At 58.5% G+C, this 42,393-nt stretch carries 33 protein-coding genes and 6 tRNA genes; 18 read left to right on the top strand and 21 right to left on the bottom strand.

Annotation, left to right across the window (positions count from 1 at the left end):
• Positions 1-200: 200 nt before the first annotated feature.
• From B3R00_RS16030 to uvrC, 9 genes are all read right to left on the bottom strand, one after another.
• Positions 201-276: transfer RNA gene (locus B3R00_RS16030), tRNA-His, on the bottom strand.
• Positions 277-315: 39 nt separating this feature from the next.
• A tRNA-His gene (locus B3R00_RS16025) sits at positions 316-391 on the bottom strand.
• A gap of 65 nt (positions 392-456) precedes the next feature.
• Entirely contained in the window at positions 457-2,358 is a 1,902-nt protein-coding gene (locus B3R00_RS16020; protein ID WP_286999838.1) for a SurA N-terminal domain-containing protein, read from the bottom strand.
• A gap of 244 nt (positions 2,359-2,602) precedes the next feature.
• Positions 2,603-2,678, bottom strand: a tRNA-Val gene (locus B3R00_RS16015).
• Positions 2,679-2,727: 49 nt separating this feature from the next.
• A tRNA-Val gene (locus B3R00_RS16010) sits at positions 2,728-2,803 on the bottom strand.
• A 55-nt stretch (positions 2,804-2,858) separates the two neighbouring features.
• Positions 2,859-2,934 (bottom strand) — tRNA-Val (locus B3R00_RS16005).
• A gap of 17 nt (positions 2,935-2,951) precedes the next feature.
• Positions 2,952-3,224 (bottom strand): HU family DNA-binding protein, encoded by a 273-nt coding sequence (locus tag B3R00_RS16000; RefSeq protein WP_043387285.1) that lies wholly within the window; start codon positions 3,222-3,224, stop codon positions 2,952-2,954.
• Between the two features lie 299 nt (positions 3,225-3,523).
• The gene (gene pgsA / locus B3R00_RS15995) at positions 3,524-4,093 is read right to left on the bottom strand and encodes a CDP-diacylglycerol--glycerol-3-phosphate 3-phosphatidyltransferase (RefSeq protein ID WP_219162222.1); all 570 of its coding nucleotides are present in this window, start codon (positions 4,091-4,093) and stop codon (positions 3,524-3,526) included.
• A gap of 98 nt (positions 4,094-4,191) precedes the next feature.
• On the bottom strand, positions 4,192-6,141 hold the full coding sequence (uvrC, locus tag B3R00_RS15990) for an excinuclease ABC subunit UvrC (RefSeq protein ID WP_286999836.1): 1,950 nt from the start codon (positions 6,139-6,141) through the stop codon (positions 4,192-4,194).
• Positions 6,142-6,344: 203 nt separating this feature from the next.
• Between uvrC and earP the strand changes: the two genes are divergently transcribed.
• The 8 genes from earP to B3R00_RS15950 all read left to right on the top strand — a co-directional run bounded on the left by earP (position 6,345) and on the right by B3R00_RS15950 (position 17,310).
• The gene (earP, locus tag B3R00_RS15985) at positions 6,345-7,442 is read left to right on the top strand and encodes an elongation factor P maturation arginine rhamnosyltransferase EarP (protein ID WP_286999834.1); all 1,098 of its coding nucleotides are present in this window, start codon (positions 6,345-6,347) and stop codon (positions 7,440-7,442) included.
• A 154-nt stretch (positions 7,443-7,596) separates the two neighbouring features.
• The gene (gene efp, locus B3R00_RS15980) at positions 7,597-8,151 is read left to right on the top strand and encodes an elongation factor P (protein WP_174862654.1); all 555 of its coding nucleotides are present in this window, start codon (positions 7,597-7,599) and stop codon (positions 8,149-8,151) included.
• A 361-nt stretch (positions 8,152-8,512) separates the two neighbouring features.
• Entirely contained in the window at positions 8,513-12,349 is a 3,837-nt protein-coding gene (gene putA, locus B3R00_RS15975) for a trifunctional transcriptional regulator/proline dehydrogenase/L-glutamate gamma-semialdehyde dehydrogenase (protein ID WP_286999833.1), read from the top strand.
• Between the two features lie 138 nt (positions 12,350-12,487).
• Complete coding sequence (locus B3R00_RS15970) at positions 12,488-13,579, top strand: branched-chain amino acid ABC transporter substrate-binding protein (RefSeq protein ID WP_286999886.1); 1,092 nt, start codon at positions 12,488-12,490, stop codon at positions 13,577-13,579.
• 132 nt (positions 13,580-13,711) lie between these two features.
• Positions 13,712-14,641: a branched-chain amino acid ABC transporter permease gene (locus tag B3R00_RS15965; RefSeq protein WP_286999832.1), complete on the top strand. Its 930-nt coding sequence runs from the start codon at positions 13,712-13,714 to the stop codon at positions 14,639-14,641.
• Positions 14,638-15,732 (top strand): ABC transporter permease subunit, encoded by a 1,095-nt coding sequence (locus B3R00_RS15960; RefSeq protein WP_286999831.1) that lies wholly within the window; start codon positions 14,638-14,640, stop codon positions 15,730-15,732. Before B3R00_RS15965 ends, B3R00_RS15960 begins: the two co-directional genes overlap by 4 nt.
• Positions 15,729-16,586, top strand: coding sequence for an ABC transporter ATP-binding protein (locus B3R00_RS15955; RefSeq protein WP_286999830.1), 858 nt, complete (start codon positions 15,729-15,731; stop codon positions 16,584-16,586). The genes B3R00_RS15960 and B3R00_RS15955 overlap by 4 nt, the downstream gene beginning before the upstream one ends.
• Positions 16,579-17,310: an ABC transporter ATP-binding protein gene (locus B3R00_RS15950; protein ID WP_286999829.1), complete on the top strand. Its 732-nt coding sequence runs from the start codon at positions 16,579-16,581 to the stop codon at positions 17,308-17,310. Before B3R00_RS15955 ends, B3R00_RS15950 begins: the two co-directional genes overlap by 8 nt.
• A gap of 363 nt (positions 17,311-17,673) precedes the next feature.
• Here the strand turns inward: B3R00_RS15950 and B3R00_RS15945 are convergent, their stop codons facing one another.
• From B3R00_RS15945 to B3R00_RS15925, 5 genes are all read right to left on the bottom strand, one after another.
• Positions 17,674-18,237, bottom strand: coding sequence for an HdeD family acid-resistance protein (locus B3R00_RS15945; protein ID WP_286999828.1), 564 nt, complete (start codon positions 18,235-18,237; stop codon positions 17,674-17,676).
• 278 nt (positions 18,238-18,515) lie between these two features.
• A complete protein-coding gene (gene rimO / locus B3R00_RS15940) occupies positions 18,516-19,901 on the bottom strand; it encodes a 30S ribosomal protein S12 methylthiotransferase RimO (RefSeq protein WP_286999827.1) in 1,386 nt (461 codons plus the stop codon).
• A gap of 186 nt (positions 19,902-20,087) precedes the next feature.
• Entirely contained in the window at positions 20,088-20,597 is a 510-nt protein-coding gene (gene phaR / locus B3R00_RS15935; protein ID WP_286999826.1) for a polyhydroxyalkanoate synthesis repressor PhaR, read from the bottom strand.
• Positions 20,598-21,215: 618 nt separating this feature from the next.
• The gene (locus tag B3R00_RS15930; RefSeq protein WP_286999825.1) at positions 21,216-22,679 is read right to left on the bottom strand and encodes a sensor histidine kinase; all 1,464 of its coding nucleotides are present in this window, start codon (positions 22,677-22,679) and stop codon (positions 21,216-21,218) included.
• Positions 22,676-23,347, bottom strand: coding sequence for a response regulator (locus B3R00_RS15925; protein WP_286999824.1), 672 nt, complete (start codon positions 23,345-23,347; stop codon positions 22,676-22,678). Before B3R00_RS15925 ends, B3R00_RS15930 begins: the two co-directional genes overlap by 4 nt.
• Positions 23,348-23,476: 129 nt before the next feature.
• Between B3R00_RS15925 and B3R00_RS15920 the strand changes: the two genes are divergently transcribed.
• The gene (locus B3R00_RS15920; RefSeq protein ID WP_286999823.1) at positions 23,477-25,279 is read left to right on the top strand and encodes a phosphoethanolamine transferase; all 1,803 of its coding nucleotides are present in this window, start codon (positions 23,477-23,479) and stop codon (positions 25,277-25,279) included.
• A gap of 293 nt (positions 25,280-25,572) precedes the next feature.
• On the opposite strand, the gene B3R00_RS15915 is transcribed toward B3R00_RS15920, so the two are convergent.
• From B3R00_RS15915 to B3R00_RS15905, 3 genes are all read right to left on the bottom strand, one after another.
• Positions 25,573-25,649: transfer RNA gene (locus tag B3R00_RS15915), tRNA-Val, on the bottom strand.
• A gap of 61 nt (positions 25,650-25,710) precedes the next feature.
• Complete coding sequence (locus tag B3R00_RS15910; RefSeq protein ID WP_286999822.1) at positions 25,711-27,885, bottom strand: RelA/SpoT family protein; 2,175 nt, start codon at positions 27,883-27,885, stop codon at positions 25,711-25,713.
• A 157-nt stretch (positions 27,886-28,042) separates the two neighbouring features.
• Positions 28,043-28,960, bottom strand: a complete 918-nt coding sequence (locus B3R00_RS15905; protein WP_286999821.1) for an alpha/beta fold hydrolase — start codon at positions 28,958-28,960, stop codon at positions 28,043-28,045.
• Between the two features lie 75 nt (positions 28,961-29,035).
• Between B3R00_RS15905 and B3R00_RS15900 the strand changes: the two genes are divergently transcribed.
• The gene (locus B3R00_RS15900) at positions 29,036-29,818 is read left to right on the top strand and encodes a 3-hydroxybutyrate dehydrogenase (protein ID WP_286999820.1); all 783 of its coding nucleotides are present in this window, start codon (positions 29,036-29,038) and stop codon (positions 29,816-29,818) included.
• Positions 29,819-29,907: 89 nt separating this feature from the next.
• Here B3R00_RS15900 and B3R00_RS15895 read toward each other — a convergent pair whose 3' ends face one another.
• The gene (locus B3R00_RS15895; protein WP_286999819.1) at positions 29,908-30,627 is read right to left on the bottom strand and encodes an SIMPL domain-containing protein; all 720 of its coding nucleotides are present in this window, start codon (positions 30,625-30,627) and stop codon (positions 29,908-29,910) included.
• Between the two features lie 236 nt (positions 30,628-30,863).
• Between B3R00_RS15895 and ompR the strand changes: the two genes are divergently transcribed.
• Both ompR and B3R00_RS15885 read left to right on the top strand, forming a co-directional pair.
• On the top strand, positions 30,864-31,598 hold the full coding sequence (gene ompR / locus B3R00_RS15890; RefSeq protein WP_284213839.1) for a two-component system response regulator OmpR: 735 nt from the start codon (positions 30,864-30,866) through the stop codon (positions 31,596-31,598).
• Positions 31,599-31,654: 56 nt separating this feature from the next.
• Positions 31,655-33,127, top strand: coding sequence for a sensor histidine kinase (locus tag B3R00_RS15885; protein WP_286999818.1), 1,473 nt, complete (start codon positions 31,655-31,657; stop codon positions 33,125-33,127).
• A gap of 143 nt (positions 33,128-33,270) precedes the next feature.
• Here B3R00_RS15885 and ispF read toward each other — a convergent pair whose 3' ends face one another.
• Both ispF and ispD read right to left on the bottom strand, forming a co-directional pair.
• Positions 33,271-33,756 (bottom strand): 2-C-methyl-D-erythritol 2,4-cyclodiphosphate synthase, encoded by a 486-nt coding sequence (gene ispF / locus B3R00_RS15880; RefSeq protein ID WP_286999817.1) that lies wholly within the window; start codon positions 33,754-33,756, stop codon positions 33,271-33,273.
• 61 nt (positions 33,757-33,817) lie between these two features.
• Positions 33,818-34,636, bottom strand: a complete 819-nt coding sequence (ispD, locus tag B3R00_RS15875; RefSeq protein WP_286999816.1) for a 2-C-methyl-D-erythritol 4-phosphate cytidylyltransferase — start codon at positions 34,634-34,636, stop codon at positions 33,818-33,820.
• Positions 34,637-34,835: 199 nt separating this feature from the next.
• Between ispD and mfd the strand changes: the two genes are divergently transcribed.
• The 5 genes from mfd to B3R00_RS15850 all read left to right on the top strand — a co-directional run bounded on the left by mfd (position 34,836) and on the right by B3R00_RS15850 (position 41,048).
• On the top strand, positions 34,836-38,309 hold the full coding sequence (mfd, locus tag B3R00_RS15870; protein WP_286999815.1) for a transcription-repair coupling factor: 3,474 nt from the start codon (positions 34,836-34,838) through the stop codon (positions 38,307-38,309).
• Between the two features lie 144 nt (positions 38,310-38,453).
• Complete coding sequence (locus B3R00_RS15865) at positions 38,454-39,119, top strand: hypothetical protein (protein ID WP_286999814.1); 666 nt, start codon at positions 38,454-38,456, stop codon at positions 39,117-39,119.
• 99 nt (positions 39,120-39,218) lie between these two features.
• Positions 39,219-39,374: a hypothetical protein gene (locus B3R00_RS15860; protein WP_286999813.1), complete on the top strand. Its 156-nt coding sequence runs from the start codon at positions 39,219-39,221 to the stop codon at positions 39,372-39,374.
• A gap of 111 nt (positions 39,375-39,485) precedes the next feature.
• Positions 39,486-40,196 (top strand): phosphoserine phosphatase SerB, encoded by a 711-nt coding sequence (serB, locus tag B3R00_RS15855; RefSeq protein ID WP_286999812.1) that lies wholly within the window; start codon positions 39,486-39,488, stop codon positions 40,194-40,196.
• A gap of 366 nt (positions 40,197-40,562) precedes the next feature.
• A complete protein-coding gene (locus B3R00_RS15850; RefSeq protein WP_284213847.1) occupies positions 40,563-41,048 on the top strand; it encodes an ABC transporter substrate-binding protein in 486 nt (161 codons plus the stop codon).
• Between the two features lie 100 nt (positions 41,049-41,148).
• Here the strand turns inward: B3R00_RS15850 and B3R00_RS15845 are convergent, their stop codons facing one another.
• Positions 41,149-41,364, bottom strand: a complete 216-nt coding sequence (locus tag B3R00_RS15845) for a DUF3820 family protein (RefSeq protein WP_286999885.1) — start codon at positions 41,362-41,364, stop codon at positions 41,149-41,151.
• A 177-nt stretch (positions 41,365-41,541) separates the two neighbouring features.
• Here B3R00_RS15845 and B3R00_RS15840 point away from each other — a divergent pair, with 177 nt between their 5' ends.
• Positions 41,542-42,327: a MetQ/NlpA family ABC transporter substrate-binding protein gene (locus tag B3R00_RS15840; protein WP_286999811.1), complete on the top strand. Its 786-nt coding sequence runs from the start codon at positions 41,542-41,544 to the stop codon at positions 42,325-42,327.
• Positions 42,328-42,393 lie beyond the last annotated feature (66 nt).

Below are 42,393 nucleotides of genomic sequence, written 5' to 3'. Positions count from 1 at the left end.
TGGTGGGTTGGTGGGTTGGTGTAGTTCGCGTGCCTCATGCCAACCTATAAAACGCCCACTAGCTAAGTATGCTGGTCGGCCAAAGCACTAGAGCAAACTGCCAACACCTGCCCTTAATAACTTACACCAGCGTGCACGGCAGCGCATTCGGCAATGCACAAAACAAAAAGCCCATCTTGTTACCAAGATGGGCTTTTATATGGGGCGATCAATGGGGCTCGAACCCACGACAACCGGAATCACAATCCGGGGCTCTACCAACTGAGCTATGACCGCCATAAAGGGGTGTTTTAAGTAACACTTAAAACTAAATTTTGGGGTGGCTGATGGGGCTCGAACCCACGACAACCGGAATCACAATCCGGGACTCTACCAACTGAGCTACAGCCACCAGCAGAGATTTGAATTATAGCTGATTTCTTAAGTACTCAAGGAAACCAGCTATGAATTTCTTACTTAGGGTCGAGCCACTTTGAACTGCACATCGAATTTCTTCTTAAGCAATTCATAGTACGCAGCGCCTTCCGCAGTACTCATCAATTGTACATACTGCAGCGATGCTTGGCGTGCAAAGTCCTCACTTCTTGTGCCCTGGGGAACAATTTTGTTCACCTTCACAATCGCATAACCTGCGTCACCCATGCTGACACCTTCCCATGCAGGCAAAGCATCGGTTTTCGCCTGGAGTGCCGCATTCAGTAGTTGGCTAGGCATGCCCACAGGGTTATCCCGTGCAACCACTACGGCAGGCAATAAACCTTGCGCCTTAGATGCATCCGCCTTCCACTCTGCCAACTTAGCCTCTCCTGCCTCACGTGCGAGTACTGCAGCTTGCTGCTCCACATACAAAGTTTTCACGCGATCTGCAACTTCTTCAAATGCCAGCTGCTTGGCAGGCTGGTAGCTCACAACACGACCAGAAACCATTTGGTTCGAGCCGATGTCGATAGCATCTGTATTGCGCTTGTTATCAATGCTATCAGCGGCAAACAAAGCCTCTAGGAACGCCTCACTCGCCAACACACCTTCAGCACCTGCCTTGGGCTCTCGCGTGACGCCGTCTACCGTCTGCAACTTCAACCCCAACTTCTCAACTGCGGGCTGCAAGCTCTCCGCTTGCTCATATACCGTATTCGCAAAAACTTCTGCCACCTCAGCAAACTTGCGCTGCGCTTGCTGATCCTTGAGATCATCCACAATTTTTTCACGCACCGAAGCAAAGCTGGGAAGCTCAGGCTGCTTCACATCCGTTAACTGGATGATGTGAAACCCAAACTCAGATTCGACGACGCCACTGATCTCGCCTTTTTGCATTCCAAATGCCGCTTGCTCGAACTCAGGCACCATGGCACCGCGTGCGAAGTACCCCAAGTCACCACCCGATGCAGCAGAGCCTGTGTCTTGAGATTCAGCCTTGGCCACCTCTGCAAAACTTGCGGGATTGGCCTTGACCTTCTCATCAATCGCTTGAGCCTTCGCCTTGGCAGCTTCTCGCTCCTGCGCAGGCATGCTCTTGGGTGCATTCACCAAAATATGGCTGGCACGACGCTCTTCTTGACTACTCGCTAGACGAGAGGCATTTTCTTTGTAGTAAGTCTGCAGATCCGATTCATTCAATTCAATGCCATCACGCACCGTCTTGAGATCAAGCACCACGTACTCGACCTTGGCCTGTTCAGACTGCTGGAATTTCGCAATATTCGCTTGATAAAACGCTTTCAGATCCTCGTCTTTGACCTGTACCTGAGAGACAAAGTCCTTGGCTAGGAATTGAGCCACTTGGATTTCACGACGCTGCAAAAACGCATCCATCGCCGCATTCGCAACCGCAGGTGTTGCCAACGCGGTATTCATGACATTACCCAGCACCTGCCCCAAAGACATATCACGACGCAAAGCAGCCTCATAGCCTTCCGGCGTCATGCCTTGCGCAGCCAACAGCGCCCGGTAACCTTCTGCATCCAGGCTGCCATCAGGCTTGCGCAAACTGGCAATCGCGGGAATTTTCTGCAGCGTACTTGCCAGTGCAGCATCACTGGTCACCAAGTGCATTTTTTGTGTTGCAACCTGCAATACACGATCACGCACCATGCGCTCTAAAGTGGCGTAACGTGCTTGCGGCGAGTCCAGCAACTTAGAGTCGATACCAGGATTTTCTGCACGCAAACGATCACTCTCATAGCGGTGCGCGTTATCCCAATCATTTTGGGTAATGTCTTGCCCGTCAACCCGTGCGACCATCGGGCTAGAGCCCGAAAAATAGCTCTGGTCGATACCGACAAAAATGAACGAGGGAATGATCAGCAAGAACAACAAGATCATGACGAACTTGGAATGCTTGCGGATTGATTCGAGCATAGTCAATCTTTCTGAGGATGCATAAAAAAAGCGAACCCTCGCTCGCCTTTTCAATGGAATTGCGTAGCCACTACAAGTGACCGACGAACCGAATAAGGAAACCTACAGATTCTACCTGCTCAACCCCTTTACACATCTGCAGATGTTCTAGGGACTGCGCAAGCAACATCACGAGTTACCCAAAAACCTTTGGCAACAAAAAAGCACCTTGCTTTTCAGCAAGGTGCTTTTTGTGTGATCGAAGTGGTGGGTGCTAACGGGGTCGAACCGCTGACCTACGCCTTGTAAGGGCGCCGCTCTACCAACTGAGCTAAGCACCCACTGCAATCCTCTAAACCTGCATCTAATGCAAAGATGCCTCACAGCGAATGGTGGGTGCTAACGGGGTCGAACCGCTGACCTACGCCTTGTAAGGGCGCCGCTCTACCAACTGAGCTAAGCACCCGCTGTGGAATAAAAAAAGCATCTAGATCACTCTATATGCTTTTTACAGTGGGAAGTGGTGGGTGCTAACGGGGTCGAACCGCTGACCTACGCCTTGTAAGGGCGCCGCTCTACCAACTGAGCTAAGCACCCCACTGTTAAAACTTTGATTAGTTCAAAGCGTCCTTCAGGGCCTTGCCTGGACGGAACTTCGGCACTTTGGCCGCTTTGATCTTGATGGTGTCGCCAGTGCGGGGGTTGCGACCTGTACGGGCAGCGCGCTTGCCAACTGCAAAAGTACCAAAACCTACCAAGGAAACTGTACCGCCCTTTTTCAGGGTTTTCTTCACTGCGTCGATCGTCGATTCCAGTGCGCGAGCTGCTGCAGCCTTGGAAATGTCGGCGTTGTTAGCAATGTGCTCAATCAGTTCAGTCTTATTCACAAGATGCCTCTCGAGAAATGGTTGTTGGAGCGCCTTTGTGACAGATGCCTCTACAGAGGCATCCACACCAAATGGTGCTTGTCAGCGTTAGGCGAGATTCTAGACAGGTTTCTCAGGCGTTTTGGCGAAAGCTACGATTTTTTTCATGCTTACGCACGAAGCGATTCAGGGCCTCATCCCCTAAACGCTAACGCCATGCCTGAGCGAACAGCCACTTTTGTACACGGCTACGCACGTTCAGGCAATAAAAAAAGCGCTGAGGGTGTTCCCGCAGCGCTTTTATTGGAGACCGTACAACGTTAGTGCTTGACGCGGCTTCTGATCTCTGGGATTGCTTTTTGCAAGTAGTACACCATGGACCACACCGTCAGCACCGCAGCCGCCCAAATCAGAATTTGGCCCCACAAACGGGTATCAATAACGCCAAAGAGCACACCATCAAACAACAAGAAGGGAATGGCCACCATCTGCACCGTCGTTTTGACCTTGCCAATCATGTGCACTGCCACACTCTTGCTGGCGCCGATTTGTGCCATCCACTCGCGCAGCGCCGAAATAGCAATTTCCCGGCCAATGATGATCAGCGCCACAAATACGTCTGCGCGCTGCAAATGCACCAGCACCAGCAAGGAAGCGCACACCAAAAACTTGTCTGCCACGGGATCCAAGAACGCGCCAAACGAGGAAGTCTGATTCAAGCGCCGTGCCAAAAATCCATCCAGCCAATCCGTGGCTGCAAAAACAATAAACATCAACGCCGCAATCAGATTGCGAGACTCTGGCGCAAAGGGCGCATAGAACACTCCAACGATCAGCGGGATCGCGAGAATCCGCGTCCAAGTCATCAGAGTGGGAATGGTGAAGAACATGGCGACGATTGTGTCACGGCTGAAGCACTTTGGATGCAAGCCACTGCGCGATTCCTGTAAACACTTCCAAGACAACAGCCATGAAGTCAGCCCCCCCTTCAATGCAAAGCGCGATAGATATCGTCCGCCAAACTGGCTGAGATGCCTTCAACCGTCATCAAATCTTCCACACTCGCGTTGGCTACGCCGCGCACACCGCCAAAGCGCTGCAGCAAACGCGCACGGCGCTTGGGCCCCACCCCCGGAATATCTTCCAAACTACTTTGCCCTGTCCGCACTTTGGCACGCTGGGCACGCATGCCGGTGATGGCAAAACGGTGCGCTTCGTCGCGGATTTGCGCCACCAGCATCAGGGCCGCAGAGTCATGCCCCAGATACACCTTGGGACGGCCATCTGCAAACACCAGCTCTTCCAGCCCGACCTTGCGGCCCTCACCCTTTTCCACGCCCACAATGCGCGAGACATCCAGCCCCAGCGCTGCAAACACTTCGCGTGCCATGCTGACTTGGCCTTTTCCGCCATCCACCAACACCAGGTCGGGCAAGCGCGGTGCACCGGGTTCTGGATCGGCCCCGCCAGCTGTCTGAATGGCATCTGCCACGGGTTTGTAGCGGCGCGTTAACACCTGCCGCATGGCGGCGTAGTCATCGCCCGGGGTGATGCCAGTGATGTTGAAGCGCCGGTACTCGCTGTTTTGCATTTTGTGGTGGTAAAACACCACACAAGACGCCTGCGTACTCTCTCCAGCCGTGTGCGAAATATCAAAGCATTCAATGCTCAGTTCATCCAGCCGCTCTTGGGGCAAATCCAAAGCCTCCGCCAGCGCACGGGTACGGGCCTGCTGTGACCCCTCTTCTGCCAACAAGCGCGCCAATTGGATGGCCGCGTTTTGCTGCGCCATCTCCAGCCAGATGCGGCGCTGCTCTCGCGGCTGCTGCACCGCCACCACTTTGTAGCCTGCCTGGGCAGACAAGGCTTGCATCAGCTGCACATCCACAGCTTCGCTCACCAGCAAAATGGGCGGTATGGGCACATCAATATAGTGCTGCGCCAAAAAGGCTTCGAGCACACGCTCTTCCACCGACTGCGGTGTTTGCACAGCCTCATCTTCCGACTGGTAAACACCCATCGCGTCATCAAGCTGTGAGGGGAAATAAGCCCTGTCGCCCAAATGCCGCCCGCCCCGCACCATGGCCAAGTTCACACACGCCCGCCCACCCTGCACTTTGACCGCCAAGATGTCCACATCCTTGTCCTCTGTGGTTTCAATGGCTTGCTGGTGCAGCACCGTGCTGAGCGCACTCATCTGGTTGCGAATTTCGGCTGCTTTTTCGTACTCCAGCTGCTCGGCGTGCGCCATCATGCGCCGCTCCATGTCTTGCAGCAGCACTTGCGTTTCACCACGCAGCATGGCTTCCGCGTTGCGCACATCGGCGGCATAGGCCTCTGGGCTGATATGGCCCACACAGGGGCCTGAACAGCGCTTGATTTGATAGAGCAAACACGGGCGCGAGCGGTTGGCAAACACCGTGTCTTCGCAGGTGCGCAGCCTGAATACTTTTTGCAGCAGCTGAATGCTTTCTTTCACTGCCCATGCGCTGGGATATGGGCCAAAGTAGCGGTGCTTTTTGTCGGTGCTGCCACGGTAGTAAGCAATACGCGGAAAGCATTGGTTGGCCGGACTGCGCACATCGCCATCGTGGGCGGAGGTGCCTGTCAGCTTTAGGTACGGGTAGCTTTTGTCATCCCTAAACAGAATGTTGTACTTGGGGTGCTGCGTTTTGATGAGATTGTTTTCCAACAGCAGCGCCTCGGCTTCGGAGCGCACCACCGTGGTCTCCAGCTTGGCGATTTTGCTGACCATGTGACCAATGCGTGTGCCACCGTGGTCTTTCTGGAAATAGCTGCTCACGCGGCGCTTGAGGTTGCGCGCTTTGCCCACATACAGCAGTTGATCGGCAGCATCAAAGTAGCGGTACACACCGGGCAACGACGGCAGCGCCGCTACTTGGTTCAAAATTTCAGGAGAGTGCTCAGCAATCGACATGCCCGCATTGTGGCGGTTTGCACATACCCCGCCTAGCGCGGCCCGGGATCTTTTCAAAATAAATAGCTGCCAGCGCTTTCCAGATATGCCTTAGCAGCCAATTTCGATCGAAACAAGCCAATCACACACTACGCTGCACGGCGCCGCTGCAGCGCTACCATCACCGCCTCACTGCTTGCGCCCTCGCGCACTGAATCACCACCATGACTGACTGCCTCGCCGCCCCCCAGCACCGCCCCCAATGGGATATTTTTTGCCAAGTGATCGACAACTTTGGCGATATTGGTGTGTGCTGGCGGCTGGCAGCAGAACTGGGCGCTCGGGGTGTGCAAGTCACGCTGCGGATTGACGATGCATCGGCTTTGGCATGGATGGCGCCGCAAGGCGCACCCAACGTCCGCGTCTGCAGTTATGACGCGGTTTACGCCGCGCACCCCGATGTGGTCATTGAAGCATTTGGCTGCGAGGCCCCGGCGCCTTATTTGCACACCCTGGCGCAGCGCCATGTGCAATGCCAGCAAGCCCAGCAGCCACTGCCCGTGCTGATCAATCTGGAATACCTGTCGGCCGAAGATTATGTGGAGCGCTGCCACCGCCTGCCTTCGCGCATCATGGCGGGCCCGGCGGCGGGCATGACACGCTGGTTCTTCTACCCCGGTTTTACCGAGCGCACGGGCGGCTTGCTGCGCGAGCACGCATTGGCACAGCGCCAGGCGCAGTTTGACCGCACCGCATGGCGCGCAGCGCACGGCATTCAGGCGCAGGACTGCGCCATCTCGCTGTTTTGCTATGAACCCACCGCGCTGCCGCAGTTGCTGCAGCAAATCAGCGCGCCAGCGCCAGACTGGCACCCCGCGCTGATCGTGACGCCTGGCCGTGCCACAGCGGCGGTGCAATCCACGGCCTGGGCCGCACCATTAACGCCTATTTACTTACCCACCCGCAGCCAGCCCGAGTTTGACGAAATGCTCTGGGCCTGTGATCTCAACTTGGTGCGCGGTGAAGACTCCTTGGTGCGCGCCTTGTGGGCCGGTCAGCCTTTTGTGTGGCACATCTACCCCCAGCACGACAACGCCCACCACGCCAAGCTCGATGCTTTCTTGGATTGGATGCACGCGCCCGCCAGCTTGCGCGTCTTTCACCATGCGTGGAATGGCATGGCAGATGCAGCCACCCTCCCGGCCATCACCCCTGCGTTGTTGCAGGAATGGCGCGACTGCACCCTGCAAGCGCGCGCTAATTTGCTGGTGCAAAGCGACCTCATTGCTCAACTGCAACCGTTTGCGGCGGAAAAAAGCTAAAATCTCCCCTTTTGCCGCTTTGAAGGCTCTGCGCGCAGCGCGTAGACCCGACCTCTGAGCGGCTCCCGCCGCGGAACATGCGGCAGGCCCTACGCTTTTAGCGCCATGCTTGCCTGCCGTGTTGAGCGGCTTTACCCAACCAGCTAAGCAAGCTATGAAAATCGCTCAAGAAATCCGCGCAGGCAATGTGATCATGTTCGGCAAGGACCCCATGATTGTCCTGAAGACCGAATACGCCCGTGGCGGCCGTGGCGCTGCCACTGTGCGCATGAAGCTGAAGTCCCTGATCGGTAACTTCGGCACAGAAAACGTGTTCAAGGCCGACGACAAGATCGACAACGTGATCTTGGACAAGAAGGAATGCACCTACTCCTACTTTGCTGACCCCATGTACGTGTGGATGGACGAAGAGTTCAACCAGTACGAAGTGGAAGCCACCAACATGGGTGACACCATCAACTACCTGGAAGACGGCATGGTGGCTGAAGTGGTGTTCTACGACGGCAAGGCCATCTCCTGCGAGCTGCCCACCACCATCGTGCGCGAAATCACTTGGACAGAACCCGCCGTCAAGGGCGACACATCGGGCAAGGTGCTCAAGCCTGCCAAGATTGCTACAGGTTTCGAAGTGGCTGTGCCTTTGTTCGTGGACCAAGGCGACAAGATCGAAATCGACACCCGTACCGGCGAATACCGCAAGCGCGTGTAATGCAGCGGCAGCGCAAGCGCTGCTGCCATGCGATTGCATCGTACACACAAAAAAGGCTTCCTTCGGGAAGCCTTTTTTGTTGCCCAACACCATGAAAACCATAGCTACTGGCGCTTATTAAATAAGCACTTCAGAGCATAAAAACCTTGAAAGCACCGCACAACCAGCGCCAAGCGCTCTATTTTTTATATTTCAGCCGCCCACCTGATTGGCACACTTTCTGCAATCCAACCGTCATCGCGACACAGGTTGCACCAAATAGGCAACAGGTAAACCCCAATATCTGATTGGGTTGCACCTTTCTAGAATCGCGCCACTTTTCTCAATGTGCACAGGTTCTTCTTCAGGGAGTTCGGCGGTTATGGCGACAACAACCATAGGCATCAAGGTGGATGAGTTGATGCGTGACAGACTCAAAGCTGCAGCACAGCAATTGGGCTGCACTCCCCACTGGCTGCACAAACAAGCCCTGCACAGCTACCTGGAAGCCATTGAGCAAGGCAAGCCCCTGCCCGAGTTGCAGTACCTGGGTACAACCGCCATGGGTGACACGGTAGAACCCGAGGCATTGGCCGACCAGCCTCTGCCTTACGCACCGTTTTACGCACTGGCGCAAGACGTACAACCCCAAAGCGTGCTGCGCGCCGCCATCACCGCCGCTTACCGCCGCCCCGAAACCGAATGCCTGCCGCTGCTCATCGCGCCGGCCACCAGCACCCACCCCAAAGGCGTACAAACCTTGGCCACGCGCTTGGTACAAGCCCTGCGCGACAAACGCCACAAAAAAACTTCCGGGGTTGAGGCGCTGGTGCAGGAGTATTCGCTGTCCAGCCAGGAAGGCGTGGCGCTGATGTGCCTGGCCGAGGCCCTGCTGCGCATTCCCGACCGTGCCACGCGCGATGCTTTGATCCGCGACAAAGTCAGCAAAGGCGACTGGAAGTCGCACACCGACTCGCCCTCCCTGTTCGTCAACGCTGCCACCTGGGGCTTGATGATTACCGGCAAGCTGGTCAGCGTGCACAGCGAGCAAAAGCTGAGCAGCGCCCTCACCCGCATCATTGCCAAAGGGGGCGAGCCGCTGATCCGGCAAGGCGTCAACACCGCCATGCGCATGATGGGCGAGCAGTTCGTCACCGGCCAGACCATCGCCGCCGCGCTGGCCAACAGCCGCAAGCTGGAGGAAAAAGGTTTCCGCTACTCCTACGACATGCTGGGCGAAGCAGCCACCACCGAGGAAGATGCGCTGCGCTACCTGCAGTCGTACGAGCAGGCCATCCACGCCATCGGCCAGGCCTCGCAGGGGCGCGGCATCTACGAAGGCCCGGGCATTTCCATCAAGCTGTCGGCCCTGCACCCGCGCTACAGCCGGGCCCAGCGCGAACGCGTGATGGGTGAGCTGTACCCGCGCCTGCTCAAGCTGGCCGAGTTGGCCCGCCAGTACGACATTGGCCTGAACATTGACGCCGAAGAGGCCGACCGCCTTGAAATTTCGCTGGATTTGCTGGAGCAACTGTGTTTTGCCCCTTCGCTGGCCGGCTGGAACGGCATTGGCTTTGTGGTGCAGGCCTACCAGCGCCGCGCCTTCTTTGTGCTGGACTGGATCATTGATCTGGCCCGCCGCAGCAAGCACCGCCTGATGGTGCGCCTGGTCAAAGGCGCCTACTGGGACAGCGAAATCAAGCGCGCGCAAGTCGATGGGCTGGAAGATTTTCCGGTCTTCACCCGCAAGGTGCATACCGATGTGTCCTACCTCGCCTGCGCCCGCAAACTGCTGGGCGCGCCCGAAGCCATCTTTCCGCAATTTGCCACCCACAACGCGCAGACGCTGGCCAGCATCTACCACATGGCGGGCAACAACTACTACCGCGGCCAGTACGAGTTTCAATGCCTGCACGGCATGGGCGAAGGCCTGTACGAAGAAGTGGTGGGCGATACGGCCGCTGGCAAGCTGGCGCGGCCCTGCCGCATTTATGCCCCCGTCGGCACGCACGAAACTTTGCTGGCCTATCTGGTGCGCCGCCTGCTGGAAAACGGCGCCAACAGTTCGTTTGTGCACCAGATTGGCGACGAGAGCGTAGACATTGCACAACTGGTGACCGACCCGGTCACTGCAGCCCAGGCGCTGGAGCAACTGGGGCGCCCCCATGAGCGCATTCCACAGCCCGCCCACCTGTATGCCGCGCAAGCGCGCCGCAACTCCGCCGGTCTGGATTTGAGCAATGAGCACCGCCTGGCCTCGCTGTCAGCGGCATTGCTCAGCAGCGTGACGTCGCTGACCGCACAAGCGGCCAACAGCGAGGCGTGCAGCGTCCACCGCGTCCTCAACCCTGCGCACACCCAAGACGTGCTGGGCGAAGTGCACATGGCTGGCCCTGCAGAAGTTGCACGCGCACTGCAGCAGGCCCAGCATGCCGCCCCCATTTGGCAAGCCACCCCAGTGAATGCGCGTGCGCAGGCTTTGCTGCAGGCGGCAGACATCTTGCAAGCCCATCTCCAGCCCCTGATGGGACTGCTGTGCCGGGAGGCAGGAAAAACCTTGCCCAATGCCATCGCGGAAGTGCGCGAAGCCATCGACTTTCTGCGCTACTACGCCCAGCAGGCCGAGCAGTATTTGAGCAATGACAGCCACCGCCCTTTGGGCGTGGTGGTGTGCATCAGCCCGTGGAATTTTCCATTGGCCATTTTCTGCGGCCAGATTGCTGCGGCACTGGCGGCAGGCAATGTGGTGATTGCCAAACCCGCAGAGCAAACCAATTTGATAGCTGCACAGGCAGTCTCCATGCTGCACCAAGCCGGAATTCCCATACATGCGCTGCAACTGCTGCCCGGCGATGGTGAAACCGTGGGCGATGCACTGGTCAGCCACCCAGCCACCGATGCGGTCGTATTTACCGGCTCTCACCCTGTCGCGCAACACATTCACCGTCGCCTGTCCCAGCGTTTGGGCAGCCACGGCAAACCGGTGCCGCTGATTGCCGAGACCGGCGGTATCAACGCCATGGTGGTGGACTCCTCTGCGCTGTCTGAACAGGTGGTGGGCGATGTGCTGATGTCGGCTTACGACTCAGCAGGCCAGCGCTGCTCGGCACTGCGGCTGCTGTGCCTGCAAGAAGACAGTGCCGACCACGTGCTGCACATGCTGCGCGGTGCCATGCAAGAGCTGCGTGTGGGCAACCCCGACCAGCTGGCTACCGATGTGGGCCCGGTGATTGATGCGAAAGCCAAAGCCGATATTGATAACTATATCGACAGCATGCGCCGCCAGGGCCACAAAGTTACCCAACTGGAGCTGCCTGCCGAATGCCGCCACGGCCACTTCGTGCCCCCTACGCTCATCGAAGTGGACAGCGTGCAGGATCTGAGCCGCGAGGTGTTTGGCCCCGTGCTGCACGTGCTGCGCTACGCCCGCAAAGATATGGATGCACTGCTGCAAGCCATCAACCACCTGGGCTTTGGTTTGACCTTTGGCGTTCATACCCGCCTGGATGAAACCGTGGCCCATGTCTCACAGCGTATTCACGCGGGCAATATTTATGTCAACCGCAACGTGGTGGGCGCCGTGGTGGGCGTGCAGCCTTTTGGTGGCGAAGGGTTGTCAGGCACTGGCCCCAAAGCGGGTGGGCCGCTGTATTTATTCCGCCTGCTATCCCAAGCACCAGCTTTGAAGCAGTTGTCTATCCCCAGCGCACGCGGCACCCAGGCTTTGCCCGTGACCGCTGGCCAGCAAGTGCTGCTCGATGGCCCCACCGGCGAAACCAACCAATACGGCTTGCAGCCACGGGGCTTGATCTGGGGCATTCCCAGCACGCCAGAAGGCCTGCAAGCCCAGTGGCAAGCGTGCCAAGCCACAGGCAATACCTTGCTGCTGCAAGACAGCCCCGCCTTGCGAGCGCTGGTTGCCCAGTGGCAGCAGCAAGTGCCTGCCGCCCAGAGCGCTGCCTTGCAATGGGCCACCGAGATGGAGCTGGCACAACTGCCCCTGCAAGCTGCCTTGGCAGAAAGCGATACCGATGCGCTCTTGCATTTACAGCAGCAACTCAGCACCCGATCTGGCCCTCTGCTGCTGGTGCAGGGTTTGACCACCGAAGAAATTCGCCACGGTGAGCGTTACCGACAGGAACGTTTATTGCGAGAGATCAGCATCAGCACCAACACCACAGCAGCTGGCGGCAACGCCAGCTTGATGATGGTGGGTTAGTCCCATTCCCTTCAGCCCTAGGCCTTTTTACAGTCCTGTTTTTCTCTGACCACTAAGGAGCAACGTCGCATGAAAAAATCTCCATCCTTCAAGACCGTGACCAGCACTTTGGCACTCGCTTGCGCCTTTGGCGGCCTGATGAGTGCAGCCCACGCAGAAACCACAGTGCGCCTGGGCTTTGCCGCCCCGCTGACAGGCCCTCAGGCCCACTACGGTGAAGACATGCGCAATGGTTTGACGCTGGCACTGGAAGAAGCCAACGCCAAGGGCATCAAACTGGATGGAGACAAAGCCAAGTTTGTCCTGGTATCCAAGGACGACCAGGCCGACCCACGCACCGCGGTGCAAGTGGCGCAGCAAATTGCAGACGCCAAGGTCAATGGCATGCTGGGGCACTTCAACTCTGGCACCACCATTCCCGCCTCACGCGTGTACAACGATGCAGGCATTCCACAGATCGCCATGGCCACCTCGCCGGAATACACCCTGCAAGGCTATGACACCACGTTTCGCATGATGACCAGCGACACCCAGCAAGGTGCTGCTGTGGGCGTCTTCATGGTCAAAGACCTGAACGCGAAAAAAGTGGCCGTGATTGACGACCGCACCGCCTACGGCCAAGGCTTGGCAGACCAAGTGATTGCCGCCGTCAAACGCGCGGGGGGCACCGTGGTAGCACGCGAATACACCACCGACAAGGCCAGCGACTTCACCGCCATCCTGACCAGCATCAAAGCCAAGGGTGCAGAGGCCATTTTCTTTGGCGGTCTGGATGCGCAGTCCGGCCCCATGCGCCGCCAGATGCAAACGCTGGGCATCACCCAGCCGCTGGTTTCGGGCGAGATGACCCGCAGCGACACCTTTTTGAAGCTGGCGGGCGAAGCCGCCAATGGCACGTATGCCTCTTTGGCGGGCGTGCCCCTGAAGACCATGGCCCAAGGCGAAAAGTTCGCTGCCGCGTACAAAGCTCGCTTTAAGGTAGAGCCCGGTGTATACGCACCCTACGCTTATGACGGCGCTTGGAACATGGTCACCGCCATGGAGCAAGCAGGCTCAGCCAAAGCCGACAAATACCTGCCCAAGCTGGCTGCGTTGAAGCGCAGTGGTGCCACAAGCGCCAACATTGCCTACGACAAGAATGGCGACCTGAACGAAGTGGCCGTGACCATCTACACCGTCAAGGGCGGCAAGTGGCAAGAGGTCAAGACCATCGTGGATTCGGCCAAGTAAGCGCCATGCATGCTGCTGTGCCACAGCGTGGCAGAGCAGCATAGCCCGGCCAAGCAGCACTGCTGCTGACCTCGGTCTTGCGTCACAGCAAGGCCATTTTTTCCGACTGACCACGCCCAAGGCGCGCCCGTCATGGATATTTTTGTACAACAAATCATCAACGGCCTGACGGCGGGCAGCGTGTACGCGCTGGTTGCCTTGGGCTACACCATGGTCTACGGCATCATCGGCCTGATCAACTTCGCCCACGGCGATGTGGTCATGGTCGGCGCGATGACCGCCACCAGCATCGTGCTGGCACTGGTGGGCCACTATGGTGATGTTTCCGTCTTTGTCGCTCTCGGTGCCGCACTGCTGGTTTCTATTCCGGTGTGCATGGCTTTGGGCTGGACGGCAGAGCGCATCGCCTACCGTCCGCTGCGCCGTGCCCCACGGCTGGCGGCACTGATTACCGCGATTGGCGTTTCCATCATCATTCAGAACCTGGCCATGATGTACTGGGGCCGCAACTACCTGAATTTCCCGCACATTATTGAGCCCACCGTCTTCCAGATCGGCGATGCGCGTTTGAGCATGCTGCAAATTGCCATCATGCTGGGCTCTGCCCTGATCATGGTGGCCTTGCTGCTGCTGGTGCACAAGACCCGCTTGGGCATGGCCATGCGCGCCACCGCCCAAAACCGTGAGGTGGCAGGGCTGATGGGCGTGAATATCAACACCGTCATCTCCACAGCCTTTCTGATTGGCTCAGCCCTGGCCGCGATTGCGGGGGTGATGATCACCAGCTACTACGGCGTAGCGCAATACACCATGGGCTTCATGCTGGGCCTTAAAGCCTTCACGGCCGCCGTGCTGGGCGGCATTGGCAACCTGGGCGGTGCCATGTTGGGCGGCCTGCTGCTGGGCCTGATTGAAGCCCTGGGCTCTGGCTATGTGGGCAACCTCACCAATGGCGTGTTTGGCAGCCACTACCAGGACGTATTCAGCTTCATCGTGCTGGTGGTTGTGCTGATCTTCCGCCCCTCAGGCCTCTTGGGTGAACGTTCGGGAGACCGCGCATGAGCCGCACTGCAACTGCTTCTGCCCCACGCACACCTGCCAAAGTCTGGCTGGGCGCTTTTGCCATCGGTGCGGTGCTGCTGGTGCTGCCGTTTGTGCTGGGTGCCACCGCTGGGCAAGGCTGGATTCGCATCCTCAACTTCGCCCTGCTGTATGTGATGCTGGCACTGGGCCTGAACATCGTGGTGGGTTTTGCCGGCCTGCTTGATCTGGGCTACATCGCTTTTTATGCCGTGGGCGCCTATACGTGGGCGTTGCTGGCTTCGCCGCACTTTGATTTACACCTGCCTTTTTGGCTAGTACTGCCCATTGGTGTTGCCTTGGCCGCTATGGCAGGCATAGCACTGGGCTTTCCGGTGCTCAAGCTGCGCGGTGACTATCTGGCCATCGTCACACTGGGGTTTGGCGAAATCATTCGCATCTTTATGAACAACCTGGATGCCCCGGTGAACATCACCAATGGGCCGCAAGGCATCAACCGGATTGACACCGTGAAAATCGGCGACTGGGCACTGGGCAAGCCGGAAACCATTTTGGATTTCCGCATCACGGGGCCAGAAAAGTACTACTACCTGCTGATGGTGATTGTCATTGCCATCATCTTCATCTGCATCCGCCTGCAAAACTCGCGCGTTGGCCGCGCCTGGGAGGCCGTGCGTGAAGACGAAGTGGCCGCCAAGGCCATGGGCATCAACACCCGCAACATCAAACTCATGGCCTTTGGCATGGGTGCCAGTTTTGGCGGTGTGGCAGGCTGCTTGTTTGCCTCGATGCAAGGCTTTGTCAGCCCCGAGAGTTTTGGCCTGAGCGAATCGATAGCCATTTTGTGCATGGTGGTGCTGGGCGGCATGGGGCATGTGCCCGGCGTGGTGGCTGGCGCCCTGCTGCTGTCGATCTTTCCAGAGGTGCTGCGCAATGTGGTGGTGCCGATTCAGCAAACCCTGTTTGGTGATGTGATCGTTGACCCCGACGCCATCCGCATGCTGCTGTTTGGCATTGCGCTGGTTGCGGTAATGATTTTCCGCCCCGAAGGCCTGTGGCCCTCCAAGGTGCGCAAACGCGAACTCCACCAAAGCAAGGAGCCACAAGCATGAGCGCCCACCCCTCCACCTCAACCGCACGCGAGCCACTGCTGATTGCACAAGGACTTAGCAAACGCTTTGGCGGCCTGCAAGCACTCAAAGATGTGAGCTTTGAGATTCGCAAGGGTGAAATCTTCGGTTTGATCGGCCCCAACGGTGCTGGCAAAACCACGCTGTTCAACGTGATGACGGCGCTGTACATTCCCGAGTCGGGCAGTTGCCTGTTCAACGGCGTGGAGCTTACCAAGCTCAAGCCCTACCAAATTGCCGAGCAAGGGCTGGCACGTACTTTCCAAAATATTCGCCTGTTCGCTGCGCTCACCGCGCTGGAGAACGTGATGATTGGCCAGCATCTGCGCACCAAGGCGGGGCTATGGGGTGCCATGGTGCGCAACAAAGCCAGCCGTGAGGAAGAGGCCCGCACGCAAGCGCGGGCACTGGAGTTGCTGGAGTACGTAGGAATTGCCCATGTGGCCAATGAAGTGGCGTCTTCGCTGTCGTACGGCGACCAGCGCCGCCTGGAAATTGCCCGCGCCTTGGCCACAGGCCCTTCGCTGCTGGCCCTGGATGAGCCTGCCGCGGGCATGAACCCCTCAGAAACCGTGGTGCTGCGCGCACTGATTGAAAAAATCCGTGACGACGGCATCACCGTGCTGTTGATTGAACACGACATGAAGCTGGTCATGAATATGTGTGACCGCGTGCTGGTGCTGGAGTATGGCCAAGTGCTGTCGTACGGCCTGCCGCACGACGTGCAGCACGACCCCCGTGTGATTGAGGCGTATCTGGGCAAGGGAGCAGCGCAAGATCCGCTACTGCACCCTCAAGCTGCGACACCCCACCAAGAAGAGAAGCGCCATGACTGAAGCACAGGCTTCCCCCCCCATGCTAAATATCCGCGGCGTGGATGTCGCTTACGGCGGCATACGCGCAGTGCGGCAGTTGAATTTGCACGTCAACGCAGGCGAATTGGTCGCGTTGATTGGCGCCAACGGCGCTGGCAAAAGCACCACCTTGCGCGCCATTTGTGGCTTGGTGCCGCTGGCGGCAGGCAGCATTCACTACCAAGGCCAGAGTTTGGCGGGGCAGCCCGTGCATGCCATGGTGCGACAGGGCTTGGTGATGGTGCCCGAAGGACGGGGCATTTTTCCGCAGCTGACGATTGAAGAGAACCTGCACATGGGCGCCTACAGCCGTGCAGACAAAGCCGCCATCGCACAAGAGTTGGATCAGGTGTACGCCCGCTTTCCACGCCTGGCCGAACGCCGCAAGCAAACCGCCGGCACCTTGTCCGGGGGGGAGCAGCAAATGCTGGCCATGGGCCGCGCCATTTTGTCCAAGCCCCAGTTGCTGCTGCTCGACGAGCCCACCATGGGCTTGGCACCCATCATGGTGGACAAAATCTTTGAAGTGATCCAAGACATCTCCAGCCAAGGCGTCACCATTTTGCTGATTGAGCAAAACGCCCGCCTGGCCCTGGAAGTGAGCCAGCGCGGCTACGTGCTGGAATCTGGAGAACTCACTCTGGAAGGCCCAGGCCACGACCTGCTGCACGACCCCAAGGTGCGCGCAGCCTATCTGGGCGAATAACAAATGGGCCCATAACCCCCCAAGGCTTCCATGTGAAGCCTTTTTATTTTGATAGCAGCCCACGCTTGCTCATTCAGCATTTCGGTGGTGTAGGGCATTTCAACTCCCCTACCTGCATCTTTGGCACTACTTGGGGCAGCAGCAAAGGCAAAGGCGAACGTGGCTGCATGCACCGCCCTAAATGCCAGCGATCTTTGCCACATGCATTGACCCACCATATGGTTGTTTGCCGTGTTTTGCAGGGCTGACATGGCTACACCAGAACGCCCTGAAATTCAGGGCTAACCTTACAGTGATTTACAGCACCTAAATGTCATCTAGCACATGTACAGCAAGCACCACACGCTACAAAAATAAAATCAATTAGCGCAGCAGCTTGCGAATCTGGAACGCTGCATATATTTGCAGCACCCCATAAATCAAAGCGCCCGCACCAATCCAGATTACGGCCACCAGCAACCCAGCCAGGGGCATGGCCAGCATGCAGCCACCCAGTACCACGGCCAGTAGACCACTCAAGATCAGGGTCCATTCGTTGTCAATGGCTTTACGCACCCGGATCGCCATCGTGATGCGCACCACGCCCGCAATGATGAACCACACCGCCATCACCATGACAAAAGACGCCGCCATAGACACCGGATTCACCACCGCCAACACCCCAAAGAGCACAGAGACCAGGCCATAGACCCACATCCAGCCTTTGGACATAGGTACATCCTTCTTGAACGTCGCCAGCAGGGTCACCACCCCCTCCGCAATCGCCAGCACACCAATCGCCCAGGTCATGCCAGCACCAGCTCCGATCGGATTAAAAATAGCCATGAGACCAAACGCGATGGACAAGATGCCAAACAGCAAGATGACCCACCAACTGCGTCCAAGCGCACTGGAAAACGCGCCAGTTTGAGCATTCGCATTCGCCATACCGCACCTCCAATCTGATGAAAATGCTTTCAGTATGGCAACCCGCTGGAGCGCATGCAACCTTGCACAAGGTACAGAAAAGTGTTGGACCTACCAAGCCAACCCACCGCACAAAAGGCGCCACACTGCACCCTGCGCTTGCACACGGGCATAAAAAAAGGCTTCGAAAAAATCGAAGCCTTTTTGAGGAGCTACCAGCGCTTAACAAGCATAGGTTTCAACAACAAATGCAAATGAAACCCTTGGCAAGCAAGCGCCACAAGCTCTCTTTTTAGTAGTCAAACCGGAATTCCCACCAAATCGTGGCCCTGTGCAGCCAAGATACGCACGGAGATCAAATCCCCGGTCTTGTAGGTCTTGCTGGCTTTCTCGGGTGGCTGAATGTGCACCACACCATCAATCTCAGGGGCATCGGCATAGGTACGGCCCACACCGCCCTTTTTACCCAGGCCCACGGCCTTGTCCACGATCACCTTCATCACCTGGCCCACGCGGCGCTGCAAGCGTTGGGCCGAGACTTCCTCGGCCACTTCCATAAAGCGTGCACGGCGTGCTTCACGTACTTCTACGGGCAACATGCCGGGCAGCTCATTGGCCGTAGCGCCTTCCACGGGGCTGTAGGCAAAGCAGCCGGCACGGTCGATTTCGGCTTCGCGGATGAACTCCAGCAGGTGCTCAAACTCTTCCTCGGTTTCGCCAGGGAAACCTGCAATGAAGGTAGAGCGGATGACCAATTCAGGACAAATCTTGCGCCATTCGCGGATGCGGTCCAGGTTCTTCTCGCCCGAGGCAGGGCGCTTCATGCGCTTGAGCACGTCGGGGTGGCTGTGCTGCAGCGGCACGTCAAGGTAAGGCAGGATCTTGCCTTCGGCCATCAGCGGCAGCACGGCATCTACCGTCGGATAGGGGTACACATAGTGCAAACGCACCCATGCACCATGTTGCTGCGCCAGCTTGCCCAACTCGTCCGCCAACTCCAGCATACGGGTCTTGACAGGTTTGCCATCCCAAAAACCGGTGCGGTACTTCACGTCCACGCCGTAGGCCGAGGTGTCCTGGCTGATCACCAGCAACTCTTTGACGCCACCTTCAAACAGCGCCTTGGCTTCTTTGAGCACATCGCCAATCGGGCGCGAGACCAGGTCCCCACGCATGCTGGGGATGATGCAGAAAGTGCAGCGGTGGTTGCAGCCTTCCGAAATCTTCAGGTAAGCGTAGTGCTTGGGCGTGAGCTTGACCCCGGCCTCACCAAAACTGCCAGGCACCAGATCCACAAACGGATCATGGGGCTTGGGCAAATGGGTGTGCACCGCATCCATCACTTCTTGCGTCGCGTGCGGGCCAGTCACTGCCAGCACGCTGGGATGCACTTCGGCCACCATCGTAGCGCCGCCTTCTTTGCCGGCTTTGGCACCCAGGCAACCGGTCACGATCACCTTGCCATTGGCGGCCAGCGCCTCGCCAATCGTGTCCAAGCTCTCTCTGACGGCATCATCAATGAAACCGCAGGTGTTGACGATCACCAGATCCGCACCCTCAAAGGTCTTGGAGGTCTGATAGCCTTCTGCGCTCAATTGCGTGAGGATGAGTTCGGAGTCAGTCAGTGCCTTGGGGCAGCCCAAAGACACAAAGCCCACCTTGGGGGCGCTGTTTTCGGTTGTCATTGTGTGAATGCGTGTGTGGGGGGCGGCGCTTTACAGCGCGGTGGCTGCAAGTGGCAGCGCAGCAATGGCGTGAATTTTAGCCAGCCTGCTCTTTTCATGCCCAAAGCTGTCCCCATAGCCCAGCAGGAATGCATGCAGGCATGAAAAACGGGCCCACTGGCCCGTACTAGTTTGCACAAATGCGGCTCAGCGCTTGATGCCAAACATGCCCATCATTTGCTCGGTTTGCTTTTGCAGCTGCTCTTGCATTTTTTGCATTTGCTCAGCGTAGGCTGCAGGCATCAACGGATTGGGCATTTGCATCATCTTGGCCCAGGCATCCACACCGCCTTGCTCGGCCATCTTGGCTTGAAAATCGGTAAACATTTGCACGTTCTTTTCAATGAAGCTGCCCATGTGGCCCTGCATCGTGTGACCGTAGAAGCGAATGATGTTGGCCAGCATGGCTTCGGTGAACATCGGCGCTCCGCCCGCCTCTTCTTCCAAAATGATCTGCAGAAAAATGGAGCGGGTCAGGTCATCACCGGTTTTGGCATCCTTGACCACAATGTTTTCACGCTCCATCACCAGTTGCTTGACCTCGGACAGGGTGATGTAAGTGGACGTGGCCGTGTCATAGAGGCGGCGATTGGGATATTTTTTGATGACGCGCTGGTTGCTGGTCGTTGTGGACGATGTAGGTTCTTGTGCGGTCATCGGTAAATTCTCGTGGCGGTATCAATGATGGTGAGGACAAATATGGAGCTGCCATTGTAGGAAAGGCTTTTCTTGCCGCACTGCAGCACTAACCCTAGCCAAATCGCCATCACCATATAAAAATAAGAGCTTACAGCGCTTATCCAGCATTGCATTTCAGCACTTTTCATACTTTCTCACAAGTGTGGAGATAGACAAGCCATCTATCTGGCGCACAGACAAGTAAGTGCTGTGTGTGCCATCCGCGCACAAGCGCGAGCCTTAGAAGGTCAGAAGTTCTCACCATGGCTTTGCGTGGCACAAACATCTGGCACTTCCTCAAGCACTTACGCCCAGTATTGCAACGCAGGCCGCAGCACACATTGTGAAGGGGGCGAGCAGCTACCACCGACGGCCTATTTGATGAACCCAGCTTGCGCCATGCACAGCCAATCAGGCATGCATGTGACCCAACCACATCCACCATCGCCAGCGGGTTTGCCAATAGCACGCCTGCCTAGAAATGGCGGAAATTGGGGGCGTGCTGCAGCGGTTTCAGGGCATATGCAGAACTTTTCGAGACTGAACTACATACCTGCCCACACAAGATCAGCCTTGGCCTTGGCCTTGATCTTCTATTTATGCGCTCCCCGCATCATTCAGTGCATGCGCGGCAGCAACGGCCTGCGTAAAGTGCAGCGCCACCTCCAAGCCCTGCGCCATGCCTGCCGGGGGGGAAGTAAACACCAGCTCCGCGCCATGCTTTTCCGCGATGGTTGTCACAATCGACATTCCCAAGCCATAGCCAATATGCTGCCTGTCCATGCGCACATGCCGCTGCTGAATCATTTGAATTTGCGCCGGTGTTAAACCCGCGCCACTGTCACGCACTATCACAGCGGCATCTGGCTCGGCCTGCACCTCCAGAACCACCGCGCCTGTGCTGTGGCGCAAGGCGTTATCAATCAAGTTGCGCAGCACAATCGCCAAGCTATCGATATCGCCCCATACCCATACAGCATCGTGCGCAAGGGGCGTGATGCAATCCAAGCGCTTTTGGGCATGGCTTTGCTGCCAGAACTCCTGCGCAACCTGCTCCGCCAATTGCACCAAGTTCACCTGGGCGAAATGCGCCTGATCGCCGCCTTCTGCGCGCGAAAGTTGCAACAAGCGTTCTGTGCGATGGCTCAAAACTTCCAGCGAATGCAAAGCGGCCCGCACTTCTTCCAAAGGTACCGCCAAAGCTTGCGAGCCAGACCGTTGCGCAGCACCTTGCATTGCTTTGTCGACCGCGGTCTGCAGGCGTAAGCGCACTTCTGCCAGCGGCGTGCGCAACTCATGGGCCGCATTGGCAGCCAGCGAACGCTCCACCTTCAAGGCTTCACTCAGGCGCTCCAGCAGCTGATTCACGTCTTCGCCCACCGTGCGCAGCTCCAGCGGCATTCCTCCCACAGACAGCGGTTGCAAGTTACTGCCGCTGCGCGCCGCAATCTGTCGTTGCAGCACGCCGACAGAACGCAGCTCTCGGCGCGCCACCGTCGTGACCAGCCAGGTCATCACTGGCAGCATCACCAGCAGCACCAGGCTTAACCCAATGACCGTGCGTTGGCTGGCCTCCTTGCGCTCCTCCAAAGGGTCAGCCAGCTGCAGCCATACGCCGTACTCTGCGTCGTACAGGCTAAATACGCGGAAGTCTTGGGCGTCAAAAAACCCCGGGTGCAGCGGCACCGCAAAAGGTGATGCAGGCGTTGCCTTGGTACGCACCAGCACCTGCCCTGTGCTGCTGCGCAACTGCAGCAAAAGTGGCTCCGAATGGTTGGAGCCGGGCAGCTCCCCCATCACCTGGGGATCACCTGCAGCTACTTCCGCCAACGCAGCCTGAATGCTCAAATGAGGCCGGGTAATTTGCAGCTCTAAAAGTGCTGGATACAGCTGACGATGTGCACTCTCCACCAGTTCCACATCAAAATTTTCTTGAATCTGGCTGTCCACAAACCACGCCACCAAGGCGGTGCTCAGCAGCCAAATCGCGAGTACAGAGATGGTGAGCGCGCGCCCCAGACGTCGCACCAAACTTTGTTGCGTCAGCGCAGTACTTTTCATCGAGCGACCAAACGATAGCCTGTGCCGCGCACTGTCTCAATCAAGGAGCTGCCCAGTTTGCGCCGCAAACGGCTGATGAACACTTCCAGCGTATTGCTGTCGCTGCTGTCGTCCCACTGGTACAGCGCTTCTTGCAGGCGCTCTCGGGTGAAAACCTGCTCGGGGCGGCTCGCCAAAACACGCAACAAGGCCCACTCTTTGGGTGTCAGCACCACAGGCACCAGGTCTTTGCGCACAGATTCTCGGGCCAGATCAATCGCAACAGCGCCACTTCGCAAGACCGAGCTGATTTGCGCGCCGCGACGCCGCTCTATCGCCCGCAGGCGCGCCAGCAACTCTTCGGGGTCGTAGGGTTTGACCAAGTAGTCATCTGCGCCGGCATCCAAGCCGCGGATGCGGTCACTGACCTGATCGCGCGCTGTGACCACAATCACCGTGGGGCGCTCATCTGCATTCAATATGCTGCTATTCAAATGAGGTAACAACCCGAGGCCTTCGCCATCGGGCAAATTCAAATCCAAAAGCACGGCCGCGTAATGCATGGTGGCCACAAACGCTCGCGCTTGCTGCAAGTTCTCTGCCCAGTCGACGCTGAACTGTTTGCTTTTAAGATAGCCCAGCACCGCTTGGCCTAATGACTGATCATCCTCTACCAAGAGAATTCGCAACTTGGGTCTCCTTGGACTTTAACCATTGGAGCTGGCAGTGTAGAGCGCCCCAGCACCAGCCTCCAAGCTGAACAGAAGCTGAACACTACCTTCAGGGGATATTCAGTCACGCTTTCTACAGTGCAACCCATGATTGAGTTGCACACTTCTTCCCCGCTGTCTCCTGATACGCAGCCTGCTGCACGCAGACCACAGCGCTTCGCCCCATACCCGGTCTCTGCACGCTGGATGGCCCTTGTCTTGGCGCTTTGGTGCACGCTGGGCCTGAACCAAGCGTGGTGGCGCAAGCTGTCTGCACTCGCCAGCGAGCAAAGCTTAAGCAACTGGGAAATGGTATTGACAGCGCTCGTGCTGACCAGTGCCACCTATTTGTGGTTCATGCTGCTGTCTTGGCCCAAGCTGCGCCGTATTGGTTGGAGCATCACGCTTATCACCGCAGCATCTGCACAATATTTCATGCTGAACTACGGAATCGTGATGGACAGCAGCATGGTTCGCAACACGCTGCAAACGAATACCAGCGAAGGTCTTGCACTCATCACCAGCGGTTTGCTTTTGCATGTGCTGCTGTACGCCGGACTGCCTATTGCCGTGCTTTATGCCGGCATTCAGCTCAAGCCCACCCAATGGCGCAAAGACGTATGGCGCTCTGCGTTGCTGGTCACCGCCAGCTTGTCCATGATGATTGGTGGCGGCCTACTGCTTTACAAGCCGATGGCACCTTTAGTGCGTAATCACACAGAAATTCGCTATCTGATCAACCCGCTTGCCAGCATTGTTTCTTTCAGCAGTGTCACGCTCAAGCCTTTGTTCAAGCGTGAACTTACCTTCCAACACATCAGCGGTGACGCGAAACTTGGCAGCAGTTACCAAGGTGGCGGCTTTGCCGCAACGTCAACGCAAAGCCAGGCCAACAAACCGCCGCTGTTGATCTTGATTGTGGGAGAGACCACCCGTGCCGACCACTTTGGTCTCAATGGCTACCCACGCAATACCACCCCAGAGATGGAAGCACGCCACGTCATCAACTGGCGCAATGTGCAATCCTGCGGCACCAATACTTTGGCGTCTGTGCCTTGCATGTTTTCGCACCTCGGGAAGCAAGATTTTGAGTCTCGCAAGTTTGAATACGAGAACTTGCTGGATGTTTTGCACGCAGCAGGCCTGAATGTGGATTGGCTCGATAACCAGGCGGGCTGTAAAGGCGTATGCAACCGCATTTCTCACGCGCAAACCGACCAGGTGGCCAGCCCCAGCGCCATCCATCGCTGGTGCAAAGATAGCGAATGCCTGGATCAGTTGATGGTGGAACTGCTGGACGACAGACTGCGCATCGTTACCAGCGACGGCAACAACCAAGGCACAGTGCTGGTGTTACACCAGATGGGTAGTCATGGCCCCGCCTATTACCGCCGCTCTTCTGCACCCAGCAAGCACTTCCAGCCAGAATGCACCACGCATGTCACCTCTGACTGCAGCCGCAGTCAACTGGTCAACGTCTATGACAACAGCATGGTGGAAACCGACCTATTCGTTGCACGAACCATCGACTGGCTTAAAAACCAGCAAGACAAATACGACACCGGCCTGATTTACCTGTCTGACCACGGCGAATCTTTGGGCGAAAACGGTTTGTATTTGCACGGTCTGCCTTATGTGATTGCGCCCGATGCGCAAAAGCATGTGCCTTGGGTCATTTGGCCTGGGTCTTTGCTGGCTCGCACCCAGGTCAACGAAGCTTGCGTGCGTCAAAACACGGACCAGGCACTGACCCACGACAACTTCTATCACACAGTCATGGGGCTGCTTGATGTGCACAGCAGCAGCTACAACAGCGCGCTCGATGTGCTGCAAAGCTGCAGAACACCGAATGCCAACTTACAAGCCCATGACCAATCAGCGGGGCATCGCAAACCATCCAGCACGTCCTGAAACAAGCAGGTATCCCCGAGGCAGCGAAGAAGCGAAGAGGTGCTGGCGAGCACCTCGCTTCATATCCGCATAAGCCACCCACGCTTTGGCTGTTAAAAATGGGGATGGATTGAAACTGTCATGGCGTTGCTTCAGCACACTCATCAGGCGCCTGCAAGCAACACGTAAAAAGCTTGCACCGCAATGTCCAGAGTGAAATAAAAAAACCTCTGCAACATACGATGTGCAGAGGTTTTAGACAGATCTAAAACACCAACGAAAAAGCCCAGTTCAAAGAACTGGGCTTTTGTATTTGGTAGGCGCGATTGGATTCGAACCAACGACCCCCACCATGTCAAGGTGGTGCTCTAACCAACTGAGCTACGCGCCTGAAAAATCAGAAGCATCGATTGTAGCATTAGTTTTTACTTGGATGAGGAAAACTTCAACAATCAACGTCTGCGCGCAGAGCGCACGCCTGCCACGCCAGCCACAATGCCTAAAACTTTGTTCAGGCGACCGGAGTCCGAAACTTCCACGGTGAATGTCATCCAGGCAGTCCCCTTGACGGACTGCGTTTGCACGCCGATAACATTGGTTTTTTCTTTGGCAAACACGTCCGAAATATCACGCAGCAGCCCTTGCCTGTCAGTCGCTTCGACCGATACATCCACGGGGTACACCGCCGATAGTTTCTCCGCCTTGGGCACCCCCCAGGTCACATCAATCACACGCTCTTGATTGCGGGCGGCCATTTCGCGGAAATTGCTGCAGTCAGAGCGATGCACGCTCACGCCTTTGCCGCGCGTCACAAAACCACCGATGTCGTCCGGCGGCGCTGGCTTGCAGCACTTGGCAAGCTGGGTCATCAACGAGTCAATCCCCACCACCAGGACGCCGCCCTTGCTGGCAGCATTGTTGGCACGCGGTTTGCGCACCATGGACTGGATGTCTTCTTCGGCTTCAGCAGGCTCTGCCGGACGCAGCAACACTTCAATGTTGCGCAGCGAATACTCATCCTTGCCCACCACTTCAAACAGCGCATCTGCGGATTTAAAGCCTAACTGCACAGCTAAATCATCCAGCTTGATGGCAGTTTTGCCTTCACGCTGCAACAGTTTTTCGACCGCCTCTCGCCCGCGCATCACCGTTTCGTTCATCGCCTGGGCATTGAACCAAGCGCGCACCTTGGCTTTGGCGCGGTTGCTGATCAGATAACCCAACTCTGGATTTAACCAATCCCGGGAAGGGCGACCTTCTTTGACGGTGGTGATTTCAACGGTCTGCCCACTTTGCAGCGGCGTATTCAATGGCACCATGTTGCCATCTACGCGCGCACCTCGGCAGCGGTGGCCCAAATTGGTATGCACCGAGTACGCGAAGTCCACCGGGGTGGCGCCTTGCGGCAACTCAATCACTGCCGCATCGGGCGTCAGCACATAAATACGGTCATCAAACAAGCCGCGGTGCGATGGGTTCTCCGACAAATCCTTGCCCCACGCCAGCAACTGGCGCAGCACCGCAATCTTGGAGTCGTACTCCCCCGAGGCACTGACACCGGCATAGCCCTTGGTGCCAGCTTCTTTGTAAGCCCAGTGCGCTGCAACACCATTTTCAGCATGGTCATGCATGGCTTGCGTACGAATCTGGATTTCAATCGCCCGCCCCTGATCGTCGCGCACCACGGTGTGCAACGACTGATAGCCATTCGGCTTGGGCTTGGCAATGTAGTCGTCAAACTCGGACTCAATCGGCGCAAAGTTTTCATGCACCCAGGACAAGGCTGTGTAGCAATCCTTCACGTTCGGCACCACTACACGCAATGCACGAATATCAAACAGCTGATCAAAATTGAGCGATTTACCGCGCATTTTTTTCACAATGCTGTAGATATGCTTGGGGCGGCCCGATACCGTGGCACTGATGCTGTAGGCGCGCAAACCTGATTCCAGACGTGCACGCAATTGCTCCATATAGACTTCGCGCTCCGCACGCTTTTCATCGAGCAGCTTGGCGATGTTGCGGTAAGTATCGGGCTCTAAGAAGCGGAAAGATAAATCCTCCAGCTCCCATTTGATTTGCCAAATCCCCAGCCGATTGGCCAGCGGCGCAAATACATGCAGGGCTTCATAAGCCAAGCTTGGAGAAACAGGCCGTTTGGTTGCGGCATACCAGCGCAGTGTTTGCAGGCGCGATGCCAAACGCAGCAGCACCACCCGCACATCGCGCGAAAATCCCAGCAGCATCTTGCGCACGGTCTCCGTTTGCGTGGCCGGGTCGTCCACGCGCACGCTGGCATCTGCGCTGCGCGTCTGCTGCTGAAAATGCATGAGCTTGGTGGTTTCCACTGCCAACTCGGCAAAGTTGGGGCCAAACGCTTTGGTCAGCACTTCCAAGGGTTTGTTCAAGTGCATGCTGGCGTACACCAAGTAGCACGCTGCCTGCATGGCTTCAGAGCCACCAATGCCGTGCAAGATAGCCGCAGTGGCATCTGCGTGGGCCAAGGTGTTTTCACCTGAAGAAAGCTCTTCACCCACCAGCAAGGGCTCAGCAAATGCGCGCGCGCGGCGCAAGGCATCCACCTGATCGGGAATATTGCCCGCTGTGGCCGCCAGCAAATGGGGCATTCCCGTGGTGCCACCTGCCGTTCTCAACCCTGAGGGCACAGCGCCGTCTTCACCAGTTGTTGGGGGTAAGGATGTCACACTGCGCATACAAGCCCCCATGCACAAGCTTGCTGCCAAGCAGCGCTTGGCTTACGCAACAGGGTCTTTTGTTTTTTTTTCATTCATCACCCAACAAGAAATTCCGTGCGATGGCCACTTGGTCATCCGCAACAAAAGTGGGGGCATGTCCCACACCTTCAAGGTCCACCCATTGTGCAAGAGGTCCACGCTGCTGCATGGCTCGTGCTGTGTTTTGTGTAATCAAATCTGACTGCGCCCCACGGACAAGCAAAGTTTGGGCCCGAATCGTGTCATACAGCGACCACAAAACCTCCGCTCCGCGCGCCGATTGCTCCTGCGTCATGCTCTGCATCGGCAGGGCAATCGCGGGGTCATAGTGCAGCCGCAAGCCACCGCCTTGGGCCGGGCGCACCATAGGCTTGCTTAGCGCGAGCCACGCTTGGGCGCTATGTGGGCCAAACCCTGCCGACAATACCTGCAAGGCGTCGGCAGCTTGTTGCAGTGTCTCAAAGTGCGCGGGCTTTCCCACATATGCCGCAATGCGCTGCAAGGCCGGCCACTCCAGCGCAGGCCCCACGTCATTGAGCAGCAGCTTGCGCACCGGCACTGGAAGGGGCAGCGCTGGGTTGCCTGCAACTGCCATGCCAATCAAACCGCCCATGCTGGTGCCCACCCAGTCCAGGGCTTGAATGGGAGCGGCTTGGTGCACTTGGTGCAACAGCGCCACCATATCCGACGTGTACTGCGGCACCCCGTAGTGCATAGGTTCGGCCAGCCAATCGCTGTAACCGCGCCCCGCCACATCAGGGCAAATCACGCGGGCATGCGCACTCAATGCTTGGGCCAGCACGTCAAAATCTCGCCCCTGCCGCGTCAGTCCATGCACACACACCATCACATGCGGATGCCAAGGGTTGCCGGTTTGGTTCCACTCCCAGTAAGCCATGCGATGTACTGCGCCACCATTCAGGGCTGCTCCCGGGCACGTTACGTAGTTCAGCGTAGGTTCAATCATGGGTGCGCAACCTCATCTTCGCGTTTGATAATCGACCAATTCCATCCTAATTCATATTTCAGCGGAGGCATTCAGATGCTCAAGGGCAAAACAGCATTAGTTACCGGCTCCACCAGTGGTATTGGCCTCGGCATTGCCCAAGCCTTGGCTGCGCAAGGGGCGAACATTTTGCTCAACGGCTTTGGTGATAGCGAAGCCGCCAAAGCCCAGGTAGCCGCAGCCGGCCAAGCCCACGGCATTTCCGTGGACTACCACGGCGCAGACATGAGTCAACCTGCAGAGATTGAAGCCATGATGGCGTTTGGGGCACAGCGTTTTGGGCGCCTCGATATCGTGGTGAACAACGCGGGGATTCAGCACGTTGCCTCGGTGGAAGACTTTCCCGTTGAGAAATGGGACGCCATCTTGGCCATCAACCTCTCCAGCGCCTTCCACACCACCCGCTTGGCACTGCCTGCCATGCAGCAAGCCAACTGGGGCCGCATCATCAATGTGGCATCCGTGCATGGTTTGGTAGGCTCGGTCCAAAAGTCGGCCTATGTAGCGGCCAAGCACGGGATTGTGGGCCTCACCAAGGTCACCGCCCTCGAAAACGCCACCACAGGCGTTACCTGCAACGCGATCTGCCCCGGCTGGGTACTCACGCCACTGGTACAAAAGCAAGTGGATGCCAGGGCAGCGGCGCAAAACATCAGCACCGAAGCCGCCACCAAACAGCTGCTGGGCGAAAAAGAACCTTCAATGCAATTCACCACCCCCCAAGAGCTGGGCGAGTTGGCGGTGTTCTTTTGCTCTGCTGCCGCCAACAATGTGCGCGGCGTGGCATGGAATATGGACGGTGGCTGGGCTGCACAATAAACACTGGCGCCATCGCAGCAAAAAGCCTCTGAAAATTTCAGAGGCTTTTTGCCTTCTAGCGCAATACCAGCAAGCACTGGCAGCTAGCTTTATTGAAGTTGCACAGAGCCTGAGACATTCACCGTCACCTGCTCTTTACCCGCCTCGACGGGCACGGGGTCGGCCATTTCCATTTTGGCCGTGGCAGCCATCGCCACATTGGCACGCTGCTGCATGCGGGGTGCATAAAAACCGTCTTGGCTGTTCACACTCACTTCACGCAAGGTATAGCTGTGAAAGCCGAACTGCTTGGCCAGCGTACTGGCACGCTGCTTAAAACTCTCAATCGCCTGGCTTTGCGCCTGCTCCTGCACTTTTTCACGCCCTTCGCGCGACAGGCCAAAGCCCATGCTGGACACCGTCATGTCTTTGACCTGCGCAGCCGCTTCGCTGATGCGTGCGAAATCTTTGCCCTCCACCACCATCTCTGCACGGCCTTGCCAGCCTTTGATCTTGCCGTCATTGCCGTGGCGGGGGTACACCCCAAAACTGCCGCTGCGTACCTGCATGGCCTGACCGCTGGCTTGGGGCTTCAAACTACGCATGGCAGCATCCACCACTTGCTGCAGCTGCTTTTGCACCGCCGCCGCATCATTGCCATCGCGCGTAGCCGACAGGTTCATCTGCAACCAATCTTGGCTGACCTCTACCTGGCCCGATGCCGAAAGCTGCACCACATTGCGCAGCACCTCAGGCGCTTGGGCATAGGCCGTACCCACACTGGCCACAGCCCCCGCCACCAAGCCCCCCACAACCAAGGAATGACGCAAAAAATGTGCGCTCTTGCGGTGAAATTGCATCTCAAAGCCCCTTTCTCGGTATAACGCGCTCAAATACTTACAGAAACCACGCAAAGCATGCCAGACGAGACCCACATAGCCTGCCAGACATTCCCCTCTTTTTGGCAAGACATGTAACACTGTGTCAAACCTGCGCTAAATCGGGAATTTTTGGCGCCAAGCTGGTCAGAATCGGCTCTGTTACAAATTGGACAAGGGGTGAATCCATGGTCACAACCAACAACAATCGCACCGACAAGATCTTGGTCGTCGATGACGACGCACGTATTCGCGACTTGCTGCGCCGCTACCTGACCCAGGAAGGCTTCGAGGTCATGATTGCCGAGGATGGCAAGGCGCTCAATCGCATCTTGCTGCGCGAAACCGTCGATCTGATCGTGCTGGATTTGATGATGCCCGGCGAAGATGGCTTGTCCATTTGCCGCCGTCTGCGCTCTGCCAATGACCGCACGCCCATCATCATGCTCACCGCCAAGGGCGAAGACGTAGACCGCATCGTGGGCCTGGAAGTGGGCGCCGACGACTACCTGGGCAAGCCCTTCAACCCCCGTGAACTGCTGGCACGCATCCACGCCGTGTTGCGCCGCCGCCCACCGGTTGAAGCCCCTGGCGCACCTTCGGGCGACAACGAAACCGTCACCTTTGGCCCCTTCACTTTCGATCTGGGCACCCGTGTGCTGCAAAAGAGCGGCGAAGAGCTGCCCCTGACCACCGGCGAATTCGCCATGCTCAAAGCCTTGGTGCGCCACCCCCGTCAGCCGCTGTCGCGCGAAAAACTCGCCCTGCTGGCCCGTGGCCGCGAGTTTGAGCCGTTTGACCGCAGTCTGGACGTGCAAGTCTCGCGTCTGCGCAAGCTGATCGAAGAAGACGCGGCTGCGCCCCGTTACATTCAAACCGTGTGGGGGGTGGGCTACGTGTTCGTTCCCGATGGCACCAATTAAGCGCCCCACGCGCCTTCTCCCCTCTCAGGCAAAGGCGCCTTGCGCGCCGTTTTTTCATGTCACGCCCTTCCCTGTTTGCTGGGGGCCACAAGGCCGCCGGCACCCCTGACGACACAGGTGCACGCTCGCGCGTGGGCCTGAATCTTTTTTGGCGCACCTTTTTCCTGCTGGCACTGCTGTTGCTGGGCAGCATTTTGGCGTGGCTGCAAACCCTCAGAGCGCTGGAGTTTGACCCCCGCACGCTGCAGACTGCACAGCAAATCGCCTCCTTGGTCAACCTCAGCCGTGCAGCACTGCAGCACTCGGACGCCATCGCCCGCGTCTCGCTGATCAAGACCATGGCCGATCAGGAAGGCGTGCGCATTCAGCCGCGGGAGCCCGGCGACACCTTTGAAGTGCTGCCGCCCACCGAGCTCAATCTGCGCCTGGAAGAGCTGCTGACATCGCGCCTGGGGCCAGACACCATCTTGGCGCGCAAAGTCAACGGTGAGGAAGGCCTGTGGGTGAGCTTCACCATCGACGAAGACCCCAACTGGCTGCTGCTGGACCAGTCCCGCTACGTCACGGCCAGCGGCCGCACGTGGCTGATTTGGCTCAGCACCGCCGGGCTGCTGTCCCTGGCCGGTGCCGCTGTCATCGCGCGCCTGATCAACCGGCCCCTCAAGCAGCTGAGTTACGCCGCCAACCGGGTGCGCGATGGTGACTTTGCCGCCAGCCAGCTCGATGAAGAAGCCGTGACCAGCGAAATCCGCGAAGTGAACATCGGCTTTAACCGCATGGCCCAAAAACTGGCCAAGCTGGAGCAAGAGCGCGCCGTGATGCTGGCCGGTATCTCGCACGACCTGCGCACCCCGCTGGCGCGCCTGCGGCTGGAGACCGAGATGAGCGTGCAAGACGACGTGGCACGCGGTCACATGGTGGCCGACATCGTGCAGCTGGATGCCACCATTGACAAATTCCTCGACTACGCACGCCCCGATCACGTCACGCTCACCGTGGTGAACCTGCACGCGGTGGTGGCCTCCTGCGTGTACGCCGTACAAAACCACCGCGAGCTGCAAATCACCATGTCCATCCCGGACGACATCTACGTGATGGCCGACGAGGTGGAGCTGGCGCGCGTCATCTCCAACTTGCTGGAAAACGCCCGCCGCTACGGCAAAACCGTGGACACCGACACCGCCTATGTCGACATCACCATCAAAACCCGTGAAAACTGGGTGCTGATGCGCCTGCGCGACCACGGCCCGGGTGTGCCACCCGAGCAACTGCCGCAGCTGATTCAGCCCTTCTTCCGTGGGGACTCTGCCCGCACGGCCGCTGCAGGCGCAGGGCTGGGGCTGTCGATTGTGGACAAAACCGTGCAGCGCATGGGCGGCATCTTCTCCATCACCAACGCGAATGCGGGCGGCCTGGCCTCCAACATCCAGCTCAAGCGTGTGACGGAAGTGCCTGATGGGCAAGACCCCAAGCACCGCCTGCAGCGCCCCCAGGTCAAACGGCAATTGCCGCCCAATGCAGCGGGGTAAATTCGCCAAAGACATTGCAGGCTGCACGCCCAAAAAAAAGCCCTGAGACTAAGGCCTCAGGGCTTTTTCATTAAGGCATCCATTAGGCATCAAAAATGGGTCTAGCGCTTATGCAGCAAGCGCTGACAGCTCCTATTGTTGATTTACGAGCCCTGCTTGTAAATCAACGCCGCGGCATTCGCCTCCATCGCCAGCAGCTCGCCGACCGGACCCATTTTCTCGGCGGTTTTGGCTTTGACATTCACCTGATCCTCAGCGATGCCCAGCGCCTGCGCAATGCGCTGCCGCATGGCAGGAATGTGGGGGGCCAACTTGGGCTTTTGCGCAATCACGGTGCTGTCAATGTTGCCAATTTCCCAGCCCTTTGCGCGCACACGGCGCGTGGCTTCTTGCAGCAGCACCCAAGAGTCTGCGCCCTTGAATTCAACCGCAGTGTCGGGAAAGTGGCGGCCAATGTCGCCTAACCCCGCTGCGCCCAAAATGGCGTCGGTGATGGCATGCAGCAGCACGTCGGCATCGGAATGGCCCAGCAGCCCTTTGTCGTGGGGAATCTCGACCCCACCAATGATGAGCTTGCGGCCCTCCACCAACGCGTGGGTATCCCAGCCTTCACCAATACGAAAATTCATAGCTATTCACGCTTATCCCTTACGGGCTAGCGACCAATTTGGTTATTAATTCACAGCGCCGTCAGAAAAACGGATTGCCAGTGGGTGCAGGACTGGAGCGCTTGCCTTTGAAGCGCTCCAGCGTCGCGCTGCCGCCGCGCTGGGCAATCACCGCCTCGGCAAGGGCGAAGTCGTCGGGGTAGGTGACTTTAAAGTTTTGCGCGCCGCCAGGCACCAGCTTGGGCCGGTGGCCCATGGCCTCCATGGCGCTGGCCTCATCGGTGGCGGCTACGCCCAGGCGACTCAAGGCATCCAGCAGCACGCCCAGGCGGAACATCTGCGGCGTTTGCGCCAGCCATTTGTCACTGCGGTCTACCGTGGCCGCCACGCGCACCCCGCTGGGGCCGGTGACGGCGGTTTTCAACGTGTCAGGCAACTTGTGCGCCAGCAGGCCGCCTACGCTGTCGCCCTCACACTGGTCCATCAGCTGGTTAATCTGGGTGGTGGTGACCAGGCACCGCGCCGCATCGTGCACCAGCACCCAGTCGTGCTGCGCCGCACCCCGTGCCAGCAAGGCTTTCAAGCCGCCGATCACCGTGTCAGCACGCGTTGCCCCCCCGCAAGGCAGATGAAACCATGCAGGGCTGGCGTAAGCATCCAGAAACTGATCGTGGGGTGCCACTGCCACCAGCGTGCCCGCCAAGCGTTGCACGCCCGCAAACGCGGCCAAGGTGTGCAACACCAAGGGCTGCCCCGCTACCAGTTGGTACTGCTTGGGCAGATCGGGCGTGGGCGCTCCGGGGGCGATGGCGCGCGCGCCCACACCGGCGCACGGAATCAGCCCCCAGAAACGACCCTGCGGGGAACCAGGCGCTTTCGCGGCAGCAAACATATCTGTCATGCGCAGCATTCTAGAATCGCCTGCTTGCCAGCCACGGCTGCACGCTGCATTTCCCGCAGGTTCGCGGGATGCGCGCCCACTATCCGGCATCGCTCAGGAAATGGCGTGCCTGTCGGCCATGGCACAGCATGGCTGCGTGCCGTACATATTGGCGCTTTTTTGCAGGCATTGCGCCTGCCGCATCAGGATTTCTGGCCCCATGGATTTGCCCAAACTCTCGCCCGGTAAACGTTTTTCTTGGCCCACGCCCGTAGGCAGCGCCGATGCCCTGCTGTTGGCACGCCTGGCTGCGCGCGAGAAATCGGCGGGCCGCATCACCGCCATCGTCACCGCTGACGCCAGCGATGCCCAGCGCCTGATCGATGAGATGGCCTTTTTTGCGCCCCAGTTGCGCACGGCCTTGTTCCCCGACTGGGAAACGCTGCCCTACGACACGTTCTCGCCGCACCAGGACCTGATCAGCGAGCGCCTGGCCACGCTGTGGCGCATTCGCCAGCGCGACCACGCCCACGGGGCCGATGTGGTGCTGGTGCCCGCCACCACGGCCCTGTACCGGCTGGCGCCACCATCGTTCCTGGCTGGCTATACCTTCGAGTTCAAGCAAGGCCAAAAGCTGGACGAAGCCAAGCTCAAGGCCCAGCTGACGCTGGCGGGCTACCAGCATGTCTCCCAGGTGGTGAGTCATGGCGAATACGCCGTGCGCGGCGGGCTGATTGACCTGTTTCCGATGGGCTCGGACGTGCCCTACCGCGTGGACCTGTTTGACGACGAGATCGACTCCATCCGCGTGTTTGACCCGGACAGCCAGCGCAGCCTGGACACTGTCAAGGAAGTGCGCCTGCTGCCCGGGCGCGAATTCCCCATGGACGAAGACGCGCGCGCCAAATTTCGCAGCCGCTGGCGCGAATTGCTCGAAGGCGACCCCACGCGCAGCCGCATCTACAAAGACATGGGCGCGGGCGTGGCCACCGCTGGTATTGAGTACTACCTGCCGCTGTTCTTTGACGACACCGCCACCGTCTTTGACTATTTGGGAGACGACGCCATGCTGGTGCTGCACGGCGATCTGGAGCCAGCCTTTCACCGCTTTTGGCAAGACACCAAGGAACGCTACCGCCTGGTGCAAGGCGACCCCGAGCGCCCCGCGCTGCCGCCCGAGTCGCTGTTTTTGAGCGCCGACCAATTCTACGCCAGCGCCAAACCCTACCCACAACTGGCCCTGCGCCCCGGCGTGGACGATGTGGCAGACAGCGCCATCTTCCAAAAGTTGCCCGACCTGTCGGTGGTGCGCGGCGCCGATGACCCGCTGCAGCGCCTGCAGCAGCACGTGCAAAGCGCCCAACGCCGCGTGCTGATCTTGGCCGAAAGCGATGGCCGCCGCGAAAGCCTGCTGGACTTTTTGCGCTCTTCACAACTGAGCCCACCGGCGTTTGACTCGTTGTTTGAGTTCCAAAGCAAAGCCCACGAACCACTGGGTATTGCCACCTCCAACCTGATGCGTGGTTTTGCGTGGATCGAGGCGGGCATTGACTTTGTCACCGAGACGGAGCTATTTGCCACCACGGGCACCACGCGCCGCCGCAAGAAGCAGGAGCAGGTCAGCGATGTGGATGCGCTGATCAAGGACCTGTCTGAACTGAAGGTGGGCGACCCAGTCGTGCACAGCCAGCACGGCATTGGGCGCTACCACGGCCTGATCAACATGGATGTGGGCCAGAAAAACGAAGACGGCACACCCGCGCTGCAGGAGTTCCTGCATTTGGAATACGCCAAAGATGCCGTGCTGTATGTGCCCGTCAGCCAGTTGCACCACATCAGCCGATACACCGGAGTCACGCCCGAATCTGCCCCGCTGCACAGCTTGGGCAGCGGCCAGTGGGAAAAGGCCAAGCGCAAGGCAGCCGAGCAGGTGCGCGATGCCGCTGCCGAGCTGCTGAACATCTACGCGCGCCGCGCCGCGCGCCAGGGCCACGCCTTCCGCCTGAGCGCGCAAGACTACGAAGTCTTTGCCAACGACTTCGGCTTTGAAGAAACCGCCGACCAGAAGGCCGCCATCCATGCCGTAATCCACGACATGGTCAGCCCCCAGCCTATGGACCGTCTGGTCTGCGGCGATGTGGGCTTTGGCAAGACCGAAGTCGCCCTGCGCGCGGCCTTTGTGGCCGCCATGGGTGGCAAGCAGGTCGCCTTTTTGGCCCCCACCACCTTGCTGGCCGAGCAGCACTACCAGACGCTGGTCGACCGTTTTGCCAAGTGGCCCGTGCGGATTGCGGAAGTCTCGCGCTTTCGCACCACCAAAGAGGTCAATGCAGCGCTGCAGGGCCTGGGCGAAGGCTCGGTGGACATCGTGGTGGGCACGCACAAGCTGCTGTCCAGCTCGGTCAAGTTCAAGGACCTGGGCCTGCTCATCATCGACGAGGAGCACCGCTTTGGCGTGCGCCACAAGGAGGCCATGAAGGCCATGCGTGCCGAGGTGGACGTACTGACGCTGACCGCCACCCCCATCCCGCGCACCATGGGCATGGCGCTGGAGGGGCTGCGGGATTTATCGGTGATCGCGACCGCGCCGCAACGGCGTCTTGCTATCAAAACATTTGTGCGCTCGGAAAGCCAAGGGGTGATCCGCGAGGCGGTATTGCGTGAACTCAAGCGCGGCGGCCAGGTCTATTTTCTGCACAACGAGGTAGAGACCATCGAGAACCGCCGCCAGGCCCTGGAAGCCATCCTGCCCGAGGCGCGCATCGCCGTGGCCCACGGCCAGATGCCCGAGCGCGAGCTGGAAAAGGTGATGCGCGACTTTGTGGCGCAGCGCTTCAACATCTTGCTGTGCTCCACCATCATTGAGACGGGCATTGACGTTCCCTCAGCCAACACCATCGTCATCAGCCGTGCCGACAAGTTCGGCCTGGCGCAGCTGCACCAGCTGCGCGGCCGCGTGGGCCGCAGCCACCACCAAGCGTATGCCTATTTGATGGTGCCCGACATTGAAAGCCTGACCAAGCAGGCCCAGCAGCGCCTGGACGCCATCCAGCAAATGGAGGAATTGGGCAGCGGCTTCTATCTGGCCATGCACGACCTGGAAATCCGCGGTGCGGGTGAGGTGCTGGGCGAGAACCAGAGCGGCAACATGATGGAAATCGGCTTTCAGCTCTACAACGAGATGCTGGCCGAGGCTGTGCGCAGCCTCAAAGCGGGCAAGGAGCCCGACCTGCTGTCGCCCATGGCAGCCACCACCGAGATCAACCTGCACGCCCCGGCCCTGCTGCCCAACGACTACTGCGGCGACGTACACCTGCGCCTGTCGTTCTACAAAAAGCTGGCCACGGCCAAAACCACCGACCAGATCGACAACCTGCTGGAAGAAATTGTGGACCGCTTTGGCAAGCTGCCCGCACAGGCCCAGACCTTGATCGACACCCACCGCCTGCGCGTGCTGTGCGAGCCCTATGGCGTGGTCAAGGTGGATGCGGCACCGGGGGTGATCAACATCACCTTCAAGCCCAACCCGCCGGTCGAGCCCATGCAGATCATCAGTCTGATTCAGAAGAACAAGCACATCAAGCTGGCAGGCAACGACAAGCTGCGCATTGAGCGCGAGCTGCCCGACCCCAAGGCCCGCGCCCAGATGGTGCGCGACATCTTGCGCAGCTTGGGCACGCCCAGCAAGGCTTAAGCATGGTTGCGCGCACTGCCAATGCCCGCCCTGCGAGCAGGAGAGGTGCGAAGTAGGCGCAGCAAGCGGCAGGCTTGATACAGCTCAAGCCCACCCCGCGCCAGCGGGCGCGCTCAGTGGGCAGCCAGCGCGCACAATTGCCGCATGCTGGATGCATCTCTCCTTCTCGTCGCCCTGGTGGCTGCCTTGGCCCTGCGCCCCTGGCAATTGCTGCGCAACCGCAAAGCGCTGGTCACCCAAGACCATGGTGACAGCAGCCCGCTGTGGACCCCGCTATTGACAACCGTGGTGGTCTTGCCATGGCTGTGGGCACTGCCCACGCTGCACCAGATGCCGCTGCAGCTGCAGCTGCAATGGTCGGGCGCTTGTTTGGTCATGATGTGCCTGGGCTGGCCGCTGGCCGTGCCCGCGCTGTGCGTGGTCGGTGCGACGGCCTGTGTGCTCTCCCCGGGTTTGGGCGCTGAAGAAGCGCTGCGCCTGACCGTATGGCACGGCATCGTGCCTGCCACATTCGCCATGCTCTGGGGCGCATTGCTGCGCCGCTGGCTGGGCACCAAGGTGTTTGTCTATATTTTTGGCCGCGGCTTTGTGGGCACGGTGCTGAGCTTGTTTGCGGCCGGCATGCTCTCTGCGGCCTTGGGACATGAGCTGCCCGGTGTGAATGAAGACCTCTCGACCATCGCCCGCTGGCTCATGGCATGGGGAGATGCGGTGGTCACCGGCATGATGTGTGCGGTATTTGTGGCCTACAAGCCTGAATGGCTGGCGACGTGGTCAGACGACTTGTATTTATATGGAAAAAAGGGATGAACCCTTTGCCAGACATACGCCAGCAGCTACCAATTCTGAAGGACCTGCTGGCGCCCGCCAATACCCCTGCCGACATCGTCAGCCAAGCTGAATGCTGCCGTGCACCAAGCCCTGCAAGGCGATATTCAGGCCAAGCTGGCCAGCAGCGGTATGGAGCCTGCGCCCTCCACGCCCGATGCCTTGAAAGCCACCATCGCTGCAGACATTGCCTTGCACGCCGAATTGGTCAAAGCCGCGGGCATCCAGCCCCAGTAATGACCGATTGCACCTCGCAGTCGTGCGAGAACCGCGATAATCTCCCGCAGCCCCGGCCGCCGCCTTCGGTGCCGGGGCTGCTTTGCAACCCCCTTGTCGCTATCCGAGTCCATGCCTGCCACCGAATTCGCCCCCGGTCTAACCATCCAGAACACCACCGCCCCGCAAAAGCTCAGCGACTACAAATTGATGGCTTTTGACATGGACTCCACGCTCATCACCATCGAGTGCATTGACGAGATTGCTGATGTGACGGGCAAAAAGGCCGAAGTGGCCGCGATTACCGAAGCCACCATGCGCGGTGAAATCACCGACTTCAAAGACAGCCTGCGCCAGCGCGTTGGCAAACTGGTGGGCGTGACCGAAGCCGACATGTCCCGCGTGCTGGCCGAGCGCCTGCGCCTGACGCCCGGGGCCGAAAAACTGGTCAAAACCGCACAAGCCGCAGGCCTGAAGGTGCTGCTGGTGTCGGGTGGCTTTACCTACTTTGCAGAACATGTGCGCGGCCTGCTGGGCATCGACTTTGTGCGCGCCAACGTGCTGGAGATGCAAGACGGCGTAGTGACCGGCGGCCTGGTCGAGCAGACATGGGGCGATATTTGTGATGGCGCCGAAAAGCGCCGCACGCTGCTGGAAGTGGCCAGCCTGCTGGGTATTGCACCATCGCAATGCATTGCCGTGGGTGATGGCAGCAACGACATTCCCATGATGCAAGCCGCTGGCCTGTCGGTGGCCTACCACGCCAAGCCCCGCGTGCGCGCAGAGGCCAACATCTGCATCAATGAAGGGGGGCTGGACCGCCTGCTGGAAATTCTGCAATAGCCAGCCATCCACCACCGTCCATCGCTGCAGCCCCCGGCTGCATACCGCACGCATCAGAAAAAGTAGCTGCTTGCGCTGACTGCAAAAGACTTTGAGATAGATAACTATCCAAAAACCTTTGTATTCAAGCGCTTGCAGCTATTTTTTTATCCAACCCCGTGCCAAGGCCTTAGAATTTATCGCGCACACCCATAACGCAATATTCCAAGGTGTGCGCTCTGCAGGCACCGCCGCATTCCCGATCAACGGGAACTTGTGGCTTGAAATCTGCCTCTCATCCCCCATGTACTACCCAACAGCACGCACTGCTGCGTGCTGCGGTTCTTACATGACCCTTCAATTGAAATCCTTTATTCAGGAACCTCAGTGAAAACATCTTTTCGCACCACCGCTTCTGTGATCGCCGTAACTGTTGCTGCTTTGGCTGCCCCTTCGCTGGCCCACGCTAAGCGCATGGGTGGTGGCAAGTCGGTGCGCCCCGCTGCCATCAACAAAGCCCCCGCCAAGCCTGCAACCCCCGCAGCGCCTACGGCAGCAGCAACACCCGCTCCAGCCGCACCTGCAGCCGCTGCAGCACCTGCTGCTGCACCCGTGGCAGCCGCACGTCCTGCAGGCTCAGGCCTGATGGGCACCATGGCCGCTACCGCTGCGGGCGCCGTCGTAGGCACCGTGGCTGGCAACGCCATCGCTGGCGCTTTCAGCGGTGACGATGCTGCAGCCAAAGCAGACGCCGCAGCTAAGGCCAAGGCCGCTGAAGAAGCCAAGGCCGCCGAAGCCGAAGCTGCTGCGCTGCAAAAGAAGCTGGACGAAGCCAAGGCCAAGGCCGAAGCAGCACGCGCTGCCGCCATGTAATTCACACGGCACGCGCTGGCATCCAACGCCCCACAGGTTTGCGCCGTGGGGCGTTTTGCACTACCGCCCCGGCACAGCCCCAGCGCCAGCCACGTTCGCGCTAACGCTGCATGCGCAAAGGCGCCAGCAAGTCTTTGAGGCCGTTGTGATCCAACTCATGCATCAGCTGCAGCAGCTGGCCGATCTCCCCAGCGGGGAAGCCCTCACGCGCAAACCACGCCAGATAGTTACCGGGCAAATCACAGATCAGCATGTCTTTGTGTTTGCCAAACGGCATGCGGGTGCGCACCAGCTTTTCCAAGTCTTCAGGCTGCACAGACACTCCAAAACGCAATAAATTGCATAAAAACCACTTTCTTTATAACCAAATTAGGAAAAGTTACTTAGCGGACTGCAGCACCAAGATTACACTTGCCCCACACCCTGAAGCCGCAATCGGTGCGCACAGGGCTGAGACAACACAGCACTGAACTGTTATTTGAACGGAATCAATATGTTGAAGAAGACCCTGACCGCCGTAGCCATTGCCACTTTGGCTTTGTCCGCCCAAGCCGCCGACGTTCTGAAAGTGGCTGCCACTGCCGTGCCCCACGCAGAAATCCTGAACTTCATCAAGCCCCAGCTCAAGGCGGACGGCATTGAGTTGCAAGTCAAGGAATTCAGCGACTACGTGCAGCCCAACGCCGCCGTGGAAGACAAGCAACTGGACGCCAACTTCTTCCAGCACCAACCGTACCTGGACAGCTACAACAAAGACCGCAAGACCAGCTTGGTGCAAGTGCCCAACGGCAAGGTGCACGTAGAACCCTTTGGTGCCTACTCCAAGAAAGTCAAAAACGTGGCTGAACTCAAGAGCGGCGCCACAGTGGCCATCCCCAACGACCCCTCCAACGGTGGGCGCGCCCTGCTGCTGTTGGCCAAGCAAGGTCTGATTGAGCTCAAAGACCCCAGCAACCTGACCGCTACTGCGCTGGACGTGGTCAAGAACCCCAAGAAGCTGAAGTTCAAGGAACTGGAAGCGCCTTTGCTGCCCCGCGCCCTGGCCGACGTGGACCTGGCGCTGATCAACACCAACTACGCAATTGAAGCCAAGCTCAATCCCACCAAGGATGCGCTGTTCATCGAAGGTGCAGATTCGCCCTACACCAACATCGTGGCCGCTCGCAAGGATCGCGCTGATGACGCTGACATTGCCAAACTGATGAAGGCTCTGCATTCGCCAGAGACCAAAAAGTTCATCATCGAAAAGTACAAGGGCGCTGTCGTTCCAGCCTTCTAATGCGTCATCGCCAACGCGATGCATCACGGGTGCTGCGCCAGCACGGCACCCCACAAAAAAGCGCTA

Source organism: Comamonas sp. UBA7840, from assembly GCF_002501455.1.
In the GTDB taxonomy this organism is placed as follows: domain Bacteria; phylum Pseudomonadota; class Gammaproteobacteria; order Burkholderiales; family Burkholderiaceae_C; genus Comamonas; species Comamonas jiangduensis.
The sequence above is the reverse complement of the archived record's forward strand: the minus strand, read 5'-3'. Positions and strand labels throughout refer to the sequence as shown.

Bases quoted from the DNA above. Each gene is read 5' to 3' on its own strand.
- B3R00_RS16020 (WP_286999838.1), bottom strand. From the start codon at position 2,358: ATGCTCGAATCAATCCGCAAGCATTCCAAGTTCGTCATGATCTTGTTG.
- pgsA (WP_219162222.1), bottom strand. From the start codon at position 4,093: ATGTTCTTCACCATTCCCACTCTGATGACTTGGACGCGGATTCTCGCG.
- uvrC (WP_286999836.1), bottom strand. From the start codon at position 6,141: ATGTCGATTGCTGAGCACTCTCCTGAAATTTTGAACCAAGTAGCGGCG.
- earP (WP_286999834.1), top strand. From the start codon at position 6,345: ATGACTGACTGCCTCGCCGCCCCCCAGCACCGCCCCCAATGGGATATT.
- efp (WP_174862654.1), top strand. From the start codon at position 7,597: ATGAAAATCGCTCAAGAAATCCGCGCAGGCAATGTGATCATGTTCGGC.
- putA (WP_286999833.1), top strand. From the start codon at position 8,513: ATGGCGACAACAACCATAGGCATCAAGGTGGATGAGTTGATGCGTGAC.
- B3R00_RS15970 (WP_286999886.1), top strand. From the start codon at position 12,488: ATGAGTGCAGCCCACGCAGAAACCACAGTGCGCCTGGGCTTTGCCGCC.
- B3R00_RS15965 (WP_286999832.1), top strand. From the start codon at position 13,712: ATGGATATTTTTGTACAACAAATCATCAACGGCCTGACGGCGGGCAGC.
- B3R00_RS15960 (WP_286999831.1), top strand. From the start codon at position 14,638: ATGAGCCGCACTGCAACTGCTTCTGCCCCACGCACACCTGCCAAAGTC.
- B3R00_RS15955 (WP_286999830.1), top strand. From the start codon at position 15,729: ATGAGCGCCCACCCCTCCACCTCAACCGCACGCGAGCCACTGCTGATT.
- B3R00_RS15950 (WP_286999829.1), top strand. From the start codon at position 16,579: ATGACTGAAGCACAGGCTTCCCCCCCCATGCTAAATATCCGCGGCGTG.
- B3R00_RS15945 (WP_286999828.1), bottom strand. From the start codon at position 18,237: ATGGCGAATGCGAATGCTCAAACTGGCGCGTTTTCCAGTGCGCTTGGA.
- rimO (WP_286999827.1), bottom strand. From the start codon at position 19,901: ATGACAACCGAAAACAGCGCCCCCAAGGTGGGCTTTGTGTCTTTGGGC.
- phaR (WP_286999826.1), bottom strand. From the start codon at position 20,597: ATGACCGCACAAGAACCTACATCGTCCACAACGACCAGCAACCAGCGC.
- B3R00_RS15930 (WP_286999825.1), bottom strand. From the start codon at position 22,679: ATGAAAAGTACTGCGCTGACGCAACAAAGTTTGGTGCGACGTCTGGGG.
- B3R00_RS15920 (WP_286999823.1), top strand. From the start codon at position 23,477: ATGATTGAGTTGCACACTTCTTCCCCGCTGTCTCCTGATACGCAGCCT.
- B3R00_RS15910 (WP_286999822.1), bottom strand. From the start codon at position 27,885: ATGCCCCATTTGCTGGCGGCCACAGCGGGCAATATTCCCGATCAGGTG.
- B3R00_RS15905 (WP_286999821.1), bottom strand. From the start codon at position 28,960: ATGATTGAACCTACGCTGAACTACGTAACGTGCCCGGGAGCAGCCCTG.
- B3R00_RS15900 (WP_286999820.1), top strand. From the start codon at position 29,036: ATGCTCAAGGGCAAAACAGCATTAGTTACCGGCTCCACCAGTGGTATT.
- ompR (WP_284213839.1), top strand. From the start codon at position 30,864: ATGGTCACAACCAACAACAATCGCACCGACAAGATCTTGGTCGTCGAT.
- B3R00_RS15885 (WP_286999818.1), top strand. From the start codon at position 31,655: ATGTCACGCCCTTCCCTGTTTGCTGGGGGCCACAAGGCCGCCGGCACC.
- ispF (WP_286999817.1), bottom strand. From the start codon at position 33,756: ATGAATTTTCGTATTGGTGAAGGCTGGGATACCCACGCGTTGGTGGAG.
- ispD (WP_286999816.1), bottom strand. From the start codon at position 34,636: ATGACAGATATGTTTGCTGCCGCGAAAGCGCCTGGTTCCCCGCAGGGT.
- mfd (WP_286999815.1), top strand. From the start codon at position 34,836: ATGGATTTGCCCAAACTCTCGCCCGGTAAACGTTTTTCTTGGCCCACG.
- B3R00_RS15865 (WP_286999814.1), top strand. From the start codon at position 38,454: ATGCTGGATGCATCTCTCCTTCTCGTCGCCCTGGTGGCTGCCTTGGCC.
- serB (WP_286999812.1), top strand. From the start codon at position 39,486: ATGCCTGCCACCGAATTCGCCCCCGGTCTAACCATCCAGAACACCACC.
- B3R00_RS15840 (WP_286999811.1), top strand. From the start codon at position 41,542: ATGTTGAAGAAGACCCTGACCGCCGTAGCCATTGCCACTTTGGCTTTG.